47 protein-coding genes, 1 tRNA gene and 1 pseudogene are annotated in these 48844 nt (G+C 63.2%); 28 read left to right on the forward strand and 21 right to left on the reverse strand.

Annotated elements, in window-relative coordinates; genetic code table 11:
• The 3 genes from ASC48_RS19855 to ASC48_RS17760 all read right to left on the reverse strand — a co-directional run.
• Positions 1-413 (reverse strand): putative Ig domain-containing protein (locus ASC48_RS19855; protein WP_055457023.1); only part of this gene is annotated, 413 nt, incomplete at its 3' end.
• 904 nt (positions 414-1317) lie between these two features.
• Entirely contained in the window at positions 1318-2148 is an 831-nt protein-coding gene (locus ASC48_RS17755) for a phage tail protein (RefSeq protein ID WP_055457024.1), read from the reverse strand.
• A gap of 409 nt (positions 2149-2557) precedes the next feature.
• Positions 2558-3037, reverse strand: coding sequence for an Lrp/AsnC family transcriptional regulator (locus ASC48_RS17760; RefSeq protein WP_019966625.1), 480 nt, complete (start codon positions 3035-3037; stop codon positions 2558-2560).
• Between the two features lie 152 nt (positions 3038-3189).
• Between ASC48_RS17760 and ASC48_RS17765 the strand changes: the two genes are divergently transcribed.
• From ASC48_RS17765 to ASC48_RS17800, 8 genes are all read left to right on the forward strand, one after another.
• On the forward strand, positions 3190-6666 hold the full coding sequence (locus ASC48_RS17765; protein WP_055457025.1) for an indolepyruvate ferredoxin oxidoreductase family protein: 3477 nt from the start codon (positions 3190-3192) through the stop codon (positions 6664-6666).
• Between the two features lie 12 nt (positions 6667-6678).
• On the forward strand, positions 6679-7011 hold the full coding sequence (locus ASC48_RS17770) for a hotdog family protein (protein ID WP_055457026.1): 333 nt from the start codon (positions 6679-6681) through the stop codon (positions 7009-7011).
• Positions 7012-7277: 266 nt separating this feature from the next.
• Entirely contained in the window at positions 7278-8222 is a 945-nt protein-coding gene (gene phnD, locus ASC48_RS17775) for a phosphate/phosphite/phosphonate ABC transporter substrate-binding protein (protein ID WP_055457027.1), read from the forward strand.
• Between the two features lie 64 nt (positions 8223-8286).
• Positions 8287-9114: a phosphonate ABC transporter ATP-binding protein gene (gene phnC / locus ASC48_RS17780; RefSeq protein ID WP_055457028.1), complete on the forward strand. Its 828-nt coding sequence runs from the start codon at positions 8287-8289 to the stop codon at positions 9112-9114.
• 17 nt (positions 9115-9131) lie between these two features.
• Positions 9132-9932 (forward strand): phosphonate ABC transporter, permease protein PhnE, encoded by an 801-nt coding sequence (gene phnE / locus ASC48_RS17785; protein ID WP_055457062.1) that lies wholly within the window; start codon positions 9132-9134, stop codon positions 9930-9932.
• A complete protein-coding gene (gene phnE, locus ASC48_RS17790; RefSeq protein ID WP_055457029.1) occupies positions 9929-10729 on the forward strand; it encodes a phosphonate ABC transporter, permease protein PhnE in 801 nt (266 codons plus the stop codon). The genes phnE (ASC48_RS17785) and phnE (ASC48_RS17790) overlap by 4 nt, the downstream gene beginning before the upstream one ends.
• A 192-nt stretch (positions 10730-10921) precedes the next feature.
• The gene (locus tag ASC48_RS17795; RefSeq protein WP_055457030.1) at positions 10922-12574 is read left to right on the forward strand and encodes a Na/Pi cotransporter family protein; all 1653 of its coding nucleotides are present in this window, start codon (positions 10922-10924) and stop codon (positions 12572-12574) included.
• Between the two features lie 178 nt (positions 12575-12752).
• Positions 12753-14846, forward strand: coding sequence for a putative bifunctional diguanylate cyclase/phosphodiesterase (locus ASC48_RS17800; protein ID WP_055457031.1), 2094 nt, complete (start codon positions 12753-12755; stop codon positions 14844-14846).
• A gap of 21 nt (positions 14847-14867) precedes the next feature.
• Here the strand turns inward: ASC48_RS17800 and ASC48_RS17805 are convergent, their stop codons facing one another.
• Positions 14868-15869: a P1 family peptidase gene (locus ASC48_RS17805; protein WP_055457032.1), complete on the reverse strand. Its 1002-nt coding sequence runs from the start codon at positions 15867-15869 to the stop codon at positions 14868-14870.
• Positions 15870-16107: 238 nt separating this feature from the next.
• Here ASC48_RS17805 and ASC48_RS17810 point away from each other — a divergent pair, with 238 nt between their 5' ends.
• Genes ASC48_RS17810 through ASC48_RS17815 form a run of 3 tightly spaced genes read left to right on the forward strand, consistent with a single transcriptional unit; the run spans position 16108 to position 17863 of the window.
• Entirely contained in the window at positions 16108-17202 is a 1095-nt protein-coding gene (locus tag ASC48_RS17810) for a branched-chain amino acid ABC transporter substrate-binding protein (RefSeq protein WP_055457033.1), read from the forward strand.
• The gene (locus ASC48_RS20305; RefSeq protein WP_425270046.1) at positions 17160-17270 is read left to right on the forward strand and encodes a DUF6132 family protein; all 111 of its coding nucleotides are present in this window, start codon (positions 17160-17162) and stop codon (positions 17268-17270) included. Before ASC48_RS17810 ends, ASC48_RS20305 begins: the two co-directional genes overlap by 43 nt.
• A 59-nt stretch (positions 17271-17329) precedes the next feature.
• A complete protein-coding gene (locus ASC48_RS17815) occupies positions 17330-17863 on the forward strand; it encodes a L,D-transpeptidase (RefSeq protein WP_082440182.1) in 534 nt (177 codons plus the stop codon).
• Between the two features lie 11 nt (positions 17864-17874).
• Here the strand turns inward: ASC48_RS17815 and ASC48_RS17820 are convergent, their stop codons facing one another.
• Both ASC48_RS17820 and ASC48_RS17825 read right to left on the reverse strand, forming a co-directional pair.
• Positions 17875-19128 (reverse strand): vWA domain-containing protein, encoded by a 1254-nt coding sequence (locus ASC48_RS17820; protein WP_055457034.1) that lies wholly within the window; start codon positions 19126-19128, stop codon positions 17875-17877.
• Between the two features lie 10 nt (positions 19129-19138).
• A complete protein-coding gene (locus ASC48_RS17825) occupies positions 19139-20086 on the reverse strand; it encodes an AAA family ATPase (protein WP_055457035.1) in 948 nt (315 codons plus the stop codon).
• 270 nt (positions 20087-20356) lie between these two features.
• Between ASC48_RS17825 and ASC48_RS17830 the strand changes: the two genes are divergently transcribed.
• Both ASC48_RS17830 and ASC48_RS17835 read left to right on the forward strand, forming a co-directional pair.
• Positions 20357-20740 (forward strand): c-type cytochrome, encoded by a 384-nt coding sequence (locus ASC48_RS17830; RefSeq protein ID WP_244270104.1) that lies wholly within the window; start codon positions 20357-20359, stop codon positions 20738-20740.
• A 111-nt stretch (positions 20741-20851) separates the two neighbouring features.
• Positions 20852-21124: an usg protein gene (locus ASC48_RS17835; protein ID WP_055457036.1), complete on the forward strand. Its 273-nt coding sequence runs from the start codon at positions 20852-20854 to the stop codon at positions 21122-21124.
• A gap of 93 nt (positions 21125-21217) precedes the next feature.
• Here the strand turns inward: ASC48_RS17835 and ASC48_RS17840 are convergent, their stop codons facing one another.
• The 4 genes from ASC48_RS17840 to ASC48_RS17855 form a co-directional block, all read right to left on the reverse strand.
• Complete coding sequence (locus tag ASC48_RS17840; protein ID WP_055457037.1) at positions 21218-21550, reverse strand: NHLP leader peptide family RiPP precursor; 333 nt, start codon at positions 21548-21550, stop codon at positions 21218-21220.
• Positions 21551-21622: 72 nt separating this feature from the next.
• Positions 21623-21955: a hypothetical protein gene (locus tag ASC48_RS17845; protein ID WP_055457038.1), complete on the reverse strand. Its 333-nt coding sequence runs from the start codon at positions 21953-21955 to the stop codon at positions 21623-21625.
• A gap of 144 nt (positions 21956-22099) precedes the next feature.
• Positions 22100-22933, reverse strand: a complete 834-nt coding sequence (locus tag ASC48_RS17850) for a tRNA1(Val) (adenine(37)-N6)-methyltransferase (protein WP_055457039.1) — start codon at positions 22931-22933, stop codon at positions 22100-22102.
• 1 nt (position 22934) lies between these two features.
• Positions 22935-23168, reverse strand: a complete 234-nt coding sequence (locus tag ASC48_RS17855) for a putative signal transducing protein (protein ID WP_055457040.1) — start codon at positions 23166-23168, stop codon at positions 22935-22937.
• Positions 23169-23415: 247 nt separating this feature from the next.
• Between ASC48_RS17855 and ASC48_RS17860 the strand changes: the two genes are divergently transcribed.
• The gene (locus ASC48_RS17860; RefSeq protein ID WP_208975814.1) at positions 23416-24351 is read left to right on the forward strand and encodes a polyprenyl synthetase family protein; all 936 of its coding nucleotides are present in this window, start codon (positions 23416-23418) and stop codon (positions 24349-24351) included.
• A gap of 3 nt (positions 24352-24354) precedes the next feature.
• On the opposite strand, the gene ASC48_RS17865 is transcribed toward ASC48_RS17860, so the two are convergent.
• Positions 24355-25266: a 4-(cytidine 5'-diphospho)-2-C-methyl-D-erythritol kinase gene (locus ASC48_RS17865; RefSeq protein WP_055457042.1), complete on the reverse strand. Its 912-nt coding sequence runs from the start codon at positions 25264-25266 to the stop codon at positions 24355-24357.
• 7 nt (positions 25267-25273) lie between these two features.
• Positions 25274-27067 carry a tetratricopeptide repeat protein gene (locus ASC48_RS17870; RefSeq protein ID WP_055457043.1) on the reverse strand — a complete coding sequence of 598 codons (1794 nt, stop codon included), beginning with the start codon at positions 27065-27067 and terminating at the stop codon, positions 25274-25276.
• Between the two features lie 355 nt (positions 27068-27422).
• Between ASC48_RS17870 and ppdK the strand changes: the two genes are divergently transcribed.
• The 3 genes from ppdK to cueR are packed head-to-tail and all read left to right on the forward strand — an operon-like array spanning position 27423 to position 31455.
• On the forward strand, positions 27423-30086 hold the full coding sequence (ppdK, locus tag ASC48_RS17875; RefSeq protein WP_055457044.1) for a pyruvate, phosphate dikinase: 2664 nt from the start codon (positions 27423-27425) through the stop codon (positions 30084-30086).
• A gap of 3 nt (positions 30087-30089) precedes the next feature.
• Entirely contained in the window at positions 30090-31052 is a 963-nt protein-coding gene (locus ASC48_RS17880) for an ArgK/MeaB family GTPase (RefSeq protein WP_055457045.1), read from the forward strand.
• A gap of 1 nt (position 31053) precedes the next feature.
• On the forward strand, positions 31054-31455 hold the full coding sequence (cueR, locus tag ASC48_RS17885) for a Cu(I)-responsive transcriptional regulator (protein WP_055457046.1): 402 nt from the start codon (positions 31054-31056) through the stop codon (positions 31453-31455).
• 78 nt (positions 31456-31533) lie between these two features.
• Here cueR and ASC48_RS17890 read toward each other — a convergent pair whose 3' ends face one another.
• Positions 31534-33735, reverse strand: coding sequence for a putative bifunctional diguanylate cyclase/phosphodiesterase (locus ASC48_RS17890; RefSeq protein ID WP_208975810.1), 2202 nt, complete (start codon positions 33733-33735; stop codon positions 31534-31536).
• A gap of 375 nt (positions 33736-34110) precedes the next feature.
• On the opposite strand from ASC48_RS17890, the gene ASC48_RS17895 reads away from it, so the two are divergent.
• Complete coding sequence (locus ASC48_RS17895) at positions 34111-34983, forward strand: hypothetical protein (protein WP_055457048.1); 873 nt, start codon at positions 34111-34113, stop codon at positions 34981-34983.
• A 6-nt stretch (positions 34984-34989) separates the two neighbouring features.
• On the opposite strand, the gene radC is transcribed toward ASC48_RS17895, so the two are convergent.
• Positions 34990-35727, reverse strand: a complete 738-nt coding sequence (gene radC, locus ASC48_RS17900; RefSeq protein ID WP_055457049.1) for a RadC family protein — start codon at positions 35725-35727, stop codon at positions 34990-34992.
• 73 nt (positions 35728-35800) lie between these two features.
• On the reverse strand, positions 35801-36634 hold the full coding sequence (gene map / locus ASC48_RS17905) for a type I methionyl aminopeptidase (protein ID WP_055457050.1): 834 nt from the start codon (positions 36632-36634) through the stop codon (positions 35801-35803).
• Between the two features lie 550 nt (positions 36635-37184).
• Here map and ASC48_RS17910 point away from each other — a divergent pair.
• The 7 genes from ASC48_RS17910 (at position 37185) to ASC48_RS17940 (ending at position 43656) form a co-directional block, all read left to right on the forward strand.
• Positions 37185-37272 (forward strand) — tRNA-Leu (locus tag ASC48_RS17910).
• A 272-nt stretch (positions 37273-37544) separates the two neighbouring features.
• On the forward strand, positions 37545-38270 hold the full coding sequence (locus tag ASC48_RS17915) for a FadR/GntR family transcriptional regulator (RefSeq protein ID WP_055457051.1): 726 nt from the start codon (positions 37545-37547) through the stop codon (positions 38268-38270).
• Positions 38267-39439, forward strand: a complete 1173-nt coding sequence (locus ASC48_RS17920; protein WP_055457052.1) for a PLP-dependent transferase — start codon at positions 38267-38269, stop codon at positions 39437-39439. The genes ASC48_RS17915 and ASC48_RS17920 overlap by 4 nt, the downstream gene beginning before the upstream one ends.
• A 35-nt stretch (positions 39440-39474) precedes the next feature.
• The gene (locus ASC48_RS17925; protein ID WP_055457065.1) at positions 39475-40734 is read left to right on the forward strand and encodes an ABC transporter substrate-binding protein; all 1260 of its coding nucleotides are present in this window, start codon (positions 39475-39477) and stop codon (positions 40732-40734) included.
• A gap of 85 nt (positions 40735-40819) precedes the next feature.
• Positions 40820-41743, forward strand: coding sequence for a carbohydrate ABC transporter permease (locus tag ASC48_RS17930; protein ID WP_055457053.1), 924 nt, complete (start codon positions 40820-40822; stop codon positions 41741-41743).
• Between the two features lie 3 nt (positions 41744-41746).
• Positions 41747-42580, forward strand: a complete 834-nt coding sequence (locus ASC48_RS17935) for a carbohydrate ABC transporter permease (protein WP_019966439.1) — start codon at positions 41747-41749, stop codon at positions 42578-42580.
• Positions 42581-42591: 11 nt separating this feature from the next.
• Complete coding sequence (locus ASC48_RS17940; protein ID WP_055457054.1) at positions 42592-43656, forward strand: ABC transporter ATP-binding protein; 1065 nt, start codon at positions 42592-42594, stop codon at positions 43654-43656.
• Between the two features lie 119 nt (positions 43657-43775).
• Here the strand turns inward: ASC48_RS17940 and ASC48_RS17945 are convergent, their stop codons facing one another.
• The 6 genes from ASC48_RS17945 to ASC48_RS17970 form a co-directional block, all read right to left on the reverse strand.
• The gene (locus ASC48_RS17945) at positions 43776-44423 is read right to left on the reverse strand and encodes an ATP-binding cassette domain-containing protein (RefSeq protein ID WP_425270047.1); all 648 of its coding nucleotides are present in this window, start codon (positions 44421-44423) and stop codon (positions 43776-43778) included.
• Between the two features lie 88 nt (positions 44424-44511).
• Positions 44512-44736, reverse strand: a complete 225-nt coding sequence (locus ASC48_RS19690) for an FAD/NAD(P)-binding protein (RefSeq protein ID WP_167345155.1) — start codon at positions 44734-44736, stop codon at positions 44512-44514.
• A 49-nt stretch (positions 44737-44785) separates the two neighbouring features.
• Entirely contained in the window at positions 44786-45244 is a 459-nt protein-coding gene (locus ASC48_RS17955; protein WP_055457057.1) for an RrF2 family transcriptional regulator, read from the reverse strand.
• A gap of 167 nt (positions 45245-45411) precedes the next feature.
• Entirely contained in the window at positions 45412-45696 is a 285-nt protein-coding gene (locus ASC48_RS17960) for a hypothetical protein (protein WP_055457058.1), read from the reverse strand.
• On the reverse strand, positions 45693-46310 hold the full coding sequence (locus ASC48_RS17965) for an alpha/beta hydrolase (RefSeq protein WP_072242709.1): 618 nt from the start codon (positions 46308-46310) through the stop codon (positions 45693-45695). The genes ASC48_RS17960 and ASC48_RS17965 overlap by 4 nt, the downstream gene beginning before the upstream one ends.
• 131 nt (positions 46311-46441) lie before the next feature.
• Positions 46442-46912: an Lrp/AsnC family transcriptional regulator gene (locus ASC48_RS17970; RefSeq protein ID WP_055457060.1), complete on the reverse strand. Its 471-nt coding sequence runs from the start codon at positions 46910-46912 to the stop codon at positions 46442-46444.
• A 250-nt stretch (positions 46913-47162) separates the two neighbouring features.
• On the opposite strand from ASC48_RS17970, the gene ASC48_RS17975 reads away from it, so the two are divergent.
• The 3 genes and pseudogenes from ASC48_RS17975 to ASC48_RS17985 form a co-directional block, all read left to right on the forward strand.
• Positions 47163-47615, forward strand: a complete 453-nt coding sequence (locus tag ASC48_RS17975; RefSeq protein WP_055457061.1) for an RrF2 family transcriptional regulator — start codon at positions 47163-47165, stop codon at positions 47613-47615.
• A gap of 98 nt (positions 47616-47713) precedes the next feature.
• Positions 47714-48682, forward strand: a complete 969-nt coding sequence (locus ASC48_RS17980; protein WP_208975811.1) for a sulfate ABC transporter substrate-binding protein — start codon at positions 47714-47716, stop codon at positions 48680-48682.
• Positions 48622-48831 (forward strand): annotated as a pseudogene (locus ASC48_RS17985) (transposase); the annotation flags it as partial. The gene ASC48_RS17980 and the pseudogene ASC48_RS17985, both read left to right, overlap by 61 nt.
• Between the last annotated feature and the right edge of the window lie 13 nt (positions 48832-48844).

Here is a 48844-nt window from a genome sequence, read left to right on the forward strand (position 1 = left end):
GCCGTGGGCGTGCCGCTGATGTCACCGGTGTTGGTGTTGAGCGTGAGGCCAGCAGGCAGGGCGCCGCTGGTGACGGCATAGGTGTAAGGCCCGGTGCCGCCGGATGCGGAGACGGACTGGCTGTAGGCGGTGCCGGCCTGTCCGGCCGTGAGGCTGCCTGCTGCGGGCGACAGGGTGATGGTGACCGGGGCTGCATTGATCAGCAGGGAATAGGCTGCGCTGCCCGTGTCGTTGTTTCCATCTGTCGCGGTGATGGTGAAGTTCGCGGTGCCTGCGGTTGTGGGTGTGCCGGTCAACTGGCCGTTGCCGGCGTTGAGGCTGAGGCCTGCAGGCAGGGCGCCGCTGGTGACGGCATAGGTGTAGGACCCTGACCCGCCGGATGCGGTGAAGGTCTGGCTGTAGGCGGTGCTCACCTGTCCGGCTGTGAGGCTGCCTGCTGCGGGCGACAGGGTGATGGTGACTGCTGTCGGGTCCGAACACGTGACGGTTAGTGTTCCCGTTGCGCCAGAACCACCTTGGCCAGTGAGTTCAATGAAAATATCCTGGGCCCCGGGAGAGAAAGTATGGCTACCAGAGACGCTTCCCGTGCCAATTATATTTGTGCCGGAATCATATTCTGCTCCGGAGAAATCTTCAATATAATATGTCACTAAGTTAGTGTCGTCGCCTTGTGTGCCGTTTGCTGTAAATGTCCAATCAATCCTTTCGCCTGCAGATAGATTATTGTAGGCTCCGTTATTTGAAGACGGTCCAATAACTTGTGGGATGCCGCTTGCTGATGTGAGAGTTAGTCCCGCCCCACCCCAATCCGAATTGATCGCCTGACAGGCTGCAGACAGCGCGGCTTCCGAGCGTGTGGCGGTGACGAGAAGGCTTGCCAGAGCAAGGCAGAGGAACAGGCTAAGACGGGACAGGAGAGACAACGGCGAGAAACGGCCTTCGGCGGTGATGATACTCTCAGCTGGCCCGCCCGGCCGGAGTTGCGCGTTCTTGAACCCAGCCCACTCCGGACGCGAGAATCCATTTACTGCCGGCGTGCCGCCCATCGTCACCTGCATGCTCATTCCCCCATGGCCGGGACAAGTCTGAGTCCCGGAAACGCTTCAGCAACGGACACACTGCACCCGGTGCTTCCGGATGGAGCGCCGGTCCCGCCGGTGCGAGCCTGCGCCGGCAAAAGCCGCCCTGGCTTCTATGCCGTACCTTGCGGCAGCGCGCGCAATCTCTGGATGCTGCCGTTAAAGTTTCTTGCCATGCTTCGCGTGTGCGGGCAACGCTTTTGCAATGCTGCCCGCACAATTTATGGGGGAGTTTCCGTTACGGCCTGTCAGGGTAAAGGCCGTTGATCATGATGCAATAGCTCATCGCCAGCGACGGCGACTGGTTGGAGAAGGCGAGGCCATTGCCAGTATTACCGATCGTCACCGCGCCGCCGGTAATGCCGGACTGGTAAGTGAAGCTGATAGGGCCGTTACCGGCGGTGCCTGTCAACTGCACGTCGAGGCCGCTCAGTTCCACGTCGGGTGCTGTGCTGGTAGAGGGAACATAGATGGTTGCACCGCCGCCGCCCGATGCGGCACCCTTGCCGATATAGGAATTGGGGAGGAGCGCCGCGTCGCCGATCGTGTCTTTCGCATTGAGTTTGGCTGAAACGCCCAGGGTGCCGGCGGAGGCCGGGACATTCACTGTCTGCTGTCCGCCGCCAGTGCCGGTAAATGTGGCGCCATGATTATGCGGCGGCAGATTGGCCACGGTGAGGGTGGTGGTCGCCACGCCGGATTGTGTGGCGAAGACCTGATTGGGCAATCCGGGGCCCGTGCCGTAGTTCAGAATCGCCCGGCCGCGCAGGTCCGGCAGTGCGAACTGGCCGCTCTGCACGGAGCCGCCATACTGGGTGCCGATCAGGCTGTAGAGCGCCTGATTGCCGTTGATCGCAATCTGCCGCCCGTCTGCCGGCAGCCAGTTCCGCGGGCACCAGTTGAAGGCAAAGGCGCAGACGCTGCCGATGTAGGACTCCATGTTGCAGGCCTGTGCCGGAGCCGAGCTGCCGATCACGAGGGCGGTGCTGCCGGCGCCCAGCATGGCGAGGGCGCCGAGGGTGGATAGTCCTTGGCCGAAGATTCGGGCGGGTTTGAGCTGCTTTCTCATCCTGAACTCCAGTTTGGTTTCATGCGGTCTGGCGCGCACGGCTGGCGTGTGCGTCTGCCGCACATTGATGGAGATGAATGAGTGGATTTATTGTGAAGTGCCGTTGCTGTATTTTTCTTGATATAGATTATTATTATTGATTTAACTTTGTTTCTATCGGATTTTTGCTGAAGCTTGGGCTTGCCGTCGCAATTTTTTTGTGAGCCGTTTGACCTGCATGTGCAGGTTGAGTTGGGTCCGTCTGGCAAAGTGGCCAGCTTTCTGCTGGCCCGCCAGGTGTTCCGGTGTGCAGGGACGGCGTCAAAGGGGGGGCGAATTGCGTTGCGGGAAATGCCTGACTGCTGGGCCTGACGGCTGGCCGCGCCGGCTTGATCAAATCCGGAGAAGGCAGGCGGCATCAGGGCTGGTGTTACCGCTCGCGCAAGGGCAGGGCGACGGTGTCCTTGACCGTGTTGACGACAATGCGGGACTGCACGTCGGAGACCAGCGTGTTGTCGAGCAGCTTCAGCCGCAGGAAGTTGTCATAGGCCTTGATGTCCTCGGTGACCACCTTGATCAGATAGTCGACGGCGCCGGTGATGCGCTCGCAGGTGACGACTTCCTGCCAGTGATGCACCAGCTTGTCGAATGTCTCCATGTTCTCGCGGCTGGGCACGGTCAGCTTGACGAAGGCATAGGCGACAAAGCCGAGGCCGACGGCTTCCCGGTCGACAATGGCGGCCACCTGCCGGATGACGCCCATCTCCTTCAGCTTCTTGATACGGCGCCAGCAGGGCGTCTGGCTCATGCCGGCCGCGCGGGCAATCTCGGCGATGGATTGGGAAGCGTCCCTCTGGAGAACACGCAGGACGCGGATATCGGAGGGATCAAGAAGAAAATTCTCTGTCATGGGCCTGTCGGGGAAGAAAATCACGGCCAAGGGCTTGTCTGGCGGCACAATAGCACAGAAATCATCCGCGAAAAGGAGGATATTGGTGTTTGAGAAACCGCACTGGCACCCGGGAGTAGAAGGCGGGCGTCGGGCGGCGGAGGAGGGAACCGATGAACGCTTACGCGCCCGTGGTGTCGCTGGACGACAAATATACCGCAACAGGCGGCCGGATCTATCTGACCGGCATTCAGGCGCTGGTGCGCCTTGCCCTCGACCGGCAGCGGCTTGATCATCTTGCTGGCCTGAAGACCGGCGGGTTCATCTCCGGCTACCGCGGCTCGCCTCTGGCTGGCTATGACACGGAACTGACGCGTGCCCGCAAGCATATTGCAGCCCACGACGTGGTGTTCAAGCCCGGGATCAACGAGGAACTGGGCGCGACGGCCGTCTGGGGCTCACAGAAGCTGCGGCTGCATGGCAAGGGCTCCGATTTCGACGGCGTTTTCGGCATCTGGTACGGCAAGGCGCCGGGCGTTGACCGGGCCGGTGACGTTCTGAAACAGGCCAATGCCTCGGGCGTGGACCGCAACGGCGGCGTGCTGGCGCTGGCGGGCGATGATCATCTGGCCAAGTCCTCAATCCTTCCCGCGCAGAGTGAATTCTTTTTCGAGCATGCGGAAATTCCGGTGCTCAATCCTTCCGACATTCAGGATGTGCTCGACTTCGGCCTGCATGGCTTCGAAATGTCGCGCTTTGCCGGGCTGTGGTCGGCACTGATCTGCCTTGCCGATACGATGGATGCTTCGGCGACCATTTCCGTCGATGCCGGCCGGCTGCATTTCGCCCGTCCCGAGCAGGACCCCTGGCTGCTGCATGACCTGAACCGTGTGCTGCTCCTCGGCAACCGGCTGGAAACAGAGCGCCTCCTGCGCGACGTGCGGCTTCCGGCGGCTCAGGCCTATGTGCGGGCAAACCGGCTGGACCGGGTGGCCTTCGGTGCCAGCCGCCCCCGTCTTGGCCTCGTGGCCACAGGCAAGGCTTACCGTGACCTCTTGCAGGCGCTGGATCTTCTGGGCATCAACGAACAGCGTGCGAAGGAAATCGGCCTTGCTGTGTACAAGGTGGCGCTGGCCTGGCCGCTGGAGCCTTCAGGCCTTGCCGAGTTTGCGCGCGGCCTCAACAAGCTGATGGTGGTGGAGCACAAGCGCGCCTTCCTGGAGCCGCAGATCAAGGAAATCTCCTATCATTGGCCGGCTGATGCCCGCCCGCGCATCTGGGGCAAGCGCACCCCGGAGGGTGAGCCGCTGCTGTCTGATGTGCTGGAGCTTTCGGTCTCGGAAATCATCCGGGCGCTGCTCGGTTATCTGCCGGAAGATGTGGTGACCGATGAGATGCGGGATGTGAGTGCCCGCATGAACAATCAGGTGATGTGGGCGCAGGGGCATGCGGAGCGTGCGGTGCGCATTCCCTATTTCTGCTCCGGCTGCCCGCATTCCTCTTCCACCGTTGTTCCGGAAGGCGCCCGCTCGCTCCCCGGCATCGGCTGTCACGCCATGACCGAACAGGCGGGCCGTACCACTGACGGGCAGATCGCCATGGGCGGCGAGGGGGTGCTGTGGGTGGGGCAGAAGGACTTTGCCCGCGACACCCACGTCTTTGCCAATCTGGGCGACGGCACCTATTTCCACTCCGGCATTCTGGCGATCCGCCAGGCGGTGTCCTCCAAGGTGCCGATCACCTACAAGATCCTCTACAACGACGCGGTCGCCATGACTGGCGGCCAGCCGCATGACGGCCCGCTGACAGTGCCGCAGATGACGCGCCAGCTGGAAGCCGAAGGTGTGGCACGTATTGCCGTCGTCAGCGAGCGGCCTGAAACCTATACTGGCCGCAAGGATCTGGCGCCTCTGGTGGAGGTGCTGCACCGGGACCATCTGATGGAGGTGCAGCGCGAGTTCCAGAAAGTCGATGGCGTTACCGTCATCATCTATGATCAGACCTGCGCCGCCGAAAAGCGCCGCCGCCGCAAGAAGGGCGCCTATCCGGATCCGGACCTGCGGCTCTTCATCAACGACCGGGTGTGCGAGGGCTGCGGCGATTGCTCGGTCCAGTCCAACTGCCTGTCGGTGGAGCCGGTGAAGACCCGCTACGGCGAAAAGCGCCAGATCAACCAGTCCAGCTGCAACAAGGATTTCTCCTGCGTGAAGGGGTTCTGCCCCTCTTTCGTGGAAATCGAGGGCGCGGCGCTGCGTAAGGCGGAAACCCACGGCGTGGACGTGGACGGCCTTCTGGCCGGTCTGCCGCCGGTGGAGCTGCCCGGTCTGGAGCGGACGCTGAACCTGCTTATCGCCGGTATCGGCGGCATGGGTGTGACGACGATCTCCGCCGTGCTGGCCATGGCTGCGCATCTGGATGGCAAGCAGGCCTCGACGCTGGACATGACGGGGCTGGCGCAGAAGGGCGGGCCGGTGACCTCGCATGTGCGTTTTGCCTCGCTGGCCCGCTCCATCGAGGGGCCGCGCGTTCCCACCGCCAGTCTTGATGTGCTGATTGCCTCCGACATGGTGGTGGCCACCAATGCCGAGCAGCTGGCCCTGACCAACCGCTCCGCCACCCGCGTCTTTGCCAACACCCGCGTGGCGCCGACGGCGGAATTCGTGCTGAAGCAGACGCTTTCCTTCGACGAGGCGCGGATGCTCAAGTCGCTGGAGGCCGCCTCCATCCTGTGCAAGGCAGCGGATGCGGCGACGATTGCCGAGCAGCTGCTGGGCGATGCCATCTATGCCAACATGATGCTGGTGGGTATGGCCTTCCAGAGCGGCGCCCTGCCGGTGAGCGCGGAAGCCATCGAAACGGCGCTGCATCTCAATGGTGCGCAGGTGAAGGCTAATGTGAAGGCCTTCCGCGCTGGCCGCGTGCTGGCGGCGGCCCCTGAGAAGATCCTCGCCGCCCTGCCGCAGCCGGACAAGCTGGAGCCGGAAACGCTGGACGCGCGCATTGCCCGGCAGGAGCGCGAGCTGACGCTCTATCAGGATGCCGCCTATGCCGCCCGGTTCCGCAAGCTGATCGATGCGGTGCGGGCAGCCGATACAGCGCACGGTCCCGGCACCTTCCGCCTGACTGAAACGGCGGCGGACATGCTCTACAAGGTCATGGCCTACAAGGACGAGTATGAGGTGGCGCGGCTTTACGCCGATCCGGCTTTTGCCGGGAAGCTGAAGGCGCAGTTCGAGGACCCGAAGAAGGTGAAGGTGATGCTAGCCCCGCCGCTGCTGTCGCGGGGCAAGGACCCGAAGACCGGGCGGCCGGCCAAGATGGGGTTCGGCCCCTGGGTGTTCACCGCCTTCCGCCTGATGTCGAAATTGAAGGGCCTGCGTGGCACCGCCTTCGATCCCTTTGGCCGCACGGCGGAGCGCCGGGCCGAGCGGGCGCTGGTGGCAAGCTATTCAGCAGATCTCCAGACCATCATCGCGGCGCTGCCCAAGGCCAGCTACGGCCTGCTGGTGGAACTGGCCCGCGTGCCGGATCTGGTGCGTGGCTATGGTCCGGTGAAGGAGGAGAACCTGAAGAAGGCAGAAGCCAAGCGCGAGCAACTGCTCGGCCGGCTCAAGGGAGACACGCCGGAGTTTGCAGCGGCGGCTGAGTAATACCGGCTCCTGGTGAGCCAGGCGCTGCACTGCCGGAATGAACCCCTGTTTCAGCCATGCCCGCTTGAAGAGTTCCACGGCGCAGGGCTGTTCTATTTTGCCGAGTTTCTGGCAGCGGCAGTGCGGGCCTTCTGGCAGTGGGAAGGGGCAGAGACTGCAGCTTTGCGCTTCGAGAGGCCACATGTGGTGCTGTTCACGGGCAATATCGACCAGGGCGAAACCCTGTGCATCCGTCTGAGTTCGGTGCTGGGCACCGAGCCGGCGAACCTTTGCACGGCCGGACGCATGGATGGCTCCGTGACCGCATCTGTCCTGTTCGGTCATGGGGAGGATGATGGCGGATAAATCCGCAATAACCAAACCCCGATGAGCTGCCTCATCGGGGTTTGGTCAAGCCATGCGGTATTTGAGCATTTCGAGGCGTGATGCACCAGCATCTCAGAGCCTTGGTATAAGCCGGTAAGCGTATCCTGAAAATCCATCCTGAATTCGGCCAGTTTGGGCTCCGGAAAAGCCAGCGCCGAAGCAATGTCATCTGTCTGAAATGTACGTGTCACAAACCTGTAATACCCCGAACGTACAGGTGGCCAGACGTCAGGAAAGGATGATACATGAAACATCTTCTGCTCTCCGCCGCAATGATCCTTGCTGCCACGGCTGCTCAGGCCGAGTTCAAGCTGGACGCCCGCTACACCGACGCTGATGGTGACATGGTTGCAGATATTCCGTCTGACCCTGCACAGCTTGTCGATCCGGCGCAGCTGATCTTCGCCTATACCCCTGTCGAGGATCCGGCAGTCTACGCCGAAGCCTGGTCGGATTTCCTGGCGCATATGGAAGCGGTCACCGGCAAGCCGGTGCAGTTCTTCCCGGTACAGTCCAATGCAGCCCAGATCGAGGCAATGCGCGCCGGCCGCCTGCATGTCGCAGGCTTCAACACCGGCTCCAACCCGCTGGCGATTGCCTGCGCAGGCTTCCGTCCCTTTGCCATGATGGCCAAGGCCGACGGCTCCTTCGGCTACGAGATGGAATTCATCACCTATCCGGGTTCGGGTATCGAGAAGGTGGAAGACATCAAGGGCCGCACGATGGCTTTCACGGCTGAAACCTCGAACTCCGGCTTCAAGGCGCCTTCCGCCCTGATGAAGGCGCAATATGGCATGGAAGCTGGCCGTGATTTCACGCCCGCCTTCTCCGGCGCCCATGACAACTCGATCCTCGGTGTGGCGAACAAGGACTATGACGCTGCTGCGATCGCAAACTCGGTCATGTCCCGCATGATCCAGCGCGAAGTGATCAAGCCCGAGCAGATTGTCACGATCTACAAGTCCGACACGTTCCCGACCACCGGTTACGGCACGGCGCATAACCTGACGCCGGAGTTGCAGGAGAAGATCCGCGAAGCCTTCTTCAGCTTCAACTGGGCCGGCTCTTCGCTGGAAAAGGAATTCTCCAAGTCTGGTGAAGCACAGTTCATCCCCATCACCTTCAAGGAATACTGGTCGGTGGTGCGTGAAATCGATGCGGCCATGGGCGTTCAGTACACCTGCAACTGATCTTTCCTGAAATGCACAAGACAGGCGGGGATGACCCCGCCTGTCCGTTTTGAGAAGGCCACCCATGCTGCACATTCAGTCGCTGACCAAAACCTACAAGACCGGCGACAAGGCCCTGACGGATGTCTCCTTCGATTTGCCAAAGGGACAGGTTGCCGGGTTGATCGGACCGTCAGGGGCTGGAAAGTCCACCTTGATCCGCTGCATCAACCGGCTGGTCCAGCCGACCTCGGGCAAGGTGCTGCTGAACGGGCTCGATATTACGGCCCTTGGGGCGGGTGATCTGCGCCGGGCGCGGCGGCGGATCGGCATGATCTTTCAGGAATACGCGCTGGTGGAGCGCCTGACGGTGATGGAAAACGTACTGTCGGGACGGCTGGGCTACGTGCCCTTCTGGCGCTCCTTCACGCGCCGCTTTCCGCCCGAGGACATCCAGCGCGCCTTCCGGCTGCTGGACCGGGTCGGCCTTTCTGCCCATGTGAACAAGCGTGCCGATGCCCTGTCGGGCGGCCAGCGCCAGCGCGTCGGCATTGCCCGGGCGCTTGAACAAGAGCCTGAACTGCTGCTGATCGATGAGCCGACGGCGAGCCTAGACCCCAAGACGAGCCGCCAGATCATGCGGCTCATCGTCGAGATTTGCCGCGAGAGCGGCCTTCCGGCCATCATCAACATCCACGACGTGGTACTGGCGCAGCAATTTACGGACCGCATCATCGGCCTGCAGGCTGGGCGCGTGGTGTTTGATGGCCCTCCGGCTGGTCTGACAGAAGAGGTTCTGACGCGGATCTACGGCGCCGAAGACTGGACAGCCATGCGCAAGGGCGCGGCCGAGGATGCTCAGGCCGAGGCTGACGAGCGTGTGAAAACCGAAAAAATGCTGGGGGCGCTCTAGTGTCCGGTGCCCGTGATATGACCAGCTATCCCACGAGCTGGCGGCGCCCGCCCCAGATGATCACGTCGCGCCACTGGCGCGTGTTGCTGGCGGTTGGGGCAGTTGCCTATCTGGTGCTTGCCATCGGCAGTGTCGATGTGAACTGGACCCGCATTGCCGAAGGCTGGGAGCGCGGCCTGCGGTTCATCGGCGGCTTCCTGCAGCCGGATTTCACCTCCCGCTGGCGCGATATCTCGGCCGGGCTGATGGAAAGCCTGACGATGACCCTCACCTCGACCGTGATGGGCATTCTCATTTCCGTTCCCATCGGGATTGGAGCCGCGCGCAATGTTTCACCTGCCTGGATCTACACGATCTGCCGCAGCATCATTGCTGCAAGCCGCGCCTTGCAGGAGATCATCGTGGCGATCTTCTTCGTCGCCCTGTTCGGGTTCGGCGCTTTTGCCGGTTTTCTGACGCTGACCTTTGCGACGATCGGCTTCATCGCCAAGCTTCTCGCCGAGGACATCGAGGATATCGATGAGGCGCAGGCCGAAGCCATCCGCGCGACCGGTGCAAGCTGGTTGCAACTGATCAATTACGCGATCCAGCCGCAGGTGATGCCGCGCCTCATCGGGCTCAGCCTATACCGCTTCGATATCAATTTCCGCGAAAGCGCGGTGATCGGGATCGTCGGCGCAGGGGGGATCGGCGGAACGCTGAACACGGCGCTCAACCGCTATGAATATGACAGCGCCGGTGCGATCCTGCTCATCATCATCGCCATTGTGATGGTGGCTGAATATGGCTCCGGCCATCTGCGGAGGCTGCTGAAATGACCGGCACGCAGATCTGGCGTCACCGCACGCCAAAGACCCGACTCGCCCTGTGGGTGTTCTGGGTTTTCGTCGTGGCGCTGTTTGTCTGGTGCTGGAACACCATGACAGCGCGCACCATGTGGCTGTTTGTCTATGATGCGCCCAATGCGGCCGGGGACCTGATCGGCCGCGCCCTGCCGCCGCGCTGGTCCTATATGGAGAAGTTGTGGGCACCACTCTGGGACACGATCAATATTGCGACGCTGGGCACGCTTCTGGGCATCTTGATTGCCGTGCCGCTTGCCTTCCTGGCCGCGCACAACACCACGCCGTCGCGCCTGCTGCTCAGGCCTTTCGCTTTGTTCTGCATTGTAGCGTCCCGCTCCATCAACTCCCTGATCTGGGCACTTCTGCTGGTCTCCATCCTCGGGCCGGGCCTGCTGGCCGGGATCCTCGCCATCGCCTTCCGCTCGGTCGGCTTCATTGGCAAGCTGCTTTATGAAGCGATTGAGGAAACGGATCAGGCGCAGATCGAGGCTATCACTGCCACCGGGGCCAGCCAGGCACAAATCCTCAATTACGGGATCGTGCCGCAGGTCCTGCCGGCTTTTTATGGCATTTCCGTCTTCCGCTGGGACATCAACATCCGAGAAAGTGCGATCCTCGGCCTGGTCGGGGCGGGGGGCATCGGTGCTCAGCTTCAGGCCAGCCTGAATGTTCTCGCCTGGCCTCAGGTCATGCTCATCATTCTCGTGATCCTGGCGACCGTTGTGGTCTCCGAATGGGTCTCTGCCAGGGTGAGGCACGCGATCATCTGATGCAGTTGCCCCTGTCACGCAGCGGCATAGGTGTCTTTCCGGCTGCACGTGAGTCCAATCTCCGGATATGGCAATGTCATGCTTCGTCATACAGAAGCATGACAGGAGGATCGTCATCATCCGTAATCAAAGGCTCTTCCCTGCGGCCGGGGGGCGTGCTCACGCGGGCTGCTTTCGTCGCGGTTATTCATCATGATCGCGCTGCTGCTCGGCGGAACCGGCCTGTTTCTCGCCGGTATGTGGATGATGACCGACGGCCTCAAGCTGGCGGCCGGAAAGGCGCTTGAGGGGCTGTTGCGCAGCGCCACCGGCGCACCCTGGCGGGGCGTTCTTGCCGGCATTGCCGTGACGGCGGTTGTTCAGTCGTCCAGTGCGGTGACGGTGGCGACCATCGGCTTCGTCAACGCCGGCCTCCTGTCGCTGGCCCAGTCTGTCTGGGTCATCTTCGGCACCAACATCGGCACCACCATGACCGGCTGGCTGGTGGCAACGCTTGGCTTCAAGCTGGATATCGTCAGTCTGGCCCTGCCGCTGCTGGGGGAGGGGATGATCATCCGGGTTGCGGCCGGCTCACGCGGCCGGCTCTCCGGGCTTGGTCAGGCGGTGGCCGGTTTCGGGGCCTTTTTCCTCGGTGTCGGTTTCTTGCAGCAGGCCTTTGGTGACGTGGCCGTGCCTGCAGCCTTGTCCAGCCTTGCCCAGACGCCGCTGCTCGGAATTCCCGTGTTTGTGGCCGTGGGCATTGGCCTCACACTTCTGACCCAATCTTCGAGTGCCGCCATGGCGCTTGTGCTGACGTCGAGCGCGGGCGCGGGACTGCCGGTGTTCCTCGGGGCTGCCGCCGTCATCGGCACCAATATCGGCACCACATCCACGGCCGGATTTGCAGCCCTCTCGGCAACGCCGCCTGCCCGCCGGGTGGCTGCCGCCCATATTGCCTTCAACGGCCTGACGGCCTGCGCTGCATTGGTTCTGCTATATCCATTATTGCAGCTGGCTCAATGGCTTGCGGCGGAAGTGTCAGGAAGCGATTCTGGTGCTGCCGATATCGCCCTGGTGCTGGCTGTCTTTCATACCCTTTTCAACTGCATGGGCCTGATCCTGATCTGGCCCATGACCGGCAAACTGGTGAACTGGCTGGAGCACCGTTTCGTCAATGCGCAGGAGAAGATCGGCCGTCCGGAGTTTCTCGACCCGACCTTGCGTCCGGTTCCCCAACTGGCCTTGCGCGGACTGCTGCTGGAGACGGACAGGCTGTCCGGTATCACGCATGCCTTCGCACGCGATTGTCTGGCTGAACCGCGCGTGGCCACCGGCGAGCTTGACGCACGCCTGACCGGCAGTCTCGCGCTTGGCCGGGCCATCCGCAGCTTTATCGAGCACATGAACAAGGAGGCTATGCCGCAAGCGGTCTCCGAGGCCATTCCCGATATCATCCGCGGGGTGCAGCATCTGGAGGAGGTTGCGCAGTTCTCGGCGGCAGCCGTCTCTGTTGCCGCGCTGGAGCCGGAGGGAGAGGCCCGTCAGGACGTGGAGCGCATGCGCCAGTCTGCACTGAAAGCCCTAACCGCAGGACAGCCGTCCCGGAAGAACCCGCTCCCGCCCGACATGGTTGAAGCGGCGATGACTGAAACCGAGACACTTTACCAGTTGACGAAGGCTTCTCTCCTGTCCCGCGCAAGCCTGGCAGGCGAACATGTCGAGACGATCGAACGCAGTCTGCTGCAGATCCAGCACATGCGCCGTTGCGTCCGGGCCTCCTGGAAGGCGCACCGGCGTTTGGACCGCTGGTTTATGACGTTAGATCGGGATGGTGTTCAGCAGGATATGGGAAAGCCAGTAGATTAAATAAGGTATTTGACGTTGCAATTCTTGATTGTTTTCTTTTGGATGACCTAACGTTCGTATTAGTGAATTTTCTGGTTTGGTATTGATTTATTCTTTCCTTGTGTGATTTTTCCTGTATTAATTTGAGTTTAAGTCCTTTGCTTCAATGTGCTTTCAAAGGTTTTCGTAGGGTTGTTAAATGAACCTCGGCCAGTGGAGTGTCAGGAACAAGGTTCTTCTGCCTGTCTGGATCATGGCAGCTTTCATCGTTCTCGTGGTGACCATCAATCTGGTCATCCTGCGGGGTGAATTGGAGCGCGGCCACGTGGAAAAGGTGCGCGCGCTTGTCGAGGCCGCCCGCTCCATTACGGAAGAAAGCTACCGGCTGGCGCAGGATGGGACGTTGAGCGAGGATGCTGCCAAGGACAAGGCACGCGATGCCATCCGGGCGATGATCTTCAATGGCGGTGCGCGCGTCTTCGTCTTTGATGAGACCGGAAACCGGGTGGTCAGCAATACAGTGGCGGAAGAAGGTACCAGCGCCTGGGGCTCCCGCCACACCCGGGATATGATCCGCAACGGCCTGAACGGGGGCGGCGTCACCTATTACAAGGGCGCAAGAACGCTGGATGGAGTCACCACCCGCGGCAGGCCTAAGGCCGCGTGGTCTGAGCATTTTGCCCCGTGGGGATGGGTCATTTCCTCTGCGGTCTATCTGGACGACGTGAACACCTCCTTCTGGAACCATCTTCTGCGCTTCGCCTTGATTTTCGGGGCGGTTGGAGTGTTCCTGCTGATCTGGGTCAATGCCATCGTCGGCAGTATCACCGGTCCGGTGCTGCGATTGACAGCCAATATGAAGCAGCTGGCGGACGGCGACACACATGTGACTGTTGAGGACACCGGACGCGCCGACGAAATCGGCCAGATGGCCGCGGCCATGCGAACCTTCGTGTCCTATGAGCAGGAGCGCCACGCGCTGCACGGAAAGCTGCAGGAACTGGCCTTCTCCGACAGTCTGACCGGCCTTGCCAATCGCGCCTCCTTTCAGGACCGGCTGCAGTGCGAACTGGACCGCGCAGCGGCAGATGGCAGCCATTGTGCCCTGATCGTGGTGGATCTTGACCGGTTCAAGACGATCAACGACACCATGGGCCATGCGGCAGGAGATGCGGTCCTGATCCAGACGGCGCGGCGGATCGAGAGTGCGGTCTGTGCGCGCGCCTTCATCGGACGGCTCGCCGGCGATGAGTTCTTCGTGGTTCTGCCTGACCTGCCAGGCGTTGACGAGGCAATGGTTCAGGCAAACCGGCTTGTTGAGGCCATGCGCCAGCCCATGATGGTTGAGGACGCGGTGCTTCAGGTGTCTGTCAGCACCGGCGTGGCCGCCGGTCCCGGCGACAGTGCCAGTGCTCCGGCGCTGTTCCGCTTTGCCGATCTTGCCCTTTACGATGCGAAGCAGGCCGGCGGCAATTGCGCGCGCGCTTACAGGACACAGATGGGCGAAACCATCGAGAAGCGGTTCAAGCTTGAGACCATGATGAATGGCGCGCTCAAGCGCGGTGAGTTCAAAGCTGCCTTTCAATTGAAGATGGATTTGGCCACTGGTTATCCGGCAGGTGCGGAGGCGCTGTGCCGATGGGTTCATCCGTGTTTTGGCAACATCAACCCGGCTGAGTTCATTCCGGTGGCTGAGGAAACCGGCCAGATCATTGCTATCGGCAACATGATGCTGCGCGAGGCCTGCAAGTTCGCAGTTCAGGTCAATCATGCGTCTGCGCGGGCCATGGTCATCGCAGTCAACGTGTCGCCGCGCCAGCTGATGAATGGCGACTTTCTGATCCGGCTGCGCGACTGCCTTGCCGCCACCGGCTGTCAGCCGGAATGGCTGGAACTGGAGATCACCGAAAGCCTGCTGCTGAGCGAGGGCGGCGGTGTACATGAGACGCTGGAGCAGATCGCGGCCATGGGCATCGGCATTGCCATCGATGATTTCGGCACGGGCTATTCCGCACTCAGCTATCTGCACCGCTTCCCGATCACGGCCCTCAAGATTGACCGCTCCTTCATGAACGGCATTTGCAGTGACCCGCAGCAGGAAATCCTGGTGCGGACCATTCTGGCCATGGCCCATGGTCTTGGCCTGGAGACCACTGCCGAAGGCATCGAGACCGAGGACGTGGCCCGCAAGCTCGCTTCCATGAACTGCCGCTTCGGTCAGGGCTATCTCTGGCACCGCCCCGCTGGGGCAGAGGAAACCTCCGGCATCATGTGCGGACTGGCCGTGGCCTGAGCCTGGCCAGCCTCCCGGGCGTCATTTTCCCTTGCCGTAAAGCTCCCGCCAGGCGGGCAGCGTATCGCCCTTGGCCGGGGTGGCATGATAGACGCCGCGGGCAATGGCACGGGCGAGGCTGGAAGCAGCGGCGGCGCCCAGTTCGATCATGTCCGCCAATGGCTCTGCCAGCCTGTGGCGGCCGGTGGAGAGCGCAAAGACGAGATCTCCGTCCATGGGCGTGTGCGCAGGCCAGAGGGCGCGGGCAAGGCCGTCATGCGCCATGACAGCCAGCCGTTTGGCTTCTGCCTTGGTCAGGATGGCATCGGTAGCCACAATGGCGATCGTCGTGTTGGCACCGGCGCGCAGGGCATCGAATTTGGTGCGCGGCACGGCTGTGTCTGCGGGGAGGGGGGACGGCAGTCCGAGGCCGCCGAATTCATCGCCCCGCTCGAAAGGCGCTGCCCAGAAATGCGGGCCATCGCCCATGGTGGCCCGGCCAAGCGCATTGACGGCCACCAGCGCGCCGGCGGTGGCGCCGCTGGACAGGCGCGAGGACGCGGAGCCGAGTCCGCCCTTGAGATTTGCGGTGGTGGCACCGCATCCGGCGCCATGGCTGCCGAGTGCGAAGTCCAGCCCCGCTGCCTCAAGGGCGGCGCGGCCAAGCTCGCGGTAGGGAGCGTAATCTCCCCAGCTCTTGTCCCCGCCATTCATCAGGTCAAACAGGATGGCGCCGGGCACGATCGGCACGCGCACGGGGCCGACCTGAAAGCCGCGGCCCATGGCGGCAAGCCCGGCCTGCACACCGGCTCCCGCATCAAGTCCGAAAGCCGATCCGCCGGAAAGCACCAGCGCATCGACTTTCTCCACCGTCTGGTCCGGCTCCAGCAGGGCCGTATCACGTGTGCCCGGCGCGCCGCCGTGAATGGCAACGGAAGCCACCGCCGGTTCATCCGGCAGCAGCACCGTCACGCCGGACTTCAGCGTCATATCTTCTGCCGATCCAACGCTTAGGCCCGGGACATCCGTGATCAGATTGCGCAAGATCTTATTCCTTCCGGTGCTTGCATTGTGTTGCAGCAGCCGTTGGCCGCCCGGGACATCTTCCGAGCTTAGGGGCCTTTGCTGCCGGTTGAAAAGGGGCATGCCTGTGGCGTGGTTCAAGGTGGCATCCGCTTGCGGCCTTGGCTAGGATGCGGGCAGAAACGGAAGCCAATATTTGATGAGGCGTTGATTCATGCGGCAGTTCAAGAGCTTGGCGCCATTTGCTGCGGGACTGGTGATGGCCGGTATGCTGACCGGCGTGCTGGCCGCTCCCGCACAGGCTGACATTCGCATTGCCGTTGCCGCTGCCTTTTCCGGCCAGTTTGCGCCATTGGGGGATCAGATCCTGGCCGGGGCGCGGCTGGCGGTTGAAGACATCAACGCCAGCGGCGGCCTGCGCGGGGAAAAGCTGGTGCTGGAGGAAGCCGATGACCGCTGCGACCCGGAGCGGGCCACGGCGGTTGCCAATCAGCTCACCGGCAAGGGCGTGCAGCTTGTCATCGGGCACCTGTGCTCCAGCGCCACATTGGCGGCAGCGCCCGTCTATGCGGAGGCGGGGCGCATCCAGATCACGGTGGCTTCCGCGCTGCCGCAACTGACCGAAGCACGGCCGGGGCCGGGTTTCTTCCGGCTTGGGCCGCGCGAAGATGCCACCGCGCCTTTCATCGCGGAGCGTCTTGCCCGGGAGTTTGCCGGCAAGCGCATCGGCCTCGTCACCGACCGCAGCGCCTATGGCAAGGATTTCGCTGCCCGTGTGAAGGCTGCGATGCAGGCAAAGGGGCTTTCTCTTGCGCTGGAGCGGGAATTTGATGCGGGTGTACGGGACCTGAAGCCTCTGGCCTCTGTGCTCAAGGGGGAGCGGCTGGATGTAGTGGTGCTGGGCTCCTATGCCGGGGATGCTGGCCATCTCGCCGCCGCCCTCAGCGCCTTGGACATGCAGGTGCCCGTGCTGGCTGGCGATGCGGCCATGGGGATGGAGTTTGGCGCGGCGGCAGGCGAGGCGGCAAGCCGTGTCGAGGTCGCCTTCATGGCCGATCCGGCTGCCGTTCCGGACAGTCCTGCCCGTGAGATTGCCAGCCGCATGCGGGCTGCGGGCATGGTGCCTTCTCCTTATGCCACGGATGGCTACGCCGCCGTCCAGCTCTTCTCAGCCGCTGTGGACGCCTCTGGCAGCTTCGACTTTGCGCCCGTGGCCGCAGCGCTTCAGTCCGGCAGATTTGACACCGTCAGCAGCACAGTCTCGTTCTTGCCCGACGGGGACCGGGAAGGCGCGGGCCTTTCCTGGTACCGCTGGCAGGATGGCCGGTTCCGTCCCTCGGATCTGCCGCGTTAACGTTCTTTTCAGAATGCACCTCCGGGCAATGCCCTCTGACCGGCACCTGCGCTAGATTGGCCGGGTGAGGCCGTGCGGCGTCCGGCCTCACCAACGTCTGCGCTTGTCTGATGTACCGGGGGAAATCATGCGCCCTATTGCCGTGATCATGCGTTCGCTTGCCCTTTTGGCGGTCTGTGGCGGCCTGCTGGGTCTTGCCCTTGCCGCGCCGGTGCAGGCCCGTGCAGAGCGCGTGGCCTTTGCATCGCAGGGGCTTGCTCCGGGCACGATCGTCATCCGCAACAGCGAGCGGCGGCTTTATCTGGTGCTGGGAGAAGGGCAGGCGCTGGCCTATCCGGTGGCGGTCGGCAAGAAGGGCAAGGCCTGGACCGGCCGCACCTATGTGACGGGCCGCTATCTGCGCCCTGCCTGGATTCCGCCAGCGGTGGTGAAACGCGATTTTCCGGACATGCCGGACCGGATCGAAGGCGGTGCGCCCAACAACCCGATGGGCGTTGCCGCCATGACGCTGGCCGGCGGTGAGTTCGCCATCCATGGCACCAACCGCCCCGGCAGCATCGGCCGCCCTGTCTCCTATGGCTGCATCCGCATGCACAATGAACATATCGCCGACCTGATCCAGCGCGTGCGTGAAAACACCCCTGTGATCGCGCTGCCGTGAGGCTGTGTAAATTAGCCGTCCGCCTTGCGCAGCCAGTGGCGCGGGTCGGTGGAGGCCGCTGATGGCCCGGCGCTTTCGCCTGACAGCGTGCGCACGAGATCGGCGACGGCATCCAGCGAATGCGCGGCGCGGAACTCGTCCACATGCGGCAGCATGGTCCGGATGCCCTTGGCCTTGGCTTCGAACCCGTCAAACCGCAGCAGCGGATTGAGCCAGATCAGCCGCCGGCAGGAGCGGTGCAGGCGGGAGATTTCCCGCGCCAGATCCTCGTCCGTGTCCCGCTCCAGCCCGTCGGTGATCAGCAGCACCGTTGGCCCGCCCGACAGCACGCGGCGGGACCAGAGGCGGTTGAACTCGTGCAGCGCAGTGGCAATGCGGGTGCCGCCGGACCAGTCGGCCACTCCGGCGGAACAGGCCGCCAGAGCTTCGTCCGGGTCCTTCATCCGCAGCTGCCGGGTGACGTTGGTGAGGCGCGTGCCGAACAGGAAGGTGTGCACGGCGGGCCGGGTTTCCGTCAGTGCATGCATGAAATGCAGGAGCAGGCGGGAATACTGGCTCATGGAGCCGGAGATATCGCACAGGGCGATGAGCGGCGGGCGCTTTTCCTGCGGCTTGCGGTGCTTCAGATCGATGATGGCTCCGCCTGCGCGCAAGGTTGCACCCAGTGTGCGGCGCGGGTCGATGCGCCCGCGCGCGGCAGGGGCGAGACGGCGGCGGCGGATCGTGTCCTTCGGCATCGCCATGGCGCGCAGCGCCGCTTTCGCGGTCTCGATCTCGTCAGCCGTCATCTGGGCAAAGTCCCGCGATTGCAGCAGCTCGCGGCCGGATACGGTGAAGCGGGCATCCACCTCCACCTCGGGCTGCTCCTCGCGCGGCTCGCGCTCGCGGGCGGCCTTGAAGGCCTGGGAGACGCGGGTCTGTCCGGCCTTGGGCTTTTCCGGCGAGCCGCGCGGCGGGGCAACGGGGGAGAGGATGGCCAGCATCTTCTCGATGAGCCCGCGGCTCTGCCAGTAGATGCGGAAAGCCTCGTCAAACAGCACCCTCTGCTCGCGTTTGTGAACGAAGACGGCGTGCAGCGTCCAGTAGAAGTCCTCGCGGCTGGCAATGCCGCTCACCTCCACCGCGCGCACCGCGTCGATGATGGAAGCCGGGCCGGCCGGAAGGCCTGCCTTGCGCAGGGTGCGGGCGAAATGCACGATATTTGCCACCATGCGGCCATCGAGGCTGGACGCCTGTTCTGCTTGCGGGGCGGCGGGTGTGATCATCGCGCGGGGCTCAGACGTTCGGCATGGCGGCTGCGGTGGATGGCAGTGTGCTGCGGATTTCCTCCACCATCTGACGCAGCTTCGAGCCGCGCACCCGCTCGATATCGTCCTGATACTTCAGCAGGACGCCAAGCGTGTCACTGGCCATGTCCGGGTCCAATGCCAGTTCGTTCAGTTCGGTCAGTGCGGTTGCCCAGTCGAGGGTTTCGGCAACGCCCGGCTGCTTGAACAGGTCTTCCGTTGCGCGCAGGCGCTGGACGAAGGCGACGATTTCCGCCGTCAGCCGTTCGGGTGCGCCCGGCACCTTGCGCCGCACGATGGCCAGCTCCCGCTCTGCGTCCGGATAATCGACCCAGTGATAGAGACAGCGGCGTTTGAGAGCGTCGTGAATTTCGCGGGTGCGGTTGGTGGTGATGATCACCACAGGCGGCTCCTCCGCCCGGATGGTGCCCAGTTCCGGCACGGTCACCTGATTGTCGGCCAGCACCTCCAGCAGGAAGGCCTCGAAGGCCTCGTCGGCGCGGTCCAGCTCGTCGATCAGGAACACCGGCGGGCCGGAGAGCGAGGGCTCCAGCGCCTGCAGCACCGGGCGCTTAATGAGGAAACGCTCGCTGAAGATGGAGCGGGAGAGGTCCGCATGGTCCGTGTCTCCAGCCGCTTCCGCAATGCGGATCTCCACCATTTGCGCGGCATAGTTCCATTCATAGACGGCCGAGGCGATGTCGAGGCCTTCGTAACATTGCAGGCGGATGAGGTTGCGGCCCAGCGTGGCGGCCAGAACCTTGGCAATCTCCGTCTTGCCGACGCCGGCCTCGCCTTCCAGAAACAGCGGCCGCTTCATGCGCAGCGCCAGATGCAGCACGGTTGCCAGATCACGGCCGGCGACATAGCCGCCCTGATCCAGCAGCGCGAGCGTGCCGTCGATGCTTTCGGGAAGGGGCGTGCGGGCGGTGGTCATGCGGAAGGGCTCCCGGAACGTGCGGCCCGGCCTGAAGGCCGGAACTCTTGTCTTTAGTCCCTAACATATAGGCGCCAGCGGCAAGGCACAGCCCCTTTGCCGCAATTCATGGCCAGAATGGATCATGCTGAAGCAGCATTTCTCCGGAGGCTGAGGGTTTTGACGGACTTGCGAAGCAGAAGGGGGGCTGGCACGCAAAAGGAAGGCTGAGGGTGGACGGTCTGCGGGGCATGCGGCGGCGGACTTGCAGAAATCTTGAGGGAGAGGGACATGACAATGCTTTTCAGGCGAGGGCTGCGCGCTGCGGCCGTGGCAGTGATTCTGTTCGCTGCACCGGGCGCTGGTGCGGTGCTGGCGCAGGGTACACTTGCAGAGGCGGCGCAGGTGGAGCGCGGCAAGCTGATCGCAAAAGAGGCCTGTGCGGCTTGCCACGCCATCGGCCGTGATGATGCTTCGCCCAATGCGGATGCTCCGGCCTTCCGGGATCTGGGGCAGCGCTATCCAGTCGAGGATCTGGCGGAAAGCCTGGCCGAGGGCATCGTCACAGGCCATCCGGACATGCCGGAAGTGGCGCTGGAAGGGCAGGATGTGACATCCTTCATCGCCTATCTGAAGAGCATTCAGAGCAAAGGCGGCGCTGGCAGCACTCACTAAAGTCTGCTGCTAACATATTGAAAAATATAGCGAAGATTCATTTTTTAATTGCGCGTTTACTTCGCTGGCGCGACACTTATGCCGTGGTTTCGTCAAGGCATGAGGTGTTCCATGGGCACAAGCGAAGACTTCCGCAAGCAGATGGCAGGCTACGGGCTGCTGACGGCTGAAATCCTGTACAGAATGCCGGATCATCCCGCCCTTCTGCAGAGTTTTCTCTGGCAGACAGAAGACAAGGCCCCGACCTTTCCGGAACTGCGCCGGTTTCTGGCGTTCTGGGAGCGGGAGATTCAGGCCTTCATCCACACGGTGCGTCTGGCTCATCAGGATCTGATCGGCCCGCGTGATGTGCGCTATGCCAAGGGCGAGTTCCTGATTCATTGACGCGGTTGTCTCTGGAGCCAGCGGCTGGCAGCTGCCCGCCGCTGGTCCTCAGCCGTCGCTGTCTTGGCTTGGAGTGCTCTACGCCGCAGGGCGTTACTTGCACATTGACCCGCCGATCGGCCGGCCGTCCTTGCCGTACTCTAGGAAGGTAGAGAACTTCGTTCCGCCGGAAGCAAAGTCCAAGAGCTCATCCGGCAGCTCGTCCTGCGCAATGCTGCGCGGCAGAACCAGCACGGCTTCGCCCGGAGCTTCTTCCACAACGGTGATTTTCATGGCCGGAATAGGGTCGGTGCCAAGCAGGGCCTTGAGAGCCGCGTGCGGATTGGCCTTCAGGTCCTCGCGAAACGCGCTGTCAGCGATAGCCTTTTCAATCAGCGCCTTTTCAATGTGCTGGCGCGCCTGTGCAATCGGATCATGGGCCGGCATGTAAATGGGTCCCCGGAATGCTCTCTGAAAAGGGAGGGCGTGACCATCACACCCTCCGGTGACTGTCAGCAGTTACTTCTTCTTGCAGCCGCCGCCATCCGGATACGGCGGGCCGTAGAGAATGAAGGACGAGAAGCTGGTGCCACCGGAGGCAAAGTCCAGCAGATCGTCCGGCAATTCGTCCTGCCCGATGGAGCGCGGCAGCACGAGGACGACTTCCCCCGGGGCCTCTTCAACCACTGTGATCTTGTAGGAGGGGATCGGGTCATTGCCGATCAGCTCCTTGATGGCCGCATGCGGGTTGCTCTTCAGCAGCTCGCGGAAGGCGGCATCGGACGAGGCCCTCAGGATGAGGTGCTTCTCGATGTGCTGGCGGGCCTGGGTAAGCGGATCAAGTTCAGACATGAGCTTCTACTCCCTGGTATTCTCATGAACTCCGGTCTGCTTCGCCATCCCTGCCGGGCGCTGGTGAAGCATCCTTGTCACGAGATCTACCGGGAGTTCCCGGCGGACGGAGAACTTGACCCCAAATCTGCCGGTCAGGGCGTTTCAGGGCCTTGGCTGTATCCCGAGCCCCTTGCCGTCGCGCATGACGGCGCGCGCTTCGGGCAGAAAGTCCGAGCCATCGCCCTCATGCAGGACAAAGCCCGGCATCAGCCGCAGCGGCGCCTTGCTGGCGCGGATGGCGCGCAGCAGGATGCGGGTGGCGGCAGCATCGGCACGCGGGCGCAGGGGGATGATGTCGATGGCACCGAACCGGCCCTGAAACACATCCAGCAGTTCCTGCAGGCCATCGGCACGGAAGATGACGGTAAGCGTGCCGCCTTCACGCAGGATATCCGTTGCGGTCTTCGCCCATGGCTCCAGCCCGCGCTCGTCCAGCACATGGGCGCTGGCCCGCTCGCCCGAGGGCGAGGCCCGGAACTGGCCGGGCTGATAATAGGGCGGGTTCATGATCACGTGATCGGCCATGCAAGGGGTGAGGCCCGCCGCATGGCGCTGGGAACCCTTGGCGGTGATATCGGCCTCCAGCACGCTCACGCGGGGTGCAAAGGCACCATTGAGGGAATCAGCCAGTGCGCGCCGGGCCAGAAGGGCGGCCAGCGGATCGATCTCCACCAGGGTGACGCGAATATCCGGCAGGCGCGCTGCCGCGCAGAATCCTGCTGTGCCAACACCTGCGCCCAGATCCACCACATGACCCTTTGTGCCATCGGGCAGGGCAGCTGCCAGATAGACCGCATCAAGGCCCGCACGGTGGAACCCCTTTGCGGGTTGCTCGACGGTGACAAGCCCGCCCAGAAAGGCATCGCGTGTGGTGGCAACGCCTTCCGGCAGCGCTTCAGAAGCAAGGTCAGAGGCAGAATGGACGGGGCTCGTCATGTCAGTGCCCTTCTTCCGGCGTCAGCTCATGGCCAAGGCCCGCGTCGCGCATCAGGCGGCGTGCGGCGGTGATCTGATCGGCAGGGACAAGGATTCGCCGGGGAATCATGGCGAGCGAACCTTCCAGAATGCTCATGTTGGCATCCGCGACAAAATGCGCGATCCCGGCTTCGTCAAACATCGCTCCCACAGCTGAAATGAGAACCAGATCATTGGTCTTCAGCAGTTCTTCCATGATCCCGGTTTCCCTCTCTGAATAGAGCGCAGTGCAGACACATGGTTTATGCGTCTTTTCCGGTGGTGAACAACACTGTTCACTGCCTTGTCAAACGATTGATCCCTTGCGGGGGGGCGCTCGGCGACCTATTGTCCGCCAAAACCAGCCTTGGGAGAGTGTTTTGGCAGCCGTCGCCGCTTCCGCACCCGAATTGAAGAAAGCCAAGCCCGCAATCCAGCCGCTCGTCGATCTGACGGCAGGCGGCATGGGGCAGGTCAACGATCTGATCCTGTCCAAGGCGGGCTCGAATGTCGAGCTTATCCCCGAGATTGCCAAGCATCTGATCGACTCGGGCGGCAAGCGTCTGCGGCCAATGCTGACCCTCGCCATGGCGGACATGTTCGGCTACCGCGGCACGGGCCATGTCATCCTCGCGGCCAGCGTCGAGTTCATGCACACGGCGACGCTGCTGCACGATGATGTGGTGGACGAGAGCGACATGCGCCGGGGCAAGCTGGCGGCGCGCAAGCTCTGGGGCAACCAGGCCAGCGTTCTCGTCGGCGACTATCTGCTCGGCCAGGCCTTCAAGATGATGGTGGACGTGGGTTCGCTGGAGGCCCTGCGCATTCTCGCCGAAGCCTCTGCCATCATCGCCGAGGGCGAGGTGATGCAGCTGGGGGCGGCCAAGGACATTTCTACCAATGAGGCGCAGTATCTCAAGGTGATCGAGGCGAAGACCGCTGCGCTCTTTGCCGCTGCTGCCGAGGTCGGGCCTGTGATCGCCGGTGTCGAGGGGGCCAAGCGTGCGGCTGCCCGCCGCTATGGCATGGATCTCGGCCTTGCCTTCCAGCTCGTGGATGATGCGCTGGATTACGGCGGGTCCAGTGCGGATCTCGGCAAGCAGGTTGGCGATGATTTCCGTGAGGGCAAGATTACGCTGCCGGTCGTCGTATCGCTCGAGCGCGGCACGGACAGTGAGCGCGCCTTCTGGAAGCGTTGCCTTGAAGAGGGCAACATCCGCGACGGCGATCTTGAGGAAGCCATTGCCCTGATGCGCCGTCACGGCGCCATCGAGGAAACCATTGTCCGCGCCCGCCAGTATGGCGCCAGCGCCATGGCCGCCCTTGATGAACTGCCGCAGGGCCCGCTGACGGACGCCCTGCGCGAGGCCGTCGAATTCTGCATCGCCCGGGTGAGCTGAGGCTTACCCGGCGCTCACTTCGCTGGCTGCAATCCACCAGCCGGGGTGCCGCTGGCGCAGGTCATCTGCAAGTGCGCCCGCTGCCTCCGGCGCGCAGAGGGCAAAGCAGGTGGCGCCGGAGCCGGACATGCGGCAGAACTCCGCTGCCGGGTGAGCTTCCAGCGCAGCCAGCACTTCCGCAATGACCGGTGACAGGGCGATGGCTGCGGCCTGCATGTCGTTGCGGGTGCCGTCCAGCCAGCGGATGAGATCTTCGCGGCAGGTGAACTCTTCGGGCAGTGCGGGCAGGGGCGCATTGTTGCGGCGTTGAAGCGCGCGGAACACGGCAGGCGTGCTCACCGCCATGCCCGGATTGACCAGCACCAGGCCGCAGCGGGGCAGGGGGGGCAGCGGAGCAAGGGTTTCGCCGATGCCGGACATGCGGGCCGGCCGCCCGGCGAGGCAAACAGGCACGTCCGCCCCGAGATCCAGCGCGATGGATTGCAGCGCATCCGTAGGCACCGCGAGGCCTGTGGCCTCCAGGACCAGTGTCAGGGCGGCAGCCGCATCCGCCGATCCGCCGCCGATACCGGAGGCGACCGGCAGGTTCTTTTCCAGATGCACGGCAAAGGGTGGCAGAGACTGGCCGGACGCGTTCTGCAGCGCGGCGATGGCGCGCAATACGAGATTGCTGTCCGCCGGGCCGCCGCCTTCCAGCGCGGCGGCAAAGGGGCCGGAGACGGTGAAGGAAGAGCTTGCCGCGGTCCGGAGGCTCAGCTGGTCGCCCGTTTCAGCGAAGATGGTGAAGCTGTCCAGCAGGTGATAGCCGTCTTCCCGCCGCCCCGTAATGTGCAGGGCCAGATTGATCTTGGCTCTGGCAAGGCAGGAAAAAACCGGCGCGGTGTCCGCGCCGGATGATGTTCCGTTCCCCCTCATGGCCGGATCAGCCGCCGTTCTTCGGCGGAGCGCTGGCTTCAACGGCCGCAGGCGTATCGGGCAGGCCGTTGTCGATCTTGTCGAGGATCTTCGCCAGATCTTCCGGAGTCGGGTTGAGATCACGGGCATGGTTCCACTGGAACCGTGCCTCGAGACGGCGCCCCACCTTCCAGTAGGCATCGCCCAGATGGTCGTTGATCACCGGATCGGCCGGGCGCAGCTGGACCGCACGCTCCAGTTCCCGCGTCGCTTCCTCGTAGCGGCCGAGCCTGTAATAGGCCCAGCCCAGGCTGTCGACGATATAGCCGTCGCTCGGGCGCAGGCGGACGGCCGTCTGGATCATCTGCATCGCTTCATCGAGCTTCATGCCCTGATCGACGAGCGAATAACCCAGATAATTGAGCACCTGCGGCTGGTCCGGGTAAAGCTCCAGCGCCGTGCGCAGATCCACCTCCGCCTCGTTCCACTTCTTCAGCCGCTCGCGGCAAATGCCGCGGTTGTAATAAAGGCCCCAATGCTCCGGCTGAGGCTTGTCCACCGTGTCGATGCCCTTGGTATAGACCACCTCGGCCTCTGCAAACATCTCGCGGGACCGCAGAACATTGCCAAGCGCAATGATCGCCTCAAGATCAGCCGGGTCCTTGTCGATGAGGGCCTGAAGATGCTGGCGGGACTCATCCACCTTTTCGAGGGCGTTGAAGTTGAGACCGATCTGGATCTCCGCGTCCCGCTTCAACGGTGAACTCTCCGGGACACGCTCCAGAGCGGTGATGGCCCGGTCCGGTGCATTCAGCCGGTTATAAAGCCCGCCAAGGGCAAGAGCGGCAAAATCGCCATCTCCGTTGAGATCCAGTGACAGGTTGAGCAGGGCAGCGCCCAGCTCTTCTGCGCCATCATTGCCGATAGCCGAGCCGAGGCCACTTAGAAGCTCGGCAATTCCCATCAGAGGGTCTGCGACAACCGGGCCAAACTTCTCACCCTTCTCGATCCGGGCGCGGGTCTGGGAGAGGATGGGATGGCTGGGGATCAGCTGATCATACTGGTCCAGAACGGCGATGGCCTCTTTCTTCTTGCCGGCCGAGGCAAGCAGAATGGCATAAGTGTCGGCAACCTTCAGCGCTCCGCGGTCGGCTTCATAGGCTTGCTTGATCCGCGTCAGGGCGATGTCCATGCGTCCGGCCTGCTGGGCCATCAGGGCGGCATGGTTGTGCTTGAACACATTGAACCAGTCAGGGCCCTTCAGCGCATCAAGACCTGCAAGAGCCTTTTTCAGGTCGCCGGCTCCAAGGTCGAACCAGGCCTTGGAAATGCCGGCGGTGAGATCTGAAAGCGGACCGCCGCCATCGCTTTCGAGCGTCTGGGAGGCTTCACGGAAGCTGCCGCCGCGCGCCAGATCAAGGCTTTTCAGGAGGCTTGCCATGAAGTTGCGGATCTTGAGGGCCTGCATGTCCTCGGCAAGAATGCGTGCGTCCTCAAAGTCGCCACTGGCCATGCGTAGCATGAAAGCGCGTTCCACCAGGAGGCCGTTTTCCGGATCGGTGCCGAGCGCCTCTTCAAAAAAGGCGGCAGCCGAGGGAAAATCGTTCCAGCGGGCGGCAAGGCGCGCTGCCAGATAGCTGCCTGCCTGGGTGACGGGAAGATCCTGAGGGGTGCCATATTGCGGCTGTGTTGCTACCGGCTCGCCGGAAGAGGCCTGCACCTGCACCGGGACCATCAGAAGCGCCACGCCAAGCAGCAGGCGGCTGCAACGGCTCGCGGAAATCTTGCGCTTCTGCGCCGGAACGTCGGTCAACGTCGTCATCTTACCTCTCAGGACCGATGGTATGTGCCATCGTGATTCCATGTGAACCCACATCTTCATGATACGATGGCGGCTTTGTGGCGCCGGGGCAAGCCGGAGCCCCGGCTTTGGTGGTACCACCTGATCACATTTATCACAAAGCTTCGCGATGCCTGCCTGATGGTTGTCAGACGTGTTGCCGCATTCGACCTTCGGCCAATTGCCAAGCCCTGTTCAACTGGTGCTTTGCGTTGCGGTGCAAAAAAGCCTTGTGCGCTCCGGTCCGGCATTGCAGGAATAACGGGCGCGAGGTCAGCGTTCAGCTTTCCGCCGGAGGAGGCAGCCCGGTAGCGGGACGCGTAACGGGAGATGCAGCATGACCAAGTGGGTGTATGGCTTCGGCAATGGAACTGCGGAAGGAAATGCGGGTCTGAAGACCCTGCTCGGCGGCAAGGGGGCCAATCTTGCCGAAATGAGCAATCTGGGCCTTCCCGTGCCGCCTGGCTTTACCATCACCACAGAGGTCTGCACCTGGTATTACGACAAGGGCAAGACCTATCCAGACGATCTGGCGCAGCAGGTGGAGATGGCCCTTGCCGCAGCCGGGGAACTGACCGGCCGCCGCTTCGGCGATGCGCAGAACCCGCTGCTGGTGTCGGTCCGCTCCGGTGCAAGAGTGTCCATGCCCGGCATGATGGACACGGTGCTCAACCTGGGTCTCAACGATGTGACGGTCGAAGCCATCGGGCGGGCCGCAGGTGACCGCCGCTTTGCCTATGACAGCTACCGCCGCTTCATCCAGATGTATGGCGATGTGGTGATGGGCCTTGATCACCACGCCTTCGAGGAAATCCTCGATGAGGTGAAGGATGAGGCCGGGCACTCGCTGGATACGGATCTGTCCACCGAAGAACTGATCAGCATTGTCGAGCGCTACAAGGCGCTGGTGGAAGACGAGCTGGAGCGGCCGTTCCCGCAGGATCCGATGGATCAGCTGTGGGGGGCGATCGGTGCTGTGTTCGAGTCCTGGATGACCGCCCGCGCCCAGACCTACCGCCGCCTGCATGACATTCCGGCCGACTGGGGCACGGCGGTGAATGTGCAGGCCATGGTCTTCGGCAACATGGGTGAAACCTCCGCCACGGGCGTTGCCTTCACCCGCAACCCGTCCACGGGCGAGAAGGCGCTTTATGGCGAGTTCCTCGTCAATGCACAGGGTGAGGACGTGGTGGCCGGCATCCGCACGCCCCAGGACATCACCGAGAAGGCAAGGCTTGAGGCAGGGTCCGAACGGCCCTCCCTGGAGGTGCTGATGCCGGAGGCCTTTGCCGAATTCCAGACCATCTGCGACCGGCTGGAAGCCCACTACCGGGACATGCAGGATCTGGAATTCACCATCGAGCGCGGCAAGCTGTGGATGCTGCAGACCCGTTCGGGCAAGCGCACGGCCAAGGCGGCGCTGAAGATTGCCGTCGACATGGCGGACGAAGGGCTGCTGAGCCGCGAGGAAGCGGTGCTGCGCGTCGAGCCGCAGGCGCTGGACCAGCTGCTGCATCCGGCGATCGACCCGGCGGCAAAGCGCGACATCCTCGTTACCGGTCTTCCGGCATCCCCGGGGGCGGCCAGCGGGGCCATTGTCTTTACCTCGGAAGAGGCAGAAGAGGCCAAGGCTGCCGGCCACAAGGTCATTCTGGTGCGCGTTGAGACCAGCCCGGAAGACATCCACGGCATGCATGCGGCGGAAGGCATTCTGACCAGCCGGGGCGGCATGACAAGCCACGCGGCGGTGGTAGCGCGCGGCATGGGCAAGCCCTGCGTCTCCGGCGCCGGTGCGCTCCGCATCGATTACCGCAATGGCACCCTCACGGCGGGCGGACGTTCGCTTGCCAAGGGCGATGTGATCACCATTGACGGGGCAACCGGACAGGTACTGGTGGGCGAGGTGGCTATGTTGCAGCCTGCGCTCTCCGGCGATTTTGCCACGCTGATGGGCTGGGCAGACGAGGTGCGGCGCATGAAGGTGCGCACCAATGCCGAAACGCCGGCGGATGCTCGCGCCGCACGGCAGTTCGGGGCCGAAGGCATCGGCCTTTGCCGCACCGAACACATGTTCTTCGACGGCGACCGCATCATTGCCGTGCGCGAGATGATCCTTGCCTCCACGGAGGAGGGCCGCCGCGCGGCGCTGGGCAAGCTTTTGCCGATGCAGCGGGATGACTTCGTGCAGCTGTTCGAGATTATGCATGGCCTGCCGGTGACGATCCGCCTGCTGGATCCGCCGCTGCACGAGTTCCTGCCGAAGTCCGATGAAGAGATTGCGGAAGTCGCCGCTGCCATGGGCATTGACGCGGGGAAGCTGCGCGAACGGGCGCTGGACCTCGAAGAGTTCAACCCAATGCTCGGCCATCGCGGCTGCCGCCTGCTGGTCTCCTATCCGGAGATCGCTGAGATGCAGGCCCGCGCTATCTTCGAGGCGGCTGTCGAGGCAGGCAGGCAGACCGGTGCGCCGGTGGTGCCGGAGATCATGGTGCCGCTCGTGGGCCTGAAGGCGGAGCTGGACCTCGTGCGCGGGCGCATCGACGCCATGGCGGAGGCCGTGGCGAAGGAAACCGGCGTTGCCGTGTCCTATCAGGTCGGCACCATGGTGGAACTGCCGCGCGCTGCCCTGCGCGCTGGCGACATTGCCGCCACGGCGGAGTTTTTCTCCTTCGGCACCAATGACCTGACGCAGACCACCTTCGGCATTTCCCGTGATGATGCGGCGTCCTTCCTCGGCACGTATCAGCTCAAGGGCATCATCGAGCAGGATCCGTTTGTTTCCATTGACAGGGATGGTGTCGGCGAGCTGATCTCCATCGCAGCCGAACGGGGCAGGGCGGTGCGGCCGGACATCAAGCTCGGCATTTGCGGCGAGCACGGCGGTGACCCGGCGTCGATCGCCTTCTGCGAAAGCGTCGGCCTCGACTATGTGTCCTGCTCGCCCTTCCGCGTGCCCATTGCCCGGCTTGCGGCAGCGCAGTCCTATCTGCGCCGGACATGAGGCATGAAGGGTAGTGAGGCCATCGCTGCGCTCAAGGCCGGGGGCAAGCTCGCCCTTGCCCGGGCGTTGACCCGGATCGAGACCGGCCACGGGCAGGCGGAGGTGGATGCCTTTCTGGATGCGGCCTGCCGGGAGGGGGCGGGCCATGTGCTGGGTCTGACCGGCCCGCCGGGTGCGGGCAAATCGACGCTCACCAACAGCCTGCTGAAGGCGCTGCGGGGCGCGGGCAAGACCACCGGTGTCATTGCCGTGGACCCTTCTTCCCGCCGCTCGGGCGGGGCGCTGCTGGGCGACCGGACACGGCTGACGGCAGACCCTGAGGATGCGGGCATCTTCATCCGCTCCATGGCAGCGCGGGACCGGCTTGGCGGGCTCTCCGATCATGCACTGGCGGCCATTGCTGTCATGCGGGCGGCGCGCGAGGCGGTGCTCGTGGAATCCGTAGGCATCGGCCAGTCGGAAGCGGATGTGGCGATTGCGGTCGATACGCTCGTTCTATGCATCCAGCCGGGCTCCGGCGACAGCCTGCAGTTCATGAAGGCCGGCGTCATGGAGCTGCCCGACATCATCGTCGTGACCAAAGCCGATATGGGCCCCTATGCGGCCCGTGCGGTGGCGGATGTGAAGGGTGCTCTGTCCCTGAGCGACCGGGAGCGCGAGGGCTGGCAGGTGCCGGTGCTGCCGGTCAGTGCGCAGGATGGCAGCGGCCTTGAGGCACTGCATGAGGCGATTGAAGCGCACCGGGTGTTTCTGGAGGCTGGCGGGCTTGCGGCGCGGCGTTTTGCCCAGCGTCAGGAGGCCTGGGTGGCGGACTATCTGAAGACCCGTTATGGTCAGGCTGGAAGTCATCTTCTCGCCCCGGCGGCGCTGATCCGTGCTGCGGGGGGGCCCTTCGCGGCCATGCGGCTGGCGGACCGCCGTCTGGTGGTCAAGGTGGTGCCGGACGAGGCTGCAACGGAGACCTGACATGAAAAAGGCCGGCAGCAGCATTGGCGAAGTCTCGGAACTGACGGGATTTCCGGCCAAGACACTGCGCTATTACGAGGACATCGGGCTGGTGCGCCCGCTGCGGCAGGACAACGGCTACCGTGCTTATTCGCCGGCGGATGTGGAGCGGCTGCAGTTTCTCAAGCGGGCCCGCAGCCTGGGATTTTCGATCGAGGATTGCCGCAGCCTGCTGGAGCTGCGCCAGAACCCGCACCGGAGCAGCGCCCGTGTGAAGGCTGTGGCCGAGGCGCATCTGGCGGAACTGGAAACCAAGATCCGTCAGCTCATGGACCTGCGCGACGATCTCACTGCGATGATTGAGGCCTGCCGGGGCGACAGTTGTCCGGACTGCGCCATCATTGACGGGCTGTCAGGACACTGAACGTGCCGGGGGGCTGTTATGCCAAGGCATTCGATGCTGACGCATCAAGCCTTGAAAATGCTTCAGCGCCGCACGGTCTTACCCAGCGAGGCGGTTGGCCGGACGCAGGATCACCGGGTCAAGGCTGATGCTCTGGATGAGGGCGGAGACGGTTTGGACCGGGGCAGGGCGGCCCATGTAATAGCCCTGCATGCGCTCGCAGCCGGCGCTGGTGAGGAACTGCACCTGCGGTGCGGTTTCGATGCCCTCGGCCACCACGGTCATGCCGAGGGCCGCGCCAAGATCGATGATGGTGCGCACGATCGCCTGCGCCTGCGGGCTCTCATCCACCGGGGAGATGAAGTCCCGGTCGATCTTCAGAATGTCGAAGGGGAAGCGGCGCAGGTAGCTGAGGCTGGAATAGCCCGAGCCGAAGTCATCCAGCGCGATCTTGAGGCCCAGTTCCTTCAGCCGCTTCATGGCGGTCAGCACGGTGTCATCCTTGCCGGCGAAGACGGACTCCGTCACCTCGATTTCAAGGCGCGAGGGCGCAACGTCAAAGGCGGAGAGGGTCTCGATCACCTGATCGATGAAGCGCGGATGGCGGAACTGGGTCGGTGAAATATTGACCGAAACGGTGATGTCCGGCCAGTTATGGGCATCCCGGCAGGCACGGCGCAGCACCCAGAGCCCCAGATCGTTGATCAGGCCCGTTTCTTCGGCAATGGGCACGAAGATGGACGGGCTGATCGGCCCATGGTCCGGCTGGGTCCACCGCACCAGCGTTTCCACAGCGGCAACGCGGCCGGTGCGGCTGTCCAGCTGCGGCTGATAGGCGACCGAAAGCAGGTCATTGTCGATGGCACGGCGCAGGTCACGGGCGATCTTGTCGCGGGTGTGGACATGCTCTTCCATGGCCGGATCGAAGAAGGACCAGCGGCGGCGGCCATTGGCCTTGGCATCGTAGAGTGCGATGTCCGCCTTGCGCAGCAGCTCCCCTGCGGTGGTGCCGTCCTGCGGAGCAATGGCTGCTCCCATGGACAGGCTGACATACAACTCGTTTCCGGCAACCCGCAGCGGGCGGCTCAGTTCGTCCTGAATATGGCTCAGCTGATATTCGATGAGGGAGCGCGAGCGGCAGCCCGACAGGATCATGGCGAATTCATCGCCTGAAATACGCGCCAGCATGCCCGTGGGCGGAACGATGGTGCGCAGGCGCGCTGTCACGGCCTTGATGACTTCATCGCCGGCCGCATGGCCCAGCGTGTCGTTGATGTCCTTGAAGTGATCGAGATCGATGTAGATGACAGCCGTCAGATCTTTACCATTGCGCTCGTCGTGAGCATTTGCGAGCGCTTCCACCAGCATACGGTTGAAATAGTCGCGGTTCGGCAAGCCGGACAGGCTGTCATGTTGGGCGGCGTAGATGGCGCGGGCTTCGCTGTTGGCGAGCTTGCGTGTCGACTGCCTTGCATAGTTCAGCAGAAGGGCGGTCATGGCGGCAATGGCCAGGACGAGCAGGACCAGCACCGGCAGAATGCGCATGAGCATCAGAGATCCCGGGCGGGACGAGCGCCAGCTGAGGCGCGTTACCGGCTCGCCCGAAGGGTCCAGCACAAGGATGGAGGCGAGGTCTCTTCTGCCCTTTTGAACAGGTCCTGCTTCAATCCCGGAAATCCCCGCCATTCCGGAGAGGCGGCCGAGCACCGAAGGGGTCATGGCGACGAAACTCAGAAGCACGGCTGGCGCATCCCGATCTGCGCCGATGTTGTGGGTTTGCGGAGAGATTGCGGTTACGCTGAAGTAATGCGGGCGCCCGCCTGCCAGGACGACGCCATTCTCGAAGATGGTGCGGTGATTGGCCCGGTAGTCCGGCTGAAAGCGATAGGCGCCGGAGGGTGTCTTTTTGAAGCTTGCGATGTAGCTGGCCCTGACCCGGGCTACCGGTCCGCTAAGGGCGTTGAGCAGTGTCTCGTCAAGCCAGTTGGCTGCACCATCGTCATCATAGGCGACGATGGCCTCCAGATCGCGGTTCAGGATCACCGTCTTCGTATGGCCATGCACGTTCGCAAGTGAAATGGCGATCTGGTGCAGCAGCCACGCGGCTTCTTCCGAGCCGCGCTTTGCCCGGAAATAGGCATCATCCCAGACCGCGGCAGCTTCCTGCTGGCTGCTCAGCTGATCCAGTTGCATCGTCAGAGACCCCTCGATCAGACTGCGCTCGCTGTCTTCTGCGGCAGTATCGGTCAGGGCCGAAGACCAGATGAGAATTGCGAAAACAAACAGGACCGCAAGCAGCATGACGCCAATCACCGGAATGATGATTGTGTTTGCTATCTTCCCTCCCTGCGTCCCTATGCCTTGATCCATGCGATCTGCTCCCGGCTTCTGACAATTAATCTCCGGGAAAAGACTTAAGGAATGGCGGATGGATTTGGTTAAGACCAGTTCATGAATAGACAAATTGTAATGCTGCATTGAAGAATGGGCCTGTTGGAGAGGTCCCCGGCTGTTTTGCTATGGCGGCAGGAAGCGATGATTGCGTGACGTCATTTTCTGGCGTTTAAGCATTTGAAGATTCAAACAATCTCAGGCACGGCCGGGCCGCCGCAGATGCATTCGGGATCTTTTCCTGGAAGCTGGAACTGGTATTGTGCCGCTGAAACGGGAGGCCGCATGGATCAGGTTGCGCAAACACGCGGGAACTGGCCGCAGCATATGGATGAAGATGCCTATGCGGCCGCAATCTTGCGCTGCGCGGAGAACATCCTGCCCATGCACATGGGCGAGCGGCTGATCAACAAGATCTTCGGCAAGAGCCTGCAGTCCCATGCGGCGGGCTTGCTGGCGATCCTTCATTGCCGGGCGCAGCTTGGGGAAGGGGAGGCCGCCACGCTGTCCGTCCTGCAGCAGCAGATGGGCCGCAGCCGCACGCTGGCGAGCTTCATTGGCCTGCTGAAGCTGGCCGGTTATGTGCGGGCGGTTGAGGCCTCCGGCAACCGGCGCGAAAAGCGGCTGGAGCCAACGGAGCTGATGCTGAACGGTCTCAAGACCTGGCTGTCCCACCATCTGGCCTGTGCCGAAGTGGCCGGGCTGCCGCTGCCGGGGCCGGACCTTCATCAGCGTCTGCAGACCGATCCCGTCTATGGCCTGCGCCTTGTGGCCGAGACCCATGACATGGTGCGCCTGACCCGGGAATTGCTGGCGGGGGAAGGTGCCTGGCCCTGGTTCGACCGGTTCGACTGTGGCGACCGGCTGGCGCTGATCCTGCTGAAGGGCCATTACGGCGCGCCGGAACAAGCTCCCTGGCGGCCCTTCGCCGCACGGCAGGCCGCTGCACAGCTGGGCATCTCCCATTCCCATGTGCGCAATGTCATCAACAAGGCGGAGGCAGCCGGGTGGCTGGCGCAGCGCCGCGAACAGGGGGAGCTGCAGCTGACGCCTGCCTTCCTCGCCGGCGTGCGCGACTGGTATCTGATGTTCTGGGGCTGGCTGTGCGAAGCCGCGCACCGGGCGCATGAACGTGGAGCCGGTCCGGCCTCAATGTGACAGCCCTCAGATCAGCTGCAGGCCCCGGAAGCTGATTTCCGCGCCGCGCGCCACGATGATGTGATCATGGACCTCGATGCCCAGAGGCCTGGCGATGTCGATGATCTGCTTCGTCATCTGGATGTCGGCGCGTGAGGGCGTCGGATCACCGCTTGGGTGATTGTGAACCAGAATGATGGCCGTGGCCGAAAGCTCCAGCGCCCGGCGGATCACCTCGCGCGGATAGACCGGCGTATGGTCCACGGTGCCGCGCTGCTGCACCTCGTCGGCGATGAGGCCGTTCTTCTTGTCGAGGAACAGGATGCGGAACTCTTCCCGGTCCGCATGGCCGCTGGCGGCGCGCACATAGGTGACGACCTTGGACCAGGAGGACAGCGGTTCGCGGTCGACGATCTCGCCTCTAGCATAGCGGGTGGCGCAGGCCTGCAGCAGCTTCAGCGCATCGGCCACCTTCTCCCCGGCGCCCTTGACCTCCTGAATGCGGGCCGGTGAGGCAGCCAGCACATTGGTGAAGGAGCCGAAACGCTGCAGCAGGGCTTTCGCCAGCGGCTTGGTGTCGCCGCGCGGAATGGCGAGAAACAGGCACAGTTCCAGCAGCTCGTAATCGGCAAAGCCATCCGCCCCGTGCTGGCGGAACCGGTCGCGCAGCCGCTCCCGGTGGCCGGTATAATGCGGCGCGGGGGCGCGCTCCGAAAGGCCGCCCTGCGCCTCAACCGTCTTGTCGCCCGTGTCGTCCTTCGGCATGCCGCGTTCCGTGGTCTGAAGAGCTGAAGAGAGGTATGCGGGAGGTCAGGCTGCTCCGGACAGTCTCTCCTGCTCAGGCGGCCTTGTCGAAGCCGGGCCGGTGCAGGCCCTTGGGCGAGAGCGTGAAGATCTCGCAGCCCGTGTCGGTGATGCCGATTGCATGCTCGAACTGGGCCGAGAGCGAGCGGTCGCGGGTGACGGCGGTCCAGCCGTCGCTCAGCACCTTCACCTGCGGCTTGCCGAGGTTCACCATCGGCTCAATGGTGAAGATCATGCCCGGCTTCAGCTCGATGCCTTCGCCTTTGCGGCCATAGTGCAGGATGTTGGGCGTGTCGTGGAACAGGCGGCCGACGCCGTGGCCGCAGAAATCGCGCACCACTGAGCAGCGCTCCTTTTCCACGAAGGTCTGGATGGCATAGCCGATATCGCCCGTGGTGTTGCCGGGGCGGGCGGCCTCGATGCCCAGCAGCAGCGACTCGTAGGTTACTTCGATCAGCCGCTCGGCCGAGCGCTTCAGTTCGCCCACCGGATACATGCGGCTGCTGTCACCATACCAGCCATCGACGACGAAGGTCACGTCGATGTTGACGATATCGCCCTCGCGCAGCGGCTTGTCATTGGGGATGCCGTGGCAGACCACATGGTTGATCGAGGTGCAGCTCGACTTGGTGTAGCCCCGGTAATAGAGCGTTGCCGGCAGCACGCCCTTGTCGCGGCCGAAGCGGTAGACGAAATCATCCAGCTCCTGGGTGGTCACACCCGGCTTCACCAGATCCGCAAGGCCGTCGAGGCATTCGGCCGTCACCTGGCCGGCCTTGTGCATGGCCTTGAAGTCTTCCGGCGAATAGAGCCGCACCTGGCCGGTGTTCTTGAGCGGGGCGGTGGCTGCGTCGATATAAGTGACCATAGGTTCCGTTCTGATCCGATTCGTCTCCGCCCTGTGCCTAAGGTCCAGAACCCGCTGCGCATGGGACTTTGGGGCCCTGGCGCGCAAGGCCGTGGTGCTCTGGCGCGGGGCACCTGACCGGGGCGGCATGCTGCCTGTTGTCATGGGGCTCGCCTGTCTGTTCTGTCGCCTAATATGAGCGGCCCCGGCTTGCAAGGAAAGATGTGTCAGCCCCCGCAGGAGAATTTTCCTGCCATGGGGTGGAGAGGCGGGGGGAAAGGGCAGTGGCAGGCCGTTTCAGCAGCCGGAGATGAGCCGGAAACCGCCCTTGGCCCGGCCAGCACGCAGAACCGCGACCGACCTTGCCGGCCCGGAAACGGCCTGCCGCCGGCCCGGCAAGGGCCCGCCCGTCCGCACCAATTTGCACTTGCAGACTGACGCGGCTGCCGCTACCTCATACCCCGCGCAGGAGACAGCCTCCCCGGCCACCGGCCAGTGCCCTTTTATCGGGGGCCTGACGACTGCCGGACAGGACCCATCAAAGGGCCCGCCTTTGCTCCGGCTCTGACATGCGGACGTGGTGAAACTGGTAGCCACAGCGGACTTAAAATCCGCCGCCCTCAAACGGCTTACGGGTTCGAGTCCCGTCGTCCGCACCAGACTGCATCAGCCCTCATCATCCGCATACCGCCGCCAGTTCTCCGCCCCGATCCGTATGCCCGCCCGGCCGGTTATTGGCCGCGGGCGCCGGCATATCTGCTGCAAGTGGACCTGAACCCGCGGATGCCGGTTAAGGCTCTGCGGTGCTTGGGCCTTTGGGGGCTGGAGGTGCGGGCCGTCCGGAGCCTTGGCTTGAACGCCCCTTGACAAACTTTCATGCAGCCGTTTTGGTAAGATGTCAGACCAATTTAGATGCAGGGGACGGGGCGGCATGAGGGGTAGCGGGGAGAGCAGCAGACCGGTGATCGCGCCGCTGGCGCCCATGGACCGGGTGCGCCAGGTGACGGAAGCGCTGGCAGCTTATGTCTCGCAGGCCGGGCTGAAGGCCGGTGACCGGCTGCCGGCCGAGCGGGAGCTGATGGATGCGCTGGCGGTCGGCCGCTCGACCATCCGCGAGGTGATCCGTCACTTTCAGGCGCTGGGCGTGCTGGAAACCCGCAAGGGCAGCGGCACCTATCTGATCAAGCCGGTGACTTCCGCCACGATCCATATGCCGCTGTCGCTGGACACGGCGAACCTGCGCGATGTGCTGCTGAAGACGCTGGAGGTCCGGCGCGGCCTCGAAGCGGAAGCCAGCATTGTCGCGGCGCGGCAGCGGACCAGCGAAGACCTTGCCATCATCGAGCTGAAGCTCATGGAGATGGAGCGGGTGCATCTGGAGCAGGGCACCTCCGGTCCGGAGGACCTGGCCTTTCACCTGTCCATCTATGATGCCACGCACAATCCGCTGTTCCGGCAGCTTCTGGAGCAGATGCGCGAGGCTTTCGAGCGCTTCTGGGACCGGCCTTTCAACCGGGCGGATTTTGCCCGCCGCTCCTTTCCCTATCACCGCACCCTGTTCAACGCGATTGCCGCACAGGACACGGAGGCGGCGCGGCGCGAAACCTTGAAAATTCTCGATGTGGTCGAGGAAGATATTAAGGAAATGTCCAAATGAATGACGGTCCCAGCCCGTTGGATCCCTTTTCCCTGATCGCGGCTCACGATGAGGCCCATGCTTATGGCGCCGTGGTGCCGCCCATCGTGCAGACGTCGCTTTTTACATTCGCAAGCTATGAGGAAATGCTGGAGACCTACCGCGGCGAGAAAGTCCGCCCGGTTTATTCGCGCGGCCTAAACCCCACCGTCCGGCTCTTCGAGGAAATGCTGGCAAAGCTTGAGGGCGGCGAGGATGCGCTCGGGTTCGCGAGCGGGATGGCCGCCATTGCCTCTTCCATCCTGACTTTCGTTGAGCCGGGAGACCGGATCGTCGCCGTGCGGCATGTCTATCCCGATGCCTTCCGCCTGTTCGGCACGATCCTGAAGCGTATGCGTGTCGAGGTGACCTATGTGGACGGCCACGATGAGGATGCGGTCGCCAGGGCTCTTCCCGGTGCCAGGATCCTTTATCTCGAAAGCCCGGTGAGCTGGGTCATGGAAGCCCATGATGTCGGGGCGCTGGCGGCACTGGCGCGCAAGGAAGGCGTCATCTCGATCATCGACAACAGCTGGGCGACACCGGTCTTTCAGCGTCCCCTGGCGCTGGGCACCGATCTGGTGCTGCATTCGGCCTCCAAATATCTGGGCGGGCACAGCGACGTTGTGGCCGGGGTTGTTGCAGGCTCGGCAGAGCTGATCGGCCGCATCCGCAGCGAAGCTCTGCCTTATCTCGGCGGCAAGCTGTCGCCCTTCGATGCCTGGCTGCTCATCCGCGGCCTGCGCACGCTTCCGGTCCGCATGAAGGCGCATGAGGCTTCGGCGCTGGAAATCGCGCGGCGTCTGCAAGCCCATGAAAAGGTCGGCGAGGTGTTCCATCCCGCGCTTGCGAACCGGCTGCCGCCGGGCCTTGAGGGAACCTCCGGACTGTTCTCTTTCACTTTGCGCGAGGGCACGGACATCGCCGGTTTCTGCAATCACCTGAAGCTGTTTCAGCTCGGGGTCAGCTGGGGCGGCCACGAAAGCCTGATCGTCCCCGGCGAGGCCGTCCTGCAGCAGAAGGCGCAGCCCAATTCGGCACAGGCCTTCGGCATCGACCCCCGGTCCGTGCGCATCCATGTGGGCCTGGAGGGAACCACGGCCCTGTGGCGCGATCTGGAGGCTGCGTTTGCTGCCTCCCAAAACCAATAAAAATCAATGTCTTCAAAAAGAGGGGAAGTACAATGATGAAAAGAATGCTGACAGTGGGCCTGCTGGCCTCGATGATGTCCGGTACGGCACTGGCCGATACGACGCTGAAGCTGGTTGAAGTCATTACCAGCCCGGCCCGGACGGAGACCTTGAAATCCATCGTCGCGCAATTCGAGGAAGCAAATCCGGGAAAGAAGGTCGAGATCATCTCCCTGCCGTGGGGCGAGGCGTTCCAGAAATTCGCCACAATGGTTTCCGCCGGCGAGATTCCCGATGTGATGGAAATGCCGGACACCTGGCTCTCGCTCTATGCCAATAACGGCATGCTGGAGAGCCTGGAGCCCTATCTGAGCGACTGGGAAGTCACCGCAGATCTGTCCGACCGGGCTCTGGAGCTTGGCCGCGACATCGGCAACACGGCCTATATGCTGCCCTATGGCTTCTATCTGCGGGCCATGTTCTACAACAAGAAGCTGCTGGCGGAAGCCGGCGTTTCCGAACCGCCCGTGACCATGGACGAGTTTGCCGAAGCCGCCCGCAAGGTCTCCGCCCTGCCGGGCAAATACGGCTACTGCCTGCGCGGCGGTCCGGGTGGCCTGAATGGCTGGGTGATGTTCGGCGCGACAATGGCCGGGTCCAATGCCTTCTTCAATGAAGACGGCACGTCGACATTCGACAGCGAGGGCTGGCAGAAGGGCATCAGCTGGCTGATCGATCTCTACAAGAATGGCTATGCGCCGAAGGATTCCATCAACTGGGGCTTCAACGAGATCGTCGCCGGCTTCTACAGTGGCACCTGCGCGTTCCTGGACCAGGACCCCGATGCGCTGATTGCCATTGCCGAGCACATGAAGCCGGAGGATTTCGGCGTCACGACCATGCCGAAGGGACCGTCGGGCAAGACCTTCCCGACCATCGGCTATGCCGGCTGGTCGATGATGGCCAAGAGCCAGAACAAGGATCTCGCCTGGAAGCTGATCGCGACGCTTGAAGGACCGGAAGGCAACCTGACCTGGAACAAGCGCACCGGGGCGCTGCCTGCCCTGAAATCTGCGTCCGATGATCCGTTCTATGCCAGCGAGCAGTTCAAGGGCTGGTTCAAGGTTCTGGAGGATCCGGACGCGATCCCGACCACCATGCCGACCTATCTGGAAGAGTTCGCCTATTTCAAGGATTCCCTGGCGATCCAGACATCGCAGGAAGCCCTGCTCGGCGACATCACGCCGGAAGAGCTGGCCGCCAAGTGGGCCGAATACATGACCAAGGCGCAGCAGAAGTTTCTCGCCAAGAAATAACTGCCCTTTCCCGTCAGCCTTACCCTGGCGGCGTTCTGCGCCGTCAGGGCCTCACGCCATCCCGACGCGAGAGAAGCGCAGAACGATGACACGCCTTGTTCAGTCCCGGGGCAGGCCGCCCTTGCTGCGGCGTATTGCCCTTGATGCGGAACCCTATCTCTACAGCGCCCCGGCGCTGTTCCTGATCGCCGCGGTCATGTTGGTGCCGCTGGTTCTCGGCATCTCCTATGCCTTCCGTGATATTCAGCTGCTCAACCCCTTTTCCGGCGGCTTCGTCGGGCTGGAGCATTTCCAGACTCTCGCCCGCGACAGAGCCTTCTACCGGGCGCTTTCGAACACGCTGTGGTGGACCGGTGCTTCCGTCTTTCTGCAGTTCGGCCTCGGGCTGATCCTGGCATTGCTGCTCAACAAGCCTTTCCGCGGGCGCGGTCTCGTGCAGGCTCTCGTCTTTCTGCCATGGGCGGTGCCAACATTCCTTGCCGGCCTGAACTGGGCCTGGCTGTTCAACCCGGTCATCGGCCCCTTGCCGCACTGGCTTTTCGCCCTCGGCCTGCGCAGTGAGGCGAACAATATCCTGTCCGATCCGCACCTGGCCATGTGGGGGCCGATCACCGCCAATGTCTGGTGGGGCATTCCGTTCTTTGCCATCACCCTGCTTGCCGCGCTTCAGTCCATTCCGCGTGATCTCTATGAGGCTGCGGCCATCGACGGCGCCGGCCCCATCAAGCGGTTCCTCTCCATCACGCTGCCTTTCCTCGCCCCGGCCATCGCCATTACCGTGCTGCTGCGCACTGTATGGATCGCCAATTTTGCTGATCTGATCGTGGTGATGACCAATGGCGGGCCGGCGGACCGGACCCAGATCGTCGCCAGCTATATTTTCACCCAGGCTTTCAGGCGTCTCGATTTTGGCTATGCCTCAGCCATCGCGCTGGTGCTGCTGATCCTGTTGCTAGTCTATTCGATGCTGATCGTCTTCCTCCGCCAGACGCTTCTGAAGGAGGATTGAAACATGCATGTCCGCAAATTCTCTCTCGTCGCGGCCCATCGCCTGGCCATTCTCTGCTATGTGGTCTTTGCCCTGTTTCCGCTGTACTGGCTGCTCAAGGTCGCCGTTACACCCAATGATCTGCTCTACAGCGAAGGGGTGCGGATGTGGCCGTCGAGGACGACCTACGAGCATTTCGACTTCGTGCTCCGGCACAGCGCCTTCCCGACCTTCTTCCGCAACTCGGTGATTGTCGCGGGCTCGACCGCGCTGGTGGTAACGCTGATCGCCTCGCTGTCCGGCTATGCCCTGTCGCGGTTTTCGTTCCGGGCGAAATACTGGCTGATCGCCCTGATGCTGATCACCCAGATGTTTCCGCTGGTGATGCTGGTCGCCCCGATCTTCAAGATCCTCTCGCCGCTCGGCCTGACCAACAGCCTGACCGGGCTGGTGATCGTTTACTCCGCCTTCAACGTGCCCTTCGCGACCTTCCTGATGCAGTCGTTCTTCGATGGTATTCCGAAGGATCTGGAGGAGGCGGCGATGATCGACGGTGCGACCCAGTTCAAGGCGTTCCGCCAGATCATCCTGCCGCTCACCCTGCCGGGGATCGCGGCGACCCTTGGCTTCGTCTTCACCGCAGCCTGGAGTGAACTCCTGTTCGCCCTGATGCTGATCTCCGGCACGGACGCAGCGACTTTCCCGGTCGGACTGCTGACCTTCGTTTCCAAATTCTCCGTTGATTTCGGACAGATGATGGCTGCCGGCGTGCTCGCGCTGATCCCGGCCTGCCTCTTCTTCCTGATGATCCAGCGCTATCTCGTGCAGGGCCTGACGGCCGGCGCGGTCAAAGGCTGAAAGGTGTTCTCATGGCCTCAATCGAAATTCGGGACGTCCGGAAAAACTACGGCATGGTCGAGGTTCTGCACGGTGTCGATCTCGACATCCAGGACGGTGAATTCATCGTTCTCGTCGGTCCGTCCGGCTGCGGCAAGTCCACGCTTCTGCGCATGATTGCCGGGCTGGAGGACGTCAGTTCGGGCGGCATTCATATCGCCGGAAAGCGGGTCAATGATCTGCCGCCGAAGGACCGGGACATCGCCATGGTGTTCCAGTCCTATGCACTTTACCCGCATATGACCGTCGCTGGAAACATGAGCTACAGCCTGCGCCTGCGCAAAACGCCGAAGGAACTGATCGCTGAAATGATCGGGGAGGCTGCCGGCAAACTTGGCCTCGAGCCTCTGATGGAACGGCGGCCGAAGGCGCTTTCCGGGGGGCAGCGCCAGCGGGTCGCGATGGGCCGGGCCATTGTCCGCAAGCCGAAAGCCTTTCTGTTCGATGAACCCTTGTCCAATCTGGATGCCCGCCTGCGCGAACAGATGCGCGCCGAAATCAAGAAAATGCACGCGGACCTGGGCGCCACCTCGATCTATGTCACCCACGACCAGATCGAGGCCATGACCCTGGCCGACCGGATCGTCGCCATGCATGGCGGCATTGTGCAGCAGGTCGGAACGCCGCTCGATCTTTACGACCGGCCGGCCAACCTCTTCGTTGCCGGCTTCATCGGGTCGCCGGGCATGAATTTTCTTGAAGGGCGGTACCATACCGGCAGTGGCGGTGCGGAGTTCCGCCTTGCCGATGGAACAGCCATTCCCCTGTCCCAGCGCGGGGGGCTGGCAGATGGCGCACCGGCGACGCTTGGCATCCGGCCCGAGCATGTCAGCCTCTCTGACGAGGGGCGCTGGGAGGCCGGTGTCGATCTGGTGGAACCCACGGGCTTCGGCATCATCCTGCATCTGGCCTTGCATGGCCAGGCGTTCAAGGCCTTCACCCTTGACCGCTCCGTCCTCACACCTGCAGCAGGCCTGCGGGTCAGCTTTCCGGCCGAACATCTGCATCTGTTCGACGAAGACGGCAACCGCGTCTGAAGGCGCCAGGGGCGTCATCACGCTGTTGCCGTCTGCCGCCGGCGCCGCCACGGACTGCGCTGCAGAGAGGCCGGAGTCCGGGCGGGCTGAAGGAAAGGGCTTCGTCCTCATTTACGCCATCACCCGAAAATCGCCGCCAGGATCTGCGCCTCGATCCGGGCGGCATCGGTGCCGGCCTTGGGGCGCGGGTGAGGGAGGGGACGGGGACGGGGGATTCGGCCTTGATGCGGCCTTCGTCGAGCACGATCACCCGGTCGGCGGGGGGCCACGGCTTCGGCCACGTCATGGGTGACGAGGATGGCGGTGAAGCCGGTCTGCTGTTTCACCTTGAGGATCAGTTCCTGCATCACCAGCCGTATCAGCGCATCGAGGGCGCCCAGGGGCTCGTCGAAGGCGAGCAGGCGCGGGTGGCCGACGAGGGGGCGGGCAAGGGCGGCGCGCTGCTTCTGGCTGCCGGACAGGGTGGAGGGCCAGACATGGGACTTGTCCGAAAGCTGCACAGCCTCCAGCGCTTCGGCCACGGGATGGGGCAGGGCGGCGGTGCGCGTTGCGGCTGCGCCTGTTGCGGCGGACTGGCCGGTGTTTCCGGCCACCCGCTCCCATGGCGGGTGCAGCGGCTCCTGAAACATGAGGCGGATGTCGTCCGAGCCCTTCTGCGGTACCTTTCCGTCAATGGCGATGCTGCCGCCGGTCGCGGTGCCGAGGCCGGTCAGAAGCCGCAGAAGGGTGCTCTTGCGGCAGCCGCTCTTGCCGGTGATGCGGTGCAGGGGCGGATGGCGATGAGGACGCGCAGCTTTTCCGTATAGGCGGCGAGATCGGCAGCCGTGATGAAGCTTTCCTCGCAGAAGTGGCCAACTATTCGCCGAAATGATCCGGCGCATCGGCATAGGCGCTCATGTTGCGCACGCGGGTGTTGAGAAGATGGCCCCGGTCAACGGGCGCGTAGGCGATGCCGCGGGCAATGCGGTCTGCCTGTTCGATCAGCGAGATGCGGATGCGGCCCGCGGTCAGTCTGCCCAGATTGGCTGCCAGCAGCCTTCCACTGGCACCAGCCCCGATGATGGCGATGTGATGCGTCATGCTGCGTTCTCCCGGTTTCCGGCGGCCGGGGCGCGGCATCTGCTTCGCATCAGGACACGTGGAGGGCTGCGATCTTCCCGCTCTCCCCGGTCTCGGCCATCTGTCGCATGGATGCGATGGATCTGGTGTCCAGAACCGAGGCGATTGCCTCGCGGACATCCAGCATGGTCAGCCGCACGGAACAGGCGTTCTCGTCCGGGCAGTCGTGACAGCGGTGATAGGCGGTGCGGCTGGCGCAGTGGATCGGGGCGAGCGGTCCGTCGAGGACGCGCAGCACATGCCCCACCATGATGTCTTCCGCCGGGCGTGTCAGGCAGTAGCCGCCGCCGCGCCCCTTGCGGGCATGGACGAAACCCGCGTGGCGCAGGTCCGCCAGAATGGCATCGAGAAACTTCTTGGAAATCGAATTGGCGTCGGCAATTTCCGACGACTGGACAACCTGTCCCTCGGGCAGGCCTGCCAGATGGCACATGGCCTTCAACCCGTATTTGCCTTTCATGGACAGCATGGAAACCGGACTCCGCAGGACAATGGACCCTATTCATCCATTTTGTTGATCGTCCATATAGACCGGTTTGCTCTTTCTGGCCAGAACCAAAGGCTTTCCGCCATGGCGGAAGGCTGCGCGGCCGGGGAACCGGCGGCGCGAAGAGGTGCAGCACTGCCCGGTGAGGCTCAGTGCTGATGGCCATTGGCGGAACCAGCTGCAAAACCGGCCAGCGCCAGTGTGCGCGGCAGGTTGCCATCTGTCCGGGGGGCGGCTGCCTGCGCGGTAACGGTGGCTGGGGCTGTCTGTACCCCGCTGCTGCTGCCCGCCATCGCTCCGCGCGGGGAGGCGAGCACGGCAACGACAAGTGCATAGGCCGCAACGAAGGCAATCCAGGCGGCGAGGCGCATGATGTCCTTGCGCGTTGTGGTGCCGTTGGCCGGGCTGGTGGCCGTGATGCGTGGTCCGGTCATGTTCCGTGCCTCCTCTGGTTGGATGTGACGGTGTGTCCGTCATCTGTGCGGCGGCGCAGGCTTGCGCTGCGGCCGCCGGGATAGCGGGGGATCAGCGACAGGTCGGTCAGCAGCGTCTTGCCAACCGGCCACGGGCCGAAACCGGCGTCCGGATTGATATGGCCTGAAGCCCCGAGATCGATCAGCCGTGCGCCCCAGTCATCGGCGAGCCGGCCGGCCTGGTCGAAGGTCATCCAGGGATCGTTGCGGCTTGCCACAACTGCGGCATTGAACTCGAACCGCTCGCGCGGCAGCGGGCCGAAATGGCCGAGGCGCTGGGCGCCGATGCCGCGTTCCACATCAGCAGGGGCGACCAGCAGGGCGGTGCCGATTTCCACCGAAGGCCAGCGTGCCGCCACCCGGGCAATCGCCGTGGCACCAAGGCTGTGCGCCACGATGTTTGCGCCGGGATGCTCGCGCAGATGCCGCACGATGGTCACGTCCCATTGATCGGGATCAGCCGCGCTCCAGTCGTCCTGGCCCACCCAGATGGCCGACGGATCCGTCTTCAGCCACCAGGTCTGCCAGTGATTGCTGCAGGAGCCGCCAAGGCCCGGAATGATCAGGGGTGACAGTCATTGCCATCTCCATATGGCTGCTGTTGATATTGTGCTGATCATCTACTGGTTCGCTGTACTTTTGAATTCCAAAGGCAGTGCTCCGAAGAGCATGGGTGTTCTCCGCCGGTCCCGTCCGGCGGGCAAACTCATCTCCGCGACACGTCGACCGGATAGGCGGTGGTGGCTTTGATCCGCTCCATCGCAAAGCGGGAGGTGACATTCTTCAGCGGCACGCTTTCCGTCAGCCGCTTGTAGAAGGCGTCGAAGGCGGCCATGTCTTCCACGGCGCCCCTGAGCAGATAGCCGGCGTCCCCCGCCATGCGGTGGATCTCCATGACTTCGGGCATGGCGCCGGTGATGCGGGCAAAGCTGCCGCGCCATTCCGGCGTGTGGTCCGCTGCTTCGATCTCGACGAAGACGGTGAGACCCAGCCCGATCCGCTCCTGCGCGACGAGCGCGACGCGCCCAAAGATGATGCCGGTCTGCTCCAGCTTCTGGATGCGCTTCCAGCAAAGCGTGGGGGAGAGGCCTGCCCGGCCGGCGAGCTGGGCAATCGGCAAGGTGGCATCCGCCTGCAATGCGGCGATGATCTTGCGGTCGATGAGGTCCAGAGACACGCCTTCTCCAATATGTATATCGAATTAGTAGATATATTCGCCAGGAAGCTTCTCCTGTCAAGCTGGCTCCATTCTGCGCCCTTGCGCTGCGGAGCATTGCAAATTCCCCGAAAGGGCTGTGCGGGAGAAAAGTGTTCCTGTTTCCCTCCGCAGCCGGATGCCCTACAATGCAGGCAGCCCCTTCGTGGCTCCTGCCGGATGGTCCGGCGGCCGGTTGCCTTGCAGCCCTAACCGGGGAACAGAGACGCACGTGTTATCTCTCAAGGCACAATATGCATTGAAGGCCGTCATCGCGCTCGCCCGCAACGGGACGGACGAGGTGCAGCTGACGGCGGATATTGCCGAAACCCAGGCGATTCCGAAGAAATTCCTTGAGCAGATCCTGCTGGATCTCAAGCACAGCGGGGTGGTCGTCAGCCGGCGCGGCAAGGCGGGCGGCTACATGCTGCGCAAGTCGCCCGACCTCATCACCTTCGGCGAAATCCTGCGCATCGTGGAGGGGCCGCTGGCGCCGCTTCCCTGCCTCAGCCGCACGGCCTACCGGCGCTGCGACACCTGCCGGGACGAGGCTGCCTGCGAGATCCGCCGGGTCTTTGCGAAGGTTGCCGAAGCCAACCGCGCCATCCTCGATAACACCACGATTGCCGACTGCCTGAAGGGTCAGGGGCTGCCGGAATCCAATCCAGCCCGCCTTGTTGGATAAATTTTCTACGATTTCGGCTTTATTGCAGTGGCGGTTTGTTTTTAAACTCGACAAAATCGATAGAGATTAAATGCGTTGATGGCAGGGAGGTTCCCCATATGACACGCATCAGGTTTCTGAAATCCGCCGCCGCCGTTACCCTCGCGCTCGCCTTTGCGGCGCCAGCCCCGGCCTTTGCCGCAGACGTGACGCTGCTGAATGTCAGCTACGATCCGACCCGCGAGCTCTACAAGGAATTCAATCCCGCCTTCGCCGCCTTCTGGAAGGAGAAGACGGGAGACAACGTGACCGTGCAGATGTCGCATGGCGGCTCGGGCAAGCAGGCCCGCTCGGTTATCGACGGGCTGGAAGCCGATGTTGTGACGCTGGCACTTGAGGCTGACATCAACGAGATCGCCTCGGCCACCGGCAAGATTCCCGAAAACTGGCGCAGCCTGCTGCCGAACAACAGCGCGCCTTACGTTTCCACCATCGTCTTCCTTGTCCGCAAGGGCAATCCGAAGGAGATCAAGGATTGGCCGGATCTGGTCCGCGATGGCATCGAGGTGATCACCCCGAACCCGAAGACTTCCGGCGGCGCGCGCTGGAACTTCCTGGCCGCCTGGGGCTGGGCGCAGAAGACCTATGGCGGCGATGAAGCCAAGACGCGCGACTATGTGGCCGAGCTTCTGCGCCATGTGCCTGTGCTTGACACCGGTGCACGCGGCTCCACCACTACCTTCGTCCAGCGCGGCATTGGCGACGTGCTGCTGGCCTGGGAGAACGAAGCGTTCCTGGCTCTGGCAGAGCTGGGGCCGGATCAATTCGAGATCATCGTTCCGTCCATCTCGATCAAGGCCGAGCCGCCGGTGGCGCTGGTGGAAGGCAATGCCAAGACAAAGGGTGATCCACCCCCATTGAACGGGTCCACCTTGAAGTATGGTTTTGACCCTGAAGGAGGACCACAATGGCAAACAAGCGACACAAGCCCGACGAGATCGTCACGAAGCTTCGGCAGGTTGAGGTTTTGCGCGGCCAAGGCATGGCGATGGCGGATGCCGTTCGCCAGATCGGCGTTTCCGAGCTGACGTTCTACCGGTGGCGTAAGCAATATGGCGGCATGAGCCGTGACCAGCTTCGGCAGTTGAAGGATCTCCAGAAGGAGAACGAACGGCTTCGCAAGGCGGTGGCGGATCTGACGCTGGACAAGCTGATCCTGACGGAGGCTGCGCGGGGAAACTTCTGAGCCC

This window comes from Pannonibacter indicus, from assembly GCF_001418225.1.
GTDB lineage: Bacteria > Pseudomonadota > Alphaproteobacteria > Rhizobiales > Stappiaceae > Pannonibacter > Pannonibacter indicus.

Excerpts from the sequence above, each read along its gene's own strand:
- ASC48_RS17755 (WP_055457024.1), bottom strand. The coding sequence starts at position 2,148 with ATGAGAAAGCAGCTCAAACCCGCCCGAATCTTCGGCCAAGGACTATCC.
- ASC48_RS17760 (WP_019966625.1), bottom strand. The coding sequence starts at position 3,037 with ATGACAGAGAATTTTCTTCTTGATCCCTCCGATATCCGCGTCCTGCGT.
- ASC48_RS17765 (WP_055457025.1), top strand. The coding sequence starts at position 3,190 with ATGAACGCTTACGCGCCCGTGGTGTCGCTGGACGACAAATATACCGCA.
- phnD (WP_055457027.1), top strand. The coding sequence starts at position 7,278 with ATGAAACATCTTCTGCTCTCCGCCGCAATGATCCTTGCTGCCACGGCT.
- phnC (WP_055457028.1), top strand. The coding sequence starts at position 8,287 with ATGCTGCACATTCAGTCGCTGACCAAAACCTACAAGACCGGCGACAAG.
- phnE (WP_055457062.1), top strand. The coding sequence starts at position 9,132 with ATGACCAGCTATCCCACGAGCTGGCGGCGCCCGCCCCAGATGATCACG.
- phnE (WP_055457029.1), top strand. The coding sequence starts at position 9,929 with ATGACCGGCACGCAGATCTGGCGTCACCGCACGCCAAAGACCCGACTC.
- ASC48_RS17795 (WP_055457030.1), top strand. The coding sequence starts at position 10,922 with ATGATCGCGCTGCTGCTCGGCGGAACCGGCCTGTTTCTCGCCGGTATG.
- ASC48_RS17800 (WP_055457031.1), top strand. The coding sequence starts at position 12,753 with ATGAACCTCGGCCAGTGGAGTGTCAGGAACAAGGTTCTTCTGCCTGTC.
- ASC48_RS17810 (WP_055457033.1), top strand. The coding sequence starts at position 16,108 with ATGGCCGGTATGCTGACCGGCGTGCTGGCCGCTCCCGCACAGGCTGAC.
- ASC48_RS17815 (WP_082440182.1), top strand. The coding sequence starts at position 17,330 with ATGCGCCCTATTGCCGTGATCATGCGTTCGCTTGCCCTTTTGGCGGTC.
- ASC48_RS17820 (WP_055457034.1), bottom strand. The coding sequence starts at position 19,128 with ATGATCACACCCGCCGCCCCGCAAGCAGAACAGGCGTCCAGCCTCGAT.
- ASC48_RS17825 (WP_055457035.1), bottom strand. The coding sequence starts at position 20,086 with ATGACCACCGCCCGCACGCCCCTTCCCGAAAGCATCGACGGCACGCTC.
- ASC48_RS17830 (WP_244270104.1), top strand. The coding sequence starts at position 20,357 with ATGACAATGCTTTTCAGGCGAGGGCTGCGCGCTGCGGCCGTGGCAGTG.
- ASC48_RS17835 (WP_055457036.1), top strand. The coding sequence starts at position 20,852 with ATGGGCACAAGCGAAGACTTCCGCAAGCAGATGGCAGGCTACGGGCTG.
- ASC48_RS17840 (WP_055457037.1), bottom strand. The coding sequence starts at position 21,550 with ATGCCGGCCCATGATCCGATTGCACAGGCGCGCCAGCACATTGAAAAG.
- ASC48_RS17845 (WP_055457038.1), bottom strand. The coding sequence starts at position 21,955 with ATGTCTGAACTTGATCCGCTTACCCAGGCCCGCCAGCACATCGAGAAG.
- ASC48_RS17850 (WP_055457039.1), bottom strand. The coding sequence starts at position 22,933 with ATGACGAGCCCCGTCCATTCTGCCTCTGACCTTGCTTCTGAAGCGCTG.
- ASC48_RS17855 (WP_055457040.1), bottom strand. The coding sequence starts at position 23,168 with ATGGAAGAACTGCTGAAGACCAATGATCTGGTTCTCATTTCAGCTGTG.
- ASC48_RS17860 (WP_208975814.1), top strand. The coding sequence starts at position 23,416 with ATGGGGCAGGTCAACGATCTGATCCTGTCCAAGGCGGGCTCGAATGTC.
- ASC48_RS17865 (WP_055457042.1), bottom strand. The coding sequence starts at position 25,266 with ATGAGGGGGAACGGAACATCATCCGGCGCGGACACCGCGCCGGTTTTT.
- ASC48_RS17870 (WP_055457043.1), bottom strand. The coding sequence starts at position 27,067 with ATGACGACGTTGACCGACGTTCCGGCGCAGAAGCGCAAGATTTCCGCG.
- ppdK (WP_055457044.1), top strand. The coding sequence starts at position 27,423 with ATGACCAAGTGGGTGTATGGCTTCGGCAATGGAACTGCGGAAGGAAAT.
- ASC48_RS17880 (WP_055457045.1), top strand. The coding sequence starts at position 30,090 with ATGAAGGGTAGTGAGGCCATCGCTGCGCTCAAGGCCGGGGGCAAGCTC.
- cueR (WP_055457046.1), top strand. The coding sequence starts at position 31,054 with ATGAAAAAGGCCGGCAGCAGCATTGGCGAAGTCTCGGAACTGACGGGA.
- ASC48_RS17890 (WP_208975810.1), bottom strand. The coding sequence starts at position 33,735 with ATGCTGCTTGCGGTCCTGTTTGTTTTCGCAATTCTCATCTGGTCTTCG.
- ASC48_RS17895 (WP_055457048.1), top strand. The coding sequence starts at position 34,111 with ATGGATCAGGTTGCGCAAACACGCGGGAACTGGCCGCAGCATATGGAT.
- radC (WP_055457049.1), bottom strand. The coding sequence starts at position 35,727 with ATGCCGAAGGACGACACGGGCGACAAGACGGTTGAGGCGCAGGGCGGC.
- map (WP_055457050.1), bottom strand. The coding sequence starts at position 36,634 with ATGGTCACTTATATCGACGCAGCCACCGCCCCGCTCAAGAACACCGGC.
- ASC48_RS17915 (WP_055457051.1), top strand. The coding sequence starts at position 37,545 with ATGAGGGGTAGCGGGGAGAGCAGCAGACCGGTGATCGCGCCGCTGGCG.
- ASC48_RS17920 (WP_055457052.1), top strand. The coding sequence starts at position 38,267 with ATGAATGACGGTCCCAGCCCGTTGGATCCCTTTTCCCTGATCGCGGCT.
- ASC48_RS17925 (WP_055457065.1), top strand. The coding sequence starts at position 39,475 with ATGAAAAGAATGCTGACAGTGGGCCTGCTGGCCTCGATGATGTCCGGT.
- ASC48_RS17930 (WP_055457053.1), top strand. The coding sequence starts at position 40,820 with ATGACACGCCTTGTTCAGTCCCGGGGCAGGCCGCCCTTGCTGCGGCGT.
- ASC48_RS17935 (WP_019966439.1), top strand. The coding sequence starts at position 41,747 with ATGCATGTCCGCAAATTCTCTCTCGTCGCGGCCCATCGCCTGGCCATT.
- ASC48_RS17940 (WP_055457054.1), top strand. The coding sequence starts at position 42,592 with ATGGCCTCAATCGAAATTCGGGACGTCCGGAAAAACTACGGCATGGTC.
- ASC48_RS19690 (WP_167345155.1), bottom strand. The coding sequence starts at position 44,736 with ATGACGCATCACATCGCCATCATCGGGGCTGGTGCCAGTGGAAGGCTG.
- ASC48_RS17955 (WP_055457057.1), bottom strand. The coding sequence starts at position 45,244 with ATGCTGTCCATGAAAGGCAAATACGGGTTGAAGGCCATGTGCCATCTG.
- ASC48_RS17960 (WP_055457058.1), bottom strand. The coding sequence starts at position 45,696 with ATGACCGGACCACGCATCACGGCCACCAGCCCGGCCAACGGCACCACA.
- ASC48_RS17980 (WP_208975811.1), top strand. The coding sequence starts at position 47,714 with ATGACACGCATCAGGTTTCTGAAATCCGCCGCCGCCGTTACCCTCGCG.